The following is a 55957-nucleotide window of genomic DNA, read 5'->3' on the forward strand; positions in this document are numbered from 1 at the left end:
GCTCGTCTACACGCGCGCCGAGATCGAGGCGATGCTCCTGGGCATCAAGGACGGCGAGTTCGACCACCTGATAGCGGGATAACGGTCACCGCAGGACATCAGGGTCACAACGCGCGTAGAACCGCGGCGCCAGGATGCGCCGCGGTTCTCACGTGTCATCGCGCAGACAGTCCGGTTGCAGTCGGAACAGCGCCCAGACCACCTTGCCGTTGAGCGTGCCCGCCAGCGGGTGCCAGCCCCAGCCGTCGCTGAACGAGTCGACGAGGAACAGGCCGCGGCCCGACTCCGCCGAGAAGTCCTCCGAGTCGCGGGCGACGGGGCTGTCGTGACTGGGGTCGCGCACCGCGCACACCAGCCGCTCGGTCCACCGCATCAGATGCAGCCGCACGGGCGGCCCCTGCTCGGCCGTGCGCGGGGTGTTGGCCGGCAGCGCGTGCCGCAGCGCGTTGGTGACGAGTTCGGAGACCACCAGGCAGACGTCGTCGAAGCGGTCGGCCGTGTCCCACTGGTCGAGCGTGCGGCGGGTGAACTGCCGTGCCTCGCGCACCGCTTCGTAGCGGGCGGGCAGAGAACACGATGCGGCGCTGGACACGGTCGAGGGGTCCAGCGGCGGAAGGCCCTGCCGTAACGGCTCGAGCATGGTCGATCCATTCGTCCCCATGCGAGGCACTCCCGGGAATTCGCGGTCGTTGCGATGCAGCGGTGGCGCGAGACCATGGTTTCGGATGCGTAGGGCAGATGCAAGGGCAGATGCACGTGCAGCTGACCGAATTGGACCCTCCCGTACCGCTTGTTGGCCATTTTTTCCGCCAACTTCGCGCCGATCTCGGCCTCGGACCTTGCATCTTGCTGACGTCTTCCTGACAACTTCCTGTGAACAGGAACCTCTTCTTTCCATTTCTGTAATCGAACGAGTACTGCTCGAAGTGTTTTAGTGGCAGACTGCGGCCCCTGAAGACGGTTGGGGAGGCTGGCGAACGTGAGCGCGGGAGAGCCCGGATCGGTGGTGCGGCGGATGCTGCTCGGCTCGCAACTCAGGCGACTGCGGGAAGCACGTGGGATCACCCGCGAGGCCGCGGGGTACTCGATCCGTGCCTCCGAATCCAAGATCAGTCGCATGGAACTGGGGCGAGTGAGCTTCAAGACGCGGGATGTAGAGGACCTGTTGACGTTGTACGGCATCACGGACGAGGCGGAGCGCATCTCGCTCCTCTCCCTCGCCAAGGAGGCCAACGTAGCGGGCTGGTGGCACAGTTACTCCGACGTCCTGCCCAGTTGGTTCCCCACTTATGTGGGCCTGGAGGGCGCCGCCTCGCTCATCCGCGCCTACGAGGTGCAGTTCGTGCACGGACTGCTGCAGACCGAGGCCTACGCCCGCGCGGTCGTCCGGCGCGGCATGAAGGGCGCGAGCGAGGCCGACGTCGAGCGGCGCGTGGCGTTGCGCCTGGAGCGGCAGAAGTACCTGGTGAACGAGAACGCCCCGGACTTCCACATCGTCCTGGACGAGGCCGCCCTGCGCCGCCCCTACGGCGACCGCGAGGTGATGCGCGGTCAGCTCCAGCATCTGATCGACGTCTCCGAACACCCCAACGTCCGGCTGCAGATCATGCCGTTCGGCTTCGGCGGCCACTCCGGGGAGTCCGGCGCCTTCACGATCCTCTCCTTCCCGGAGTCCGACCTCTCCGACGTCGTCTACCTGGAGCAGCTCACCAGCGCGCTGTATCTCGACAAGGCCGAGGACGTGGCCCAGTACGAGAAGGCGCTGAAGGAGCTCCAGCAGGACAGTCCGGGCCCGGACGAGAGCCGGGATCTTCTCCGGGGACTCCTCCAACTCTCTTGAAACACAAGTACGATGACGTGTGATCAGACCGTGATGATCGATGATCGGGTCTGCTGTTGATCGTGTCTGCTAGCGATTGAGGGATCACACATGTCGTCCTACTTCACCGACCTGGCTCAGCAGTACATCGACGGTGAATGGCGCCCGGGCACCGGCTCCTGGGACATCATCGACTTCAACCCGTACGACGGCGAGAAGCTGGCCTCGATCACGATCGCCACGGTCGACGAGGTCGACGAGGCCTACAAGGCCGCCGCCCGGGCCCAGAAGACGTGGGCCGCGACCAACCCCTATGCCCGCCGTGCAGTGTTCGAGAAGGCCCTGCGGATCATCGAGGACCGCGAGCAGGAGATCGCCGAGGTGATCGTCGCCGAACTCGGCGGCACGTTCCTGAAGGCCGGCTTCGAACTGCACCTCGCCAAGGAGTTCCTGCGCGAGGCGATCCATCTCGCGCTGCGCCCCGAGGGCAGGATCATCCCCTCGCCGGTCGACGGCAAGGAGAACCGCGTCTACAGCGTCCCGGTGGGCGTGGTCGGCGTGATCAGCCCCTTCAACTTCCCGCTGCTGCTCTCCCTCAAGTCGGTCGCTCCCGCACTGGCGTTGGGCAACGGCGTGGTCCTCAAGCCGCACCAGAACACCCCGATAGTCGGCGGCTCCCTGGTCGCGAAGATCTTCGAGGACGCGGGCCTGCCGGGCGGTCTGCTCAACGTCGTCATCACCGACATCGCGGAGATCGGCGACGCCTTCATCGAGCACCCGATCCCGAAGGTCATCTCCTTCACCGGCTCCGACAAGGTCGGCCGCCATGTCGCGACCGTCTGCGCCTCGCACTTCAAGCGCTCGGTCCTCGAACTCGGCGGCAACAGCGCCCTCGTGGTCCTCGACGACGCCGACATCGACTACGCGGTCGACGCGGCGGTCTTCAGCCGCTACGTCCACCAGGGCCAGGTCTGCATGGCCGCGAACCGGGTCCTCGTCGACCGCTCGATCGCCGGCGAGTTCACCGAGAAGTTCGTCGCCAAGGTCAAGTCGCTCAAGGTCGGCGACCCGCGCGACCCGGGGACCGTGATCGGCCCGGTCATCAACTCCTCGCAGGCGGACGCCCTTTCGGGTGTCGTCGAGCAGGCGATCGCGGAAGGCGCGACGGCCCTGGTCCACGGCACGGCCAACGACAACCTGGTCTCGCCCTCGGTCCTCACCGGCCTCCCCGCCGACTCGGAACTGCTCCGCCAGGAGGTCTTCGGCCCGGTCGCCTTCCTCATCCCGTTCGACGGCGAGGAGGAGGCGGTGGGCATCGTCAACGACACGCCGTACGGGCTGAGCGGTGCCGTCCACACCGGTGACATCGAGCGGGGCGTCGCCTTCGCCAAACAGATCGACACGGGCATGTTCCACGTCAACGACGGCACCGTCCACGACGAGCCCATCGTCCCCTTCGGCGGTGAGAAGTCCTCCGGCCTCGGCCGCCTCAACGGCGACACGATGCTGGACTCGTTCACCACCCTGAAGTGGATCTCGGTGCAGCACGGGCGGAGCGGGTTCCCGTTCTGATGCGTCCTTCCTGAGTACGTCGCCGTGAGCCGGGCCATTGAGGACAGGATCTGACCTCAATGGCCCGTAGCTTCGTCGGTGTCGGGCAGGGGGACGGGCCTCCTGCCGGCACCGGCGAAAGGCGAAGGCCATGGTCACGCATGTGGCGGCAGAGGCGCGGGGCGACGAGCGCGGGGCACTGCTCGCGTTCATCGCGGAGCAGCGGGGCGGCATCCGCCGGGCGTTGCTCGGGCTGACGGAGGAACAGGCCGCGAGCAGGCCCAGCGCGAGTGAGCTGTCCCTTTCCGGCCTGCTCAAGCACGTCGCCGAGGTCGAGCAGGGCTGGATCGCGCGGGCCAAGCAGGAGCCGCCGGCCATCCAGCGGGACCAGACCAACTGGCACGAGACGTTCCAGCTCGTCGACGGCGAGACCGTCGAGTCGCAGCTCGCCCACTGGGAGAAGGTCGCCGCCGAGACCGAGGCGTACATCCGCTCGGTGCCGAGTCTGGACGACACCTTCCCGCTCCCGGACCAGCCCTGGTTCCCGCCGGAGGGCCGGGTCTCCGTGCGCTGGGTCTGCCTGCACCTGATCCGAGAGACGGCCCGGCACGCCGGCCACGCCGACATCATCCGTGAGTCCCTCGACGGCGCCACCGCGTTCGAGCTGGTCGCGAAGGAGCAGGGCACGAGCCGGGGCTGACCTGCCGGGTCCTACGCTGGCACCATGTCAGCGATCCGTCTCCTCGTGCTCGGCGCCGTGCGCCAGCACGGGCGGGCCCACGGCTACCAGGTGCGCAACGACCTCGAATACTGGGGTGCCCACGAGTGGTCCAACGCCAAGCCCGGCTCGATCTACCACGCGCTCAAGCAACTGGCCAAGCAGGGCCTCCTGCACGCCCACGAGATCGCGCCGTCCACGGCCGGGGGGCCGCCCCGCACCGAGTACGAGATCACCGACTGGGGCGCCGAGGAGTTCTTCCGGCTGCTGCGGGAGGCGTTGACGTCCTACGACCAGCAGATGGACGTCAAGTCCGCCGCCATCGGCTTCATCGTCGAGCTGCCGAGGGCCGAGGCGGTGGCCCTGCTCAAGGAGCGCACCCGGGGCATCGCCGAGTGGCGGGCCTCGGTCACCGAGCACTACATCCCCGAGGACGGCCCCGAACAGCTGGGCCACATCGGCGAGATCATGAACCTCTGGATCCACACCGCCGACGCGGAGGCCGCGTGGACCCAGGGGCTGATCGACCGCATCGAGGGCGGGGCGTACACCTTCGCGGGGGAGGGCGAGCCGTTCGTCGGCGTCCTGAAGGACGGCGAGGAGAACCCGTACGCGACAGGGGAGCGGCACCCTGGGGACACTCGCTAATCAAGTTTGACTAATGCCCGTCCGGGGTTGTACCTTCGTGGCGTTCGCATGGGTAGTCAAACTTGACTAGTGGAGGGTGCTCGCGTGGCCGACATGGCGATCAGTGTCGAGGGCGCACACAAGACGTACGGGGGGAGGAAGGGCAAGGACGCGAAGGGCGCCAAGAAGGCGCTCGACGGACTCGACCTGCGGGTCGAGCGCGGCACCGTGCACGGCGTGCTCGGGCCCAACGGTGCCGGCAAGACCACCCTGGTGCGCATTCTGTCCACCCTGCTGCGGCCCGACTCCGGGCGAGTGGAAGTGGCCGGGTACGACGTGCTGACCGAGGCGCGCGCGGTTCGGTTCCGTATCGGTCTGCTCGGTCAACACGCCGCTCTGGACGAGGAGTTGGGTGGTCGACAGAACCTGGAGATGTTCGCCCGTCTCCATCATCTCGGCGCCCGCCGCGCGCGTGTGCGGGCCGACGAACTCCTGGAGCGGTTCGACCTCGGCGACACCGGCCGCAAGCCTGTCCGCGCCTACAGCGGCGGCATGCGCCGCCGTCTGGACCTGGCGGCGTCGCTCGTCACCGAACCGGAGATCCTCTTCCTGGACGAGCCGACGACCGGCCTCGATCCGCGCGGGCGGGCCGAGGTGTGGTCGGCGGTCCGGTCCCTTGTCGGCGGTGGTACGACGGTTCTGCTCACCACCCAGTACCTGGAGGAGGCCGACCAACTCGCCGGGCGCATCTCGGTGGTCGACCGGGGCCGGGTCATCGCCGACGGCTCCCCGGACGAGCTGAAGTCCCGCACGGGCGGTGACCGTATCGACGTCGTCCTGCGTGACGCGGGTCAACTGGGCGCCGCCGTCGCTCTGTTGCCCGTCTCCGAGGTCGGCGTCTCCGTGGATGTCGACCGCCGGCTGCTCAGCGCTCCGGTCACCGACCGGATGACGGCGCTCTCCGGGGTCGTACGGGCGCTGGAGGAGGCCGGGATCGACGCCGAGGACGTCGCTTTGCGGCGGCCGACTCTGGACGAGGTGTTCCTGCATCTCACGGGAGCGGAGAAGGAGGCCGCGTGAGCGCGTATGTCCTGACGGATTCCCTGACCATGACCCGGCGTGAACTCGCCCACTGGACGCGGCAGCCCGTGCGGGTCGTGGTGAGTCTCGTCTTTCCGGTGATGCTGCTGCTGATGTTCGGCTATCTGATCGGCGGTGGGCGGGCGGTCGAGGGGGCGTACGTCGACTATCTGGTCCCGGGGATGCTCGCGTTGACCATGGCGTTCGGTCTGGAGGGCACGATGGTCGCTGTCACCCAGGACCTCAACAAGGGCGTGATCGACCGGTTCCGGTCCATGCCCATGGCCGACGAAGCGGTTCTGGTGGGGCGTTCGGCCGCGGACATGCTTCAGTCGGCGATCGGGCTGCTCGTGCTGATCGGGGTCGGGCTGGCGCTGGGCTGGCGTCCGCAGGGTGGGGCCGGGGGCTTCGCGGGGGCCGTGGGGCTGCTGTTGCTCTTTCGGTTCGCCATGCTGTGGGTCGGCATTCAGCTGGCGCTGGTGGCGGGGCGGCCCGAGATGGTGCAGGCCGTGCAGATCCTGGTGTGGCCGGTCGGGTTTCTGTCCAACGCGCTTGCCACGCCTGCTGCCATGCCTGGCTGGCTGGGCACGGTCGTGCAGTGGAATCCGATGTCCCAGACCGCTACCGCGGTACGTGATCTCTTCGGCGGTCCTGGTGGGGAACCTGGGCATGTCTGGGCGGCTGTCGTGTGGCCGCTCGCGTTGTTGGCCGTGTTCTTTCCGCTCGCCGTACGGCGGTTCCGGGGGCTCGGGCGGTGAGTTCTGCGCGGGTGCGGGCGGACACCCCCCCGATACGGCACCTTCTCGCCGTACGCGGCCGACGGTTCGCTCGGCCCTCGGCCCTCGGCCGTCTCAGTGGTGGAAGCTCGTTGCCGCTCCCTTGTCGTGGGTCAGGGGGTACGGCTGGTTCCGCAGTTGGGGGAGTAGTTGTGTCAGGTCGTCCAGGAAGAGTTCGGCCAGGTCCGTGGAGAAGCCGTTGCGGCAGACGATGCGGAGGACCGAGAGGTCCTCGCGGTTGGCCGGGAAGGTGTACGCCGGGACCAGCCAGCCGCGTTCGCGGAGGCGGCGGGAGACGTCGAAGACGTCGTAGGCGGTGACGTTCTGGTTGGTGGTGAAGGCGAAGACCGGCAACTCGTCGCCCCGGGTGAGGAGTTGGAAGTCGCCCAGGGCTTCGATGCGGTCCGCCAGGCCGCGGGCCACGTTGCGGGTGGACTGCTGTACGGCGCGGTAGCCCTCTCGGCCGAGGCGCAGGAACGTGTAGTACTGGGCCACCACTTGGGCGCCGGGGCGGGAGAAGTTGAGGGCGAAGGTGGGCATGTCGCCGCCCAAGTAGTTGACGCGGAAGACCAGTTCCTCCGGGAGGGCGTCCGCGTCGCGCCACAGGGCCCAGCCGACGCCCGGGTAGACCAGGCCGTACTTGTGCCCGGAGGTGTTGATCGAGGCCACGCGTGGGAGGCGGAAGTCCCAGACCAGGTCCTCGTCCAGGAAGGGGGCGACCATGGCGCCGGAGGCACCGTCCACGTGTACCGGGATGTCGAGGCCGGTGCGCTCCTGGAGGGCGTCGAGGGCGGCGCACAGGTCGGCGATCGGCTCGTAGGAGCCGTCGAAGGTGGAGCCGAGGATGCCTACGACGCCGATGGTGTTCTCGTCGCACAGCTCGGCCGCTGCTTGTGGGTCGAGGTGGAAACGGTCGCCCTCCATGGGTACTTGGCGGGCTTCGACCTCCCAGAAGTTGCAGAACTTCTCCCAGCAGACCTGGACGTTGACGCCCATCACCAGGTTCGGGCGGGCGGCCGGGTAGCGGTCCTTGTTGCGTTGCATCCAGCGGCGCTTCAGGGCCATTCCGGCGAGCATGCAGGCCTCGCTGGAACCGGTAGTGGAACAGCCGACGGCGGCCGAGGGGTCCGGCGCGTTCCACAGGTCGGCGAGCATCGCCACACAGCGGCGCTCCAACTCGGCCGTGCGCGGGTACTCGTCCTTGTCGATCATGTTCTTGTCCCGGCACTCCGCCATCAGGACGCCGGCTTCCGGCTCCATCCAGGTGGTGACGAAAGTCGCCAGGTTCAGCCGGGAGTTGCCGTCCAGCATCAGCTCGTCGTGGACCAGCTGGGCCGCCGTCATCGGCGGCAGCGGCGCGTCCGGGAGCCGGTGCTTGGGCGGCGCCTCGGTCATGCCGCCGACCGGATTGGCCTCCCCGTAGAAGGGGTTCACCGACATCGGGCGCTCTTCGGGCTGCTCGGGACCTTTGTGCAACGGCATGGGCGTGCCTCCGATAAGGATCAAAACAACCAACGGGTACTAGCGAACAGGAGTTCCGTCAGCCCGCAACTGCATCTGCGGCCTCCCGGTCACCAACAGCCAGGCCGGCAGCGAGCCGATGCAGAGCAGGGCGAGGATCGCCGGGGAGGCCACCAGGATCGCGGCCGTGAACAGGCTCAGCCAGCCCTGCCGGGTGATTGCCAGGAGCATGCCGAGCACGCCCGCGGCGACGCCCAGCGCCGGATGAACCGCCGGTACGACCGCATGGGCGAACAGGCCCAGGGCGACGCCGATGAACACCGACGGGAAGATGCGCCCGCCCCGGAAGCCGCAGGACGTGGCGACGAGCATCGCGGCCAGTTTCACCACCGTCATCGTCGCGAACTGCCCCGCCGACCAGCCCTCGGGATCGGCCGCCAGGGTCCCGATCTGGTCCAGCCCCTTGAAGAGCGTCAGCTGACCACCCACGGCCGCCAGAAGGCCCAGGACCAGTCCACCGGCGGGAAGCGCCAGCATGGGGTGCCCGAGCCGGGAGAAGGCGCTGTGGACGTACGGGAACACGTAGACGGCGGCCATCCCCAGCAGCGCGGCCAGCGGTGCCAGCACCAGGACGGCCAGCAGGTCGCCCCAGCCGGGCCGGCCGAGCGGGGGCAGATGCAGGTCGAAGGTCGGATGGGCCACCAGGGTGGTCGTCATGGCGCCCACCCCGGCCGCGGTGAGCGGCGCGAACACGTTGTCCCACAGGGCGCCCTTGGTCTGCCGTCCGGCCAGCGCCTCGGAGATGAGCAGTGCCGCCGCCACCGGCGTCCCGAACAGCGCCCCGATCGTCGCCGACTCGGCCAGCGCCCCCCATGCCCCGCCCGGTACCCGGGGCGCCAGCCTGCGTCCGGCCCACAGCGTGAGTGCCACGTTCACGGCGATGATCGGGTTCTCGGGCCCGAGACTCGGTCCGCCCGCGAGCATCAGCGCGGTCGCCAGCAGCAGGCCCGGCAGCACGACGGGCGGCAGTGCCACGGCCTCCAGCCCGATGGTGGCCGGATCGGGACCGGCGTGCCCGGGGGCCTTCCACACCACGAGCCCGACCGCGATGCCGGTGGCCGTCAGCATGACGAGCATCCACAGCACCGAGTAGCGGCCGATGCCCAGGGCGTCCGGCAGGTTGTTCCACAGCACGTGCTGGAGCTGCTCGGCCGCCGCGCTCACGCCGATGAACAGCAGGCTCGCGAGCACGCCCACGACCACAGCGGGGACGATCGACGGCAGCAGGGCGCGCGCCGGGGTCGTAGGGGCAACGGGTGCCTGTCGCGCGCTGTCCTGGGCCACGCGATCACCATAAGCGGGCAAAACAGACCCAACATCTTGAGGCCGACCATCTTGGGACCGTGGGGCCTGCGGGGCTTGCACCTGACGTGGCGTGAGGCCGCACCGTGGAGCGCGGACAGAGAAAGGAGCGGAAGTGAGCCACTCCGTAGGACAGGACTCCTACTCCGTGGGGCAGGTCGCCGGATTCGCCGGGGTCACCGTGCGCACGCTGCACCACTACGACGACATCGGGCTGCTCGTCCCGAGCGGGCGCAGTCACGCGGGTCACCGCCGCTACGGCGACGCCGACCTCGACCGGCTGCAGCAGATCCTGTTCTACCGGGAACTCGGCTTCCCCCTCGACGAGGTCGCGGCCCTGCTCGACGACCCGGAGACGGACCCGCGCGCACATCTGCGCCGCCAGCACGAGCTGCTGACCGCCCGGATCGAGAAGCTCCAGAAGATGGCCGAGGCCGTGGAACACGCCATGGAGGCACGCACGATGGGCATCAACCTCACCCCCGAGGAACGCTTCGAGGTCTTCGGCGACAAGGACCCCGAGCAGTACGCCGAAGAGGCCGAACAGCGCTGGGGCGGCACCGAGGCCTACGCCGAGTCACAGCGCCGCGCCGCCCGCTACACCAAGGCCGACTGGAAACGCCTCCAGGCGGAGGTCGACGACTGGAGCGAGCGCTACGCCACCCTGGTGACCGCCGGCGAACCGGCCACCTCCGAGGCGGCCCTGGACCTGGCCGAGGAACACAGGCTCCACATCGACCGGTGGTTCTACGCGTGCTCCTACGAGACGCACGTCTGCCTCGCCGGGATGTACGTCTCCGACGAGCGCTTCAAGGCGTTCTACGACTCCATGGCCCCGGGGCTGGCCGAGCACCTCCGGGACGCGATCCTCGCGAACGCGTCCCGGCACACCTCCTAGGGGCCCGGCCCGGGCGTACCCGCTACACCCGGGCCAGCACCACCGCCGTCCCGTAGGCGCACACCTCGGTGCCCACGTCCGCCGCCTCGGTCACGTCGAAGCGGAACGCCAGGACGCCGTTGGCGCCACGCGCGCGTGCCTGCTCGACGAGCCGCTCCATGGCCTGGTTGCGGGTCTGCACGAGGGTCTTGGTGAGCCCCTTCAGCTCACCGCCGACCATCGACTTCAGACCGGCGCCGATCTGGCTGCCGAGATGCCGTGAGCGCACGGTCAGCCCGAACACCTCGCCGATCACCTGCTCGACCCGGTACCCCGGAACGTCGTTCGTCGTCACGACCAGCACATCGGCCTGCGGCCCCTGGCCGCCGCCGTACTCTTCGATACCCATGGCTCACAGCTTTGTCCTACGAGATGCACAGTGCATCCTGGAGACACCGGTGGAACCTGGGGCGGACACATCGCGTTGATAGCTTTGTGCGGCTGTACCTGGACGCTGGCACCTCCCTCCACCCCTCAGGAGCCCGGAACCGTGATGACGCTCGCCCTCGGCCCGAGCTGGCTCGACCCGAACACGATGCTCGACCGGTTCGGGATCTGGGGCCTCCTGCTCGTGGTCTTCGCGGAGTCCGGCCTGCTCATCGGGTTCTTCCTGCCGGGTGACTCCCTGCTCTTCACCTGCGGCCTGCTGATCACCGCGGGCACCCTGGACTTCCCGCTGTGGGCGGCCGTCGCGCTGATCTGCGTCGCCGCGATCCTCGGCGACCAGGCGGGCTACGTCTTCGGCAAGAAGGTCGGCCCCTCGCTCTTCAGCCGCCCGGACTCACGCCTCTTCAAGCAGGAGAACGTGGTCAAGGCACACGAGTTCTTCGAGAAGTACGGCCCCAAGTCCCTGGTCCTGGCCCGCTTCGTGCCCATCGTGCGCACGTTCACGCCGATCATCGCCGGCGTCAGCGGCATGAAGTACCGCTCGTTCCTCACGTTCAACATCATCGGCGGCGTCCTGTGGGGCGCGGGCGTGACCCTGCTCGGCTCCTGGCTCGGCAACATCGACTTCGTCCACAAGAACATCGAAGCGATCCTCATCCTGATCGTCTTCGTCTCCGTGATCCCGATCGTCATCGAGTTCCTGCGCGCCCGCTCGAAGGCCAAGAAGGCCCCCCAGGGACCCCAGCGGCACGAGGAGCAGCCCGGAGACCCGGCCGCGACCCAGCCGTTCCCGGTCATCATGGACGACTCGACGACCCAGCTCCGCCGCATCGACGAGCCCCAGCAGCAGCCGCAGCAGTACAACCAGAACAACGGCTACGACCAGAACAACGGCTACGACGAGTACTACGCGCAGCCCCAGCAGCAGCCGTACCAGCAGCAGCCCTACGGCAACCAGCAGTACGAGCAGTACCCCCCGTACAACAACCAGGGCCAGGGGCAGGGTTACTAGCAGGCCTGGCTACAGCGCGCCCCAAAGGGGCGCGGGGAACTGCGCGACCAGCCGCAACGGACGCGCACTCGCCAACGGACAAGGCATCCCGAGCTGTTGGGCGCTCAGAAACCCCGAGTCCGCTTGGCAGCCCGCCGCGCCCCGGCCGACGGCCCCGGAACCCGCAAGAACAACCGCGAGATCTCCGACCCCAGATTCACCCCGATCGCGATGGCCATCGCGAGCGACGCCGCCGTGGCCAACGACACCAGCCCCTTGTCGACCTCGTTCTGAGCGATCGCCAGCAGACCGAAATACGTGGCCGACCCCGGCAACAGGGGCCCGATCGCCGCGGTCGTGTACGGCAGCGCCGACGCGAACCGGTACCGGGACAGCAGCTGTCCGAACAGCCCGACCAGGCCCGCCGCAATGGCCGTGGAGGCGACCGGTGAGATCCCGGCGACGTGCATCGCGCCGTAGACCGACCAGGCGACGCCTCCGTTGAGGGACACGAGCAGCACGGTGGATCGTTCCTGCTGGAGCAGGACGGCGAAGGTCAGGGAGAGCAGGACGGACGCGCCGATCTGCCACAGGGGGCGGTCGGAGTTGCCCAGGGCCACGTCCGGGTTGAGCTGGACGTCGAACTTCACGCCGAAGTACAGGATGGTCAGCACGCCGGCCACGATGCCGACGAAGAAGTACATGACCTCCAGGAGCCGCGCCGCCGCGGTGATGTAGAAGCCGGTCAGGCCGTCCTGTACGCCCGCCACCAGCGCCCGCCCGGGCAGCAGCGCGAAGAGGCCGCCGGTGATGACCGCGGAGGCCTTCACGTCGACGTCGGCGACCGTGAGGGCGACCCCTATCGCGGCGGGCGGCATCGCGGCGACCGTGAACTGGTAGAACTCCGGCAGCCCGCGCCCCGCGCACAGCCACGCCAGCCGGTCGCCGAGCATCGCGCCGAGCGCGGCGGCGAAGAACACGACGATGTCACCGCCGACGAGCACGGAGGCGGCGCCCGCGAGCAGCCCGCTGGCGGAGGTCAGGACCCAGCCGGGGTACGGGTGCCGGTTGCGCCGCATCTCCGCGAGCCGCCGGTAGGCGTCCTCCAGGGAGAGCGCGGTTTCCGGGTCGCTGAGGTCCTGGACCAGCCGGAACACGGCCGCGAGCCGCGTGTAGTCGGTGCCCCGGCGCCGTACGGTCCGCGACGCGGTGACCGGATCGTCGACCAGGGAGGGCTGGTACGAGATCGACAGCAGGGTGAAGGTGACCGTCGGCTCGCAGCGGTCGAGGCCGTAGGAGCGGCAGACCGCGAACATCGCCGCCTCGACGTCCTCCGCGCCCTCCCCGCCCGCGAGCAGCAACTCGCCGATGCGGAGCGTCAGATCGAGCACGCGCGGGACGGCTGGGCCGCTGTCGTCCGGCTTCTGCACCGGCTCCGGAGCGGGGCGCTCGGCCACCGGCATGCGCAGCATCGTGCGCATCCGGTCCTGCCAGGGCACGTCCTTGGTGAGGCTGACGAGGGGAATGCCGGTCGGCGGGGTGAAGGCGGGCGGCGCCTCTCTGGCGCGGTAGGTGCTGGGCGGGCTGAACGCCGACCCCTCGGACTCGTCCGCGGCCGGTGCCGTCACGTCGAGCCCGCGCGGAACGGCGAATTCGGACGTCGTGGACGACTCGCCGTCAACCGCCGCGACGCCCGAGGGAGCCGTGAAGGCGCTCCTGGCCTCGTCCGACTGCGGTTTGCGGTCCTCCGCTTCCGTCACTCCGTAGCACTCCCTGTACGACGCCTCCGGTGATCCTCAGTATGCGCACACACAGGAAAACGGGCCGCACGCGTGTGCGTGCGGCCCGTTCTCCGGCAGGGGGCTCAGTGGCCGCCCTGCTCCTTCAGTCGCTTGTAGGAGCGCTCGATCTCCGCCTCGGCGTCCGTACGGCCCACCCAGTTGGCACCCTCGACCGACTTGCCCGGCTCCAGGTCCTTGTAGACCTCGAAGAAGTGCTGGATCTCCAGGCGGTCGAACTCCGACACGTGGTGGATGTCACGCAGGTGCTCCACGCGCGGGTCGGACGCCGGGACGCACAGCAGCTTGTCGTCGCCGCCGGCCTCGTCGGTCATCCGGAACATGCCGATCGCGCGGCACTTGATGAGGCAGCCGGGGAAGGTCGGCTCCTCCAGGATGACCAGCGCGTCCAGCGGGTCGCCGTCCTCGCCGAGAGTGTTCTCGACGAAGCCGTAGTCGGCCGGGTAACTGGTCGAGGTGAAGAGTCGACGGTCCAGGCGGATCCGACCGGTCTCGTGGTCCACCTCGTACTTGTTCCGCGAACCCTTCGGGATCTCGATCGTGACGTCGAACTCCACCGGTGGCTCCTCCATGATCAGCACATAGTTCTGGTGGTTAAGTGTCCCTCACGCAGGTGTGTGATCGCGAAAGGGGCTGGTGGTCGTGCCGGAGCTGAGGCCTTGGCGGGCCGCGAGACCGCATGTGGCGCGGGTCGCGCGAGCCGTCCGGCCCCGTCTCGAGCGGGCCGCGCAATCCGTGAAACCGCAGGTCACACGGGTCAAACAAGCCGCGAAACCCCAAGCCGCACGGATCAACCAGGCCGTGAAACCCCAAGCCGCACGGATCACCCAAGCCGTGAGACCCCGGGTGACGCGGCTCACTGACGCCGTGTCACCGTGGGTCGCCCGGCTCGTCCGACCCGTGTCGTCGCAGGTCGCGAAGGTGCCGCGGCCCGACAGAACCTGGCGGTTCCCCGCCGTCGCCACCACCGCGGGGATGGCGCTGGCCGCCGTCGTGGTGACCGCCGCCGGTCCCTGGGACTCCTCCGGTCAGCGTACGGCCGAGCGGGACCACGCAGTCGCACAGGAACGTTCAGGTGGCGTAGATCACGGCCGTAATTCCGATACGTCCGCCAAGGCACCCCGGCCCGCGCCCAGCGCCGCATCCGTCCTGGTCGCCCTCGGCGGTTCCGCGAACACCGTGAAGTCCGCGCCGACCGGCACGGCCCTCGCGGACGTCCTGAACCCCCTCCTGGACAACGCGGCGCTCGGCACCCGTCACACGGCCGCCGTGGTGGACGTGTCGAGCGGAAAGCGCCTCTACGGAGTGGGTGCCGACGACGCGCTGACCCCGGCCTCGACCACGAAGATCGCCACCGCCGTGGCCGCGCTCTCCGCGATGGGCGCCGACCGGCGCTTCACCACCCGCACCGCCCTGGAGCCCGACACCAAGGAACTCGTCCTGGTCGGCGGCGGCGACCCCACCCTGACCGCCCACAAGGACGCCGAGGGCTGGGCGAGCCTGCGGACTCTCGCCGACAGCACGGCCGCGGCCCTGAAGAAGCGCGGCGTGCGCGAGGTGACGCTGTCGTACGACACGACCCTGTACGCCGGTTCCGAACTCCACCCGATCGGGGTCAACGACAACCTCGCCCCGGTCAGTGCCCTGTCCGCCGACGAGGGCCGCAAGGACGACTCCTCCAGCGGTCCGGTGAAGCGCGTGACGGACCCGGCGGCCGACGCGGCCCTGAAGTTCGCGGGCTTCCTGGAGGCGCACGGCATCAAGACCACGTCTCCGGGCCCCTCCAAGGCGACCGGCCGCGCCGCCACCCTCGCCACGGTCTCCTCGCCGCCGCTGTCCGACATCGTCGAGCGGATGCTGACCAACAGCGACAACGACATCGCGGAGGCCTTGGCCCGCCAGACCGCCGTCGCCACGGGGAGGCGGGCCGACTTCGAGGGGGGCGCCGCCGCGATCGCCGCCCAGCTGAAGAAGCTTCAACTCCCGGTCAAGGGCGCGGTGTTCAACGACGGCAGCGGCCTCAACCGCGACGACCGCCTCACCGCCGACCTGCTGACCGCCCTCCTCGTCAAGGCCGGCGCCCCGGCCCACCCCGAACTCCGCCCGGTCCTCACCGGCCTTCCCATCGCCGCGTTCACCGGCACCCTGACGAGCCGCTACACGGACGCCACGGGCGCGGCAGGCGTCGTACGCGCCAAGACCGGCACCCTCACGGGCGTCAACACGCTCGCGGGCACGGTCGTGGACAAGGACGGCCAACTCCTGGCCTTCGCCTTCCTGGCCTCCGACACGACGAACACACTGGAGGCGCAGGCGGCCCTGGACCACACGGCGACGGCACTGGCGGCCTGCGGCTGCAGTTCGTAACCGCTGTGGGCAGGCGTTCCGCAGGGCGATGGGGGCCCCGCTCGAGCGAAGCCGAGAGTGGGGGAGGGTGGGCACAGCCACCAACACCGGGTGCCTGCACAACAGACGCCCACCGGACCGACCTCGTGCCCTGCCCCAAGCGGCAGCGCTCACGTACGGTTGACGCATGACGAGCATCGGTGGTGCCGAGATGGTCGACTGGAATCTCGCGGTGGCGACCGCGACCCGACTTGTACGACCGGGCCCCGAGGTGAGCCGCGACGAGGCCCGGGCCGTCGTCGCCGAGCTGCGCCGGCATGCGAAGGCCTCGGAGCAACACGTCCGGGGATTCACCCGGATGGGCACGGACGACATCCACGACACCCCGATCCTGGTCGTCGACCGCCCCGGCTGGGTGCGGGCGAACGTCGCCGGGTTCCGGGAGGTCCTCAAGCCGCTGCTCGACAAGATGCAGGAGCGGCGCGGCAACACCCCCGGGGGCGCGGTCTTCGGCGCGGTCGGCGGCAAGGTGACCGGCGTCGAACTGGGCATGCTGCTGTCGTTCCTGTCCTCGCGCGTGCTCGGCCAGTACGAGACCTTCGCCCCGGCGTCGCGCGAACTGCCGGCGGGGGCGAAGGGCGGGCGGCTGCTGCTGGTCGCGCCGAACATCGTGCACGTGGAGCGCGAACTCGACGTACAGCCCCACGACTTCCGCCTGTGGGTGTGTCTGCACGAGGAGACGCACCGCACTCAGTTCACGGCCGTGCCCTGGCTGCGTGACCACCTGGAGGGCGAAATCCAGTCGTTCCTGGGGGAGACCGAGGTCGACCCCATGACCGTCCTGGAGCGCATCCGGGAGGCCGCCCAGTCGCTGGCCGGCGGTCGGCCCGAGGGCGAGGAGGACGACGAGGGCCGGTCCCTGGTGGAGATCGTGCAGACGCCCGCGCAGCGGGAGATCCTCGGTCGGCTCACCGCCGTGATGTCCCTCCTGGAGGGGCACGCCGACTTCGTGATGGACGGCGTCGGCCCGGACGTGGTGCCGAGCGTCGCGGAGATCCGCGAGAAGTTCCAGCAGCGGCGCGCCAAGGGCGCCTCCCGGCTGGACTCGGCGCTGCGCAAGCTGCTGGGCCTGGACGCCAAGCTGCGGCAGTACCGGGACGGCGAGCGATTCGTACGCGCGGTCGTCGAACAGGTGGGCATGGACGGCTTCAACCGTGTGTGGACCTCCCCGAACACGTTGCCGACGAAGACGGAGATCGCCAAACCGGCGGACTGGGTCGCGCGGGTGCACCGCAAGGCCGAGTCGTGAACCGGTCGCGGACGGGGTGAAACGGATTCGGCCTACGGCAGGCGAACGCCCCCGCAATCACCCGTCCGAGGGACCGTGAGCGATGGGTGGGCGTGCGATGCTCGGGTAACGCCCCGGTTCTGTCACCATCTACACACTCTGAGTGACCGGATCTCGGGCCAATCCCCCGAAAACTTCATGAAGGGAACCGGACATGGGTCCCCATCCTGCGGTCGCGGCGATACGCCTGGCGGTCCGCCGCGTCCTCCACGACATCCTCACCGACCACGAGGCCCTGCAGACCGTAGGCGCCTCCCGGCACACCCCGCACGAGCGCCCGCCCTCGCCGCTCGTGCTCGTGGCGTGCTCCGGCGGCGCCGACTCCATGGCGCTCGCCTCCGCGCTCGCCTTCGAAGCACCCAAACTCGGCATCCGGGCCGGCGGCATCACCGTCGACCACGGCCTCCAGGCCGGCTCCGACCTGCGCGCCGACGAAGTCGTTCTACGGCTGCGCGAACTGGGGCTGGACCCCGTCGAGGCCACCGCCGTGACCGTGGGCCGCGAGGGCGGCCCCGAGGCAGCCGCCCGGGACGCCCGCTACGCCGCCCTCGACGCCTGTGCCGCCCGCCACGGCGCCGCCGCCGTCCTGCTCGGACACACCCGCGACGACCAGGCGGAAACCGTCCTGCTGGGCCTCGCCCGCGGCTCCGGCATCCGCTCCCTGTCCGGAATGGCCGCGGTCTCGGGGGCCGACGGCCGTTACCGCCGCCCCTTCCTCCAGCTCGACCGGCAGACCGCCCGCAAGGCCTGCATGGTCCAGTCGCTGCCCGTCTGGGACGACCCGCACAACGCCGACCCCGCCTACACCCGCTCCCGGCTGCGCCACGAAGGACTGCCCGCCCTGGAGAAGGCCCTCGGCAAGGGCGTCGTAGAGGCGCTCGCCCGTACGGCCCAGCTCTCCCGGGACGACGCCGACGCCCTCGACACCTGGGCCAGCCAGGCCGAGGCCTCCGTACGGGACGCCACCGGCCTCCTGGAGTGCGCCAAGCTCTACGCCCTGCCGCCCGCCGTGCGCCGCCGCGTCCTGCGCCGGGCCGCCATCCAGGCGGGCGCCCCGGCCGGTTCGCTGTTCGCCCGGCACATCGAGGAAGTCGACCGCCTGATCACCGGCTGGCGCGGCCAGGGAGCCATCAATCTCCCGGGCAAAGTCGTCGCCCAGCGCCAGGGTGGCAGACTGGTGATTCGGCAAGGCTGAATCGACACCCCCTCCGGACCTCCGGGGGCGGGACCAGGTAGTAGCCGGTTGGACGACCGAAAGTGATGCGGGTGGACGCGAAAGACATGGGTGACGACCTCCAGTCGGTGCTCATCACCAAGGAAGAGATCGACGCGAAGCTCGTGGAGCTCGCCGCGAAGATCGACGCGGAGTACGCGGGCAAGGACCTGCTGCTCGTCGGCGTCCTCAAGGGCGCGGTGATGGTCATGGCGGACCTCGCCCGGGCACTGTCCACCCCCGTCACCATGGACTGGATGGCCGTGTCGTCGTACGGCGCGGGCACCCAGTCCTCCGGTGTCGTGCGGATCCTCAAGGACCTCGACACCGACATCAAGGGCAAGCACGTCCTCATCGTCGAGGACATCATCGACTCGGGTTTGACCCTGTCCTGGCTGATCTCCAACCTCGGCTCGCGCGAGCCCGACTCGTTGAGGATCTGCACCCTGCTGCGCAAGCCGGAGGCGGCCAAGGTCGCCATCGACGTGGAATGGGTCGGCTTCGACATCCCGAACGAGTTCGTCGTCGGATACGGCCTCGACTACGCCGAGAAGTACCGCAACCTCCCGTTCGTCGGTACGCTCGCGCCGCACGTCTACGGCGGCTAGGGCCACTCGGCCCAAGCCCTGTAAGACGATCGGGAACCCCAGCGGGTTTCGCGCCGTTGGAGCATGCAGACACGTCTCCCAGCCGTCCCGTGCGACTTCGTGCAACATTGCTGGGGTACGGTCAGAAGAACTGTCTTTATCAAACTCACTATGGCAGGAGGGACGGAGCGGATTCGCTCCGTATGGATGGACGTGAAGCGATACTTCCGTGGGCCGGTCATGTGGATCGTGCTGGCCGTCCTTGCCGTGGTCGTGTTGATGCAGGTCGTCGGCTCGTCCGGCGGCTACAAGACGGTGGACACCGGCCAGGTCGTCCAGGCGATCAACGACAACAAGGTCGAGTCGGCCAAGATCACCACCGGTGACGAGCAGACCATCAAGGTCACGCTCAAGAGCGGCTCCAAGGTCGAGGGCAGCTCCAAGATCCAGGCGAGCTACATCGGCGACCAGGGCGTGGACCTCGCGGCCACGCTGCAGACCAAGTACCAGGACAAGCAGATTCCGGACGGCTACACGGTCTCTCCGACGAAGCAGAACGCTTTCGTCGGGATCCTGTTGTCCCTGCTCCCCTTCGTCCTCATCGTGGTCGTCTTCCTGTTCCTGATGAACCAGATGCAGGGCGGCGGCTCCCGAGTCATGAACTTCGGGAAGTCCAAGGCCAAGCTCATCACCAAGGACACCCCGAAGACGACGTTCGCGGACGTCGCGGGCTCCGACGAGGCCGTCGAGGAACTGCACGAGATCAAGGAGTTCCTCCAGGAACCGGCGAAGTTCCAGGCCGTCGGCGCCAAGATCCCCAAGGGCGTACTCCTGTACGGCCCCCCCGGCACCGGCAAGACCCTGCTGGCCCGCGCCGTCGCCGGCGAGGCCGGGGTGCCCTTCTACTCGATCTCCGGTTCCGACTTCGTCGAGATGTTCGTCGGTGTCGGTGCCTCCCGAGTCCGTGACCTGTTCGAGCAGGCCAAGGCGAACGCCCCGGCGATCGTCTTCGTCGACGAGATCGACGCGGTCGGCCGCCACCGCGGCGCCGGCCTCGGCGGCGGTCACGACGAGCGCGAGCAGACGCTGAACCAGCTGCTCGTCGAGATGGACGGCTTCGACGTCAAGGGCGGCGTGATCCTGATCGCCGCGACGAACCGGCCCGACATCCTCGACCCGGCCCTCCTGCGCCCCGGCCGCTTCGACCGCCAGATCGCGGTCGACCGCCCGGACATGCAGGGCCGTCTGGAGATCCTCAAGGTCCACCAGAAGGGCAAGCCGGTCGCTCCGGACGTCGACCTCTCCGCGGTCGCCCGTCGTACGCCGGGCTTCACCGGCGCGGACCTGAGCAACGTCCTCAACGAGGCCGCCCTGCTCACCGCCCGCGGCAACCGCAAGCTGATCGACAACGCGATGCTGGACGAGGCGATCGACCGTGTGGTCGCGGGCCCGCAGAAGCGGACCCGGATCATGTCGGACAAGGAGAAGAAGATCACCGCGTACCACGAGGGCGGACACGCCCTGGTCGCGGCGGCTTCCCCCAACTCCGACCCGGTCCACAAGATCACGATCCTCTCCCGAGGACGTGCTCTGGGCTACACGATGGTCCTGCCCGAAGAGGACAAGTACTCGACCACGCGCAACGAGATGCTGGACCAGCTCGCTTACATGCTGGGCGGCCGCGCTGCCGAGGAACTGGTCTTCCACGACCCGACCACGGGTGCCGCGAACGACATCGAGAAGGCCACCGCCACGGCCCGCGCGATGGTCACGCAGTACGGCATGACCGAGCGCCTCGGCGCGATCAAGTTCGGCGGCGACAACACCGAGCCCTTCCTGGGCCGGGAGATGTCGCACCCGCGCGACTACTCGGAAGAGGTCGCCGCGCTCGTCGACGAAGAGGTCAAGAAGCTCATCGAGAACGCGCACAACGAGGCCTGGGAGATCCTGGTCGAGAACCGTGACGTGCTCGACGCGCTCGTGCTCCAGCTGCTGGAGAAGGAGACGCTGAACAAGGAGCAGATCGCCGAGGTCTTCGCTCCCATCGTGAAGCGCCCGGCCCGCCCCTCGTGGACCGGCTCCTCCCGCCGTACGCCGTCCACCCGCCCGCCGGTGCTCTCCCCCAAGGAGCTGTCACTGACGAACGGATCGAACGGCGCGGGTCCCGCGATCACCGCCGGTGCGACCGCCGAGTCCTCTCCCACGCTGGAGAAGGCCCCGGAGGAGCGCCCCGAGAACTGACGCGAGCCTCACACGGCCCGAAATGGAAGCCGCGTCCCCCTGGTCTTAGCCTGGGGGACGCGGCATTTTCGTTTTGCCCGCAGCTGAGGCGTGTGTCCCGCACACGCGTGACCCGCACAGGAACGAGGCACGACATGACCGACCCCGTGACGCTCGACGGCGACGGAGCGATCGGCGTCTTCGACGAGAAGCGCGCCGAGAACGCCGTACGGGAACTGCTGATCGCGGTCGGCGAGGACCCGGACCGGGAGGGGCTGCGGGAGACGCCGGGGCGGGTGGCGCGGGCGTACAAGGAGATATTCGCGGGGTTGTGGCAGAAGCCCGAGGATGTGCTGACGACGACGTTCGACCTGGGGCACGACGAGATGGTGCTCGTGAAGGACATCGAGGTGCTGAGCTCGTGCGAGCATCATCTGGTGCCGTTCGTCGGGGTCGCCCATGTCGGGTACATCCCGTCCGCCGACGGCAAGATCACGGGGCTGTCGAAGCTGGCCCGGCTGGTGGACGTCTACGCCCGCCGGCCGCAGGTGCAGGAACGACTCACCACGCAGATCGCCGACTCGTTGATGAAGATCCTGGAGCCTCGGGGGGTCATCGTCGTCGTCGAGTGCGAGCACATGTGCATGTCGATGCGGGGGGTGCGGAAGCCTGGTGCCAAGACCATCACTTCGGCTGTGCGGGGGCAGTTGCGGGATTCGGCTACGCGTAACGAGGCGATGAGCCTGATCATGGCGCGCTGAGGGGCGTCGTCTGTCGGGTGCGGCTCCGATGTGGCTGGGCGCGCAGTTCCCCGCGCCCTTCAGGGCGCTCAGGTGACCGGTGTTACGCCCGCCGCGTTGTTGTCGTCGTCCTCCGGGAGCTTGCACACCCGCTCCAGGAAGATCGCCGCCGCTATCACCGCGATGCCCGCCAGGACCGAGAAGCCGGCGTAGATGGCCTGGTCGCGGCGGGCCGGGATGTCGAGGGACTCCAGGAGATAGGCGCCCGTGCCGCCGTACATGCCGGCGACGAGGGCGGCTACCAGGGCGCTGGCCTGGCCGAAGACGACCGCGCGGGCGGCCATCAGGGGGTCGACTCCCTTGGCGCCGGGGCGGCGCTCGCGCTGTGCCTTGAGGCGGGCGCGGAGCGAGAGCGCCGTGGCCAGCAGGACCGCCGCGATCACGGCGAGGACGATGGGCGCGGCCAGCGGGACGCTGGGGAGGGTCCCCACCGCGCTCCACAGTCGCGTACCCGCCCAGGACAGCACTCCGGCGACGACGAACACGCCGGCCAGCACCCTGATCCGCAGCTCTCTCACGGTGTCCCTTCAGCTCCCCGTGCCCTGTCCGGGCGTTGTGGTCGTCTCGACCTTAACGACTACTCGGGCAGCCGGAGTTCCAGGTCCTTGCGGGGCGCGACACCGTCACGCGTGACGTCGTCCAGGAGGGCGGCGACCGGGCCGCGGCCGGGCAACTGCGCCTCGGGGTCCACATCGTGCCAGGGGACGAGCACGAAGGCCCGTTCGTGGGCGCGCGGGTGGGGGAGTGTCAGCACGGGGTCGTCGGAGACCACGTCGGCGTACGTGACGATGTCGACGTCGAGCGTGCGCGCGCCCCAGCGCTCCTCGCGGACCCGGTGGAAGGCCTCCTCGACCGCGTGCGCCCGCTCCAGCAGGGAGGACGGCGGCAGGGTGGTCTTGAGGACGACGACCGCGTTGAAGTACGAGGGCTGGCTGCCGGGCTCGACGCCCCAGGGCTCGGTCTCGTAGACCGGGGACACGGCCTTGATGCGGACGCCGGGGGTGTCCTCCAGGGCGTCGATGGCGCCCTGGAGAGTCTCCAGGCGGTTGCCGAGGTTGGCGCCGATGGAGATGACGGCGCGCTTCGGGTTGCTGAGGGTGGTGTCGGCGGCGTCCACCTGTCGTACCACGGAGGCGGGTACCGGCTGGACGGTCGGGTCGCTGTGCCCCTCGGTGAACGAGAAGGTCATACTCGGCTCCGGGTGATGGTGACGGTCACGTCGTCGAAGGGGACGGTGATCGGGGCGTCCGGCTTGTGGACGCGGACCTCGACCTCCTCGACCCCTTCGTGCTTAAGGCAGGTCTGCGCGATGCGCTCGGCGAGGGTCTCGATGAGGTTGACGGGCTCGCCCTGGACGACGGCCACGACCTCCTCGGCCACGATGCCGTAGTGCACGGTCTTCGTCAGGTCGTCGTCGGCGGCGGCCGGCCGGGTGTCCAGGCCCAGGACGAGGTCCACGATGAAGGTCTGGCCCTCCGCGCGCTCCTTCGGGAACACGCCGTGGTACCCGCGGGCCTTGAGGCCGCTCAGCGCGACACGATCCACGCGAATCACTCCTGCAATCGTCGGTGGTGGCCGGTTCGCACCGGGTGCGGGCGGTGCATCGGCCTCGAACGAATCTACCTGCGGGCACTGACAGTGCCGGGCCGCGAGGGCGTGGGCGCCGTCCGGGCCCGCAGGTTTCGCCGACCGTTTCCCCCGGGGAACCCGGCGGCTCATGGGTCGGTAGCCGCCCCTACCCGCCGGTTCGTGATTCCAACCACTTCTTGGTCCTGATGGGTCCCGGCCGACTCCTCTGGAGCCGCCTACCCGCTCAGGAGGGTGACTCGTCGCCTTCGTCCTCGTCGTTTTCGGCCAGGACCGGGGACGCGTGGTGCGACCAGAGCTTCCAGCCCTCGGGGGTGCGCCGGAACACGTTCGTGGCGACCACGAGCTGACCGACGAGCGGGCCGAGTTCGTCGCTGTCGTCGGGGGCCGGGCCGCCGCTGAGGATGTTCTCCGTGCAGGTCACCAGGGCGGTGTCGCCGGTCACCGAGACGTGCACGTCGGTCAGGAAGAACTGGATGTAGTCGGTGTTCGCCATGATCAGCGCGTACGACCGCAGGACCTCGCCGCGCCCGGTGAGCACCGGCCAGCCCGGGTGCACGCACGAGATCACCCCGGTGTCCGCGGGGTCGTGGTACTCCTCGTCGACGCCCAGGTCGGCCGGGGTGAGCCAGAGCGCGGACAGCTCGTCGAAGTCGCCGCGTTCCAGGGTCTCGTAGAACGCGGTGTTGGCGAGTTCGACCTGCTCGACGTCGGTGTGGGGGGCGCTCACCGGGCTCCCTCGGAGCTGATGCGCGAGGCCGTGCGGGCGCCGGTGGCGCGCGCTCCCTCGACGGCGCGGGCGACGCGTACGGCGTCCGCGGTGGCGTGCACCTCGTGGACGCGCACCGCCCATGCGCCGGCGTGCGCCGCGAGCGCGGAGACCGCGGCGGTGGCGGCGTCGCGCTCGCGCGCGGGCGGTGGCGCTCCCTCGGGGCCGGCGAGCACATGGCCGAGGAACCGCTTGCGGGAGGCGGCGACGAGCAGGGGGTGGCCGAGACCGAGCAGCCGGTCGAGGTGGGCGAGGAGCACGAGGTCGTGTTCGGCGTCCTTGGAGAAGCCGAGACCCGGGTCGACGACGACGCGGTCGGGGGCGACGCCTCCGGCGAGAACGGCCTCCACGCGCGCGTGCAGCTCGTCGACGACTTCGGTGACGACGTCGTCGTAGACCCCCCTGACGTTGCCGCCCTCCAGGAAGCCGCGCCAGTGCATGACGACGAAGGGGGCGCCGGAGGCGGCGACCACCGGGATCATCGCGGGGTCGGCGAGGCCGCCGCTGACGTCGTTGACCAGGACGGCGCCGGCGGTGAGGGCCTGCTCGGCGACGGAGGCGCGCATGGTGTCGACGGAGACGGTGACGCCCTCGGAGGCGAGGCCGCGCACTACGGGGATGACGCGTTTGAGTTCCTCGGCCTCGTCGACGCGGGTGGCGCCGGGGCGGGTGGACTCGCCGCCGACGTCCACGAGGTCGGCGCCCTCGGTGACCAGACCGAGGCCGCGCTTGACGGCGGCCGTGGTGTCGAAGAAGCGGCCGCCGTCGGAGAAGGAATCAGGGGTGACGTTCACGACCCCCATGACCGCGCACCGGTCCCATTCCGGAAGACCCGCGACGCGCCCGCGCCCGCTCTGCTTGCTCATACGTTCAGCGTAGGCCTTGGGGGAGGGGCGACGGTCCCGCGGGCCGAACGCGAAGGGGCCGGTCCGGGCGATCGCGCCCCGCGCGGAGGCGGGGTGCTCGCCCGGACCGGCCCGGTCGGTCAAGCGGCTCGCACATCCCGTTCCGCGAGGCCGTGGGCGCAGGCCGGAGCCACGGCCTTACGGCGGCGGAGGAAGCGGGGCAGGGGGAGGGCAAGGTTGACGAAGCCCTCGGCCTGCATCGCGGCGAAGCCGATGCGGGGGAGGTCGCCGGAGGCGCGGTAGACGACGAAGCGCGGCTCCCAGCGGGGCTGGAACTTGGCGTTGAACTTGTACAGGGACTCGATCTGGAACCAGCGCGAGAGGAAGACCAGCAGCCCGCGCCAGGCGCGCAGCACCGGGCCAGCGCCGATCTTCTCGCCGCGGGCGAGGGCCGCGCGGAACATGGCGAAGTTGAGCGACACGCGCGTGATGCCCAGCTTGGGGGCCGCCTGCAGGGAGGCGACGATCAGCAGTTCGTTCATCCCCGGGTCGGCCGCGCGGTCGCGGCGCATCAGGTCCAGGGACATGCCGTCGGTGCCCCAGGGCACGAAGTGCAGGATCGCCTTCAGGTCGCCGAACTCGCCCGGCTGTTCGTCCGCCTTGTGGGCGGTCGCGATGAAGCAGTCGCCGTCCGCCGGGTCGCCGATGCGGCCGAGCGCCATGGAGAAGCCGCGCTCGGTGTCGGTGCCCCGCCAGGCCTCCGCGGCGAGCCGGATCCGCTCCAGCTCGCCCTCGCTGACGTCACGTACACGCCGTACCCGGGTTTCGTAGCCGGCCCGCTCGATGCGCTTCACCATTTGGCGTACGTTGCGCATCGCGCGCCCGGCGAGCGAGAAATCCGCTACGTCGACCACCGCCTCGTCGCCGAGTTCGAGGGCGTCGAGTCCGGTCTCGCGGGTCCACACCTCGCCGCCCGTCTCGGAGCAGCCCATGACGGCCGGCGTCCAGGAGTGGGCCTTCGCCTCGTCCATGAACCGCTCGATGGCGCCCGGCCAGGCCTCCACGTCGCCGATGGGGTCACCACTGGCGAGCATCACCCCGGAGACGACGCGGTACGTCACCGCCGCCTTGCCGCTGGGCGAGAAGACGACGGCCTTGTCGCGGCGGAGCGCGAAGTGGCCGAGCGAGTCGCGGCGGCCGTGCTTCTCCAGGAGGGCGCGCAGCTGCGTCTCGTCCTCCGGGGTGAGCCGCGCGGCCGGGTGCTCGGGCCGGAAGGCGAGGTAGATCGTCGTCACGGCGGTGAGCAGCCCGAGGGCGCCCAGGGAGAAGGCGACCGTCCAGGAGGTGCTGCCCTCGTAGTCCACCGGTCCCTCGAAGCCGAACAGGCCGTACAGGACGTGGCTGATCCGGTCGGCCAGGCTCGGGTCGCCGACCATGCGCTTGGAGTGGACGCTGACGATGACCAGTCCGAGGACGAGGGAACCGGCGCCCATGAGCACGAAGTTGGCGAGCGCGCGCCACCGGCTGCGCGGGTCGGGCAGTGCCCGGAACTCGTCGCGGTGCAGCAGCAGCGGTGCGAGCAGCGCGGCCGAGATGACGACTCCTATGACCGAGTGCCGGTACGCGAACTGCGCCACCGCGCCCGCCGGCAGCAGCGCCACCGCGGCCCGCCAGGCCCGGCGCTTGCGCCGCCTGAGCCCGTGCGCGAGGAGCAGCAACAGCACACCGGCGCTCAGCGAGAGCGCGGCGGCGAAGGGGCCGAGCGCCCCCGGCAGCACCTCCGCGATCGTGTGCATACGGCTGTGCCGGAAACGCGGGAACACCCCCGCGGCGATGTCCAGCAGGCCGACGAGGGCGCAGGCCCTGCCGACGAGCGTGGGAACGACCTCGGGGCGCGGACCTCGGACTATGCGCCGGACCCGGCCTGACCGGCTCGGAACCCCACCCGACATTTCCCCATCTATCCTGACAGACATCGCATCCCGTAGTTCTGCGAGAGACCTTGGACCCGGGCCCGATTCGGGCATCCGGCGACATTGCGCCCTCTAGGACGGTGTCTAGGGGAAGGAGGTTCCTTCCTCACCGGAAAGCCGGTTCAAAGGCAGTGGAAAGCCCGGGGCAAAGGCACGCGAAGGTTGTGTGCCGCCAGGGCGGAAAGCGCAGGCGGGGACAGCTCATGGGACTCACGAGCAACAAGGTGTTGGCACTGGCGTTCGCGTGCGCCGTGCTGCTGTTCGTCGGCACGGTATGGATGTGGCCGCGGCTGGCCCGGCGGAACTGGCGGGCCGTCAGCGGACGCGTGGGCCTGCTCCTGGCAACGCAGTTGGTGCTCTTCGTCTCGGTGGGCCTGGGCGCCAACCAGGCCTTCGGGTTCTACGCCAGCTGGTCCGACCTGTTCGGCCGGGAGACCGACCAGGGAGTGGTCGTCGACCACACGGCGCTCCGCGGCTCCGGCGGCCCGCTCCATGTGGTCGGCACCCGTCGCGTGGACGCACCGGGCGGCGCCTCCCTGCCGAGCAGCGTGGGCCAGGTGCAGCGGGTCGACATAGTCGGCCGTACGACTCACATCGCCTCCCCCGCCTACGTGTATCTGCCGCCGGAGTACTTCCAGCCGCGGTACCGCACCCGCACGTTCCCGGCGACGGTCGTCCTCACGGGGTACCCGGGCACCGCCCAGGCACTCGTCGACAAGCTCAACTACCCGCGCACGGCACTGCAACTGGCCAAGGACGGCAGGATGCGGCCGATGATCCTGGTGATGCTGCGGCCCACGGTGGCGCCGCCGCGCGACACGGAGTGCGTGGACATCCCGGGCGGACCCCACACCGAGTCCTTCTTCGCCAAGGACCTCCCGGACGCCGTGACGGCCCACTACAGGGTGAGCAAAAAGCCCGGGAGCTGGGGCATCGTCGGTGATTCCACGGGCGGTTACTGCGCCCTGAAGCTCGCGATGCACCACCCCGGGGTGTACGCGGCGGGCGCCGGCCTCTCCCCGTACTACAAGGCGCCGACCGACCCCACCACGGGTGACCTCTTCCAGGGCGACAAGACGCTGCGGAACGAGGCGAACCTGTGGTGGTACCTCAAGCACCGGCCGGCGCCCGACACCTCACTGCTCGTCACCAGCAGCAAGGCCGGGGAGCACAACTACAAGGACACCCTGAAATTCATCGACAGGGTGAGGGCCAACAACTCCACCCGAATCGCGTCGATCATCCTGGACAGCGGCGGCCACAACTTCAACACCTGGCGGCGGGAGATCCCGGCGACCCTGGAGTGGGTGAGCGGACGGCTCGGCAACGGCTGATAGGGACCGTTGAAGCCAGGTGAGGGATGAGGGGTGGCTGTGTTTTTACCGGGCGGGGCACCATGATTCGCCTACGCGCGGTAAGTTTCTGGCCATGCCACGTGGACGTCACCGCCATTCCCCGCCGTTGCACCGGCTGTTGCCTCCCTCGGCGATCGCAGGCGTGTCGCTCGTCTGCGCCTTCGGGCCGTGGGTCTTCTCGCAGGCCGCCGCGCTGCGCATAGTCGCCGCGATAGCCGCCGCGACCGCGCTCGTCGGGGCGGCCGTCATGCGCCGCTGGGACACTCAGGCGGGCAAACAGGTCGCCGACCTGGTACGCGCGCGTACGAGCGACGAGTGGCGCTACGAGGAGCGGCTCGCCGAACTCGAGTCCGACCTCGACGAGTCGCGCGAACTGCGCGTCAAGCTGGAGCACAAGCTGCGCGCCAAGCGCACCGAGCTCGCGGGCCTGCGCAACGAACACGCGGCACTGCTGCGCCGGTACGCCACGGCGGAGACCGAGCGCGCCAGCGCCCTGGAGGGCCGCCGCCTGCTGGAGATAGAGGCCGCTGAACCCGCCGCGCGCACGTTGCCGCCGGTCGCGGTGGACGGCGACGACGAGGTCCCGGCGGACATGGACCTGGATCTCGTCGAACTCGCGGACGACGCCGACGACGACCCCGAGTCGGACGACACCGGGGCTGTGGCTGCCCCGGCCGAGTCCGCAGCGGACGCCGAGGACGAGACCGAGGACGCCGACGAGGAGTCCGAGGCCGTCGCGGAGAAGAAGCCCGCGGCTTCACCGGTGTTCTCCCCGGAGGGGTCCAAGCTGTTCCTGCGGGCCCAGGCCGCGCTGGTACGGCTCGACGAGGACGCCCCGGCGCCCGCGCCGAAGGACGACGACTCCGCGCCGGCCGAGCCCGCGCTGGCCGAGCCCGCACCGGTGGAGGCCACCGGCGGTCCCGCCGCCGACTCGGAGGCCGCGCAGGAGGACGAGGCGGAGGGGAAGCCCGAGGCGGTCGACGGGCATGAGCACTCGGCCGCCGTCCCCCCGGCCGCGAAGTCCGCCCAACCCGCGCCCTCGTCGGGGCACTTCACCGTACCGACCGCGGTGGCGGTCGTACCGGCGGCTCCCGTGCGGCGGCCGATGGTCGAGGGCGGCTTCGACTTCTTCGGCATGCAGAAGGGCGCGGCGTCCGCCGAGATGGACGCCGTCCAGAACGAGGACCTCGCCGACGTCGTGGGCCAGGAGGCCCTGGCGGTGCACAAGGCGGAGGCCGAGGCACAGTTCAAGCCGGCCGACGAGCGGTCCCGGGGCGTCGGCGCGGTCCAGGTCATCGACCTGACGGCACACGACGAGACCGAGCAGATCAACCTTCCCGGACTGCGCAGCGCCGCTTCCTGACCAGGGCCCTACCGGGGCCTGACCGGGCGTCAGGCCATCCAGCGGTCCGGGCGGGCGTCCCTGCGGCCGGTCCGGGAGCGCTCGGCCTGGCCGCGGAGCAGCTCCGCGGCCTCGTCCGCGCCCCGCAGACGGGCTGTCACGGTCTCGTTGGCCCCGGTGTCCACATGCACCTCGGCAAGCCCCCAGAGCCGCTCCCAAGGCCCTTGAGTGAGCCGTACGCTCTGCACCTTCGCGTGCGGCACCAGCGCCGTGCTGCGGCGCAGCAGTCCGTGCCGGGCCACGAACACCGTGTCGGTGACCGCGAGGCCGTAGCCGCGCCACCACAGCGGCACGCAGCGGCCCGCCCTGCGTGGCGGCCGGGACAGCGCCGAGCGCGCCGGCACCGTCACACCGGGCAGCACGCGCGCGACGACCGACTCGGCGATCTCGCGCGGCGCGACCGGCACCAGCACGGAGTTGGACGAACCGGCCACATCCAGCTCGACCCGCACCCACCCGCGCCGCCGCCACAGCAGCGGCTCCACGACCCGCACGGTCTGCACCCGCCCCGGCGGCACCGTCTCGTGGGTGCGGTCCAGCAGCCCGTGGTCGATGCGCAGCCCGTCCGGGGACTCGCCCACCGTCCAGTCGTACTCGCCGACGAACCGCCCCACACTGCTCGCGCCCGCCGCGCCCAGCAGCGGCAGCGCGGTCGCGAGGACCGTCCACACGCTGTGGGTGGCGAGCCACAACAGCGGCGGTACGACGAGTGCGGCGGCCAGCGATCCCCAGGTGGCGCCGGTCAGCACCAGGGACACCGCGAGGACCCCGGCCGGCACGTGCAGCAGCTGCTGCGAGGGTGCCTCGCCGACCTCGTGGGCGGTCTCGGGCGCGAACCCGGCCGCCCGCGCAAGGAGTTCGGCGCGCAGCGCCCGCGCCTCGTCCTCTCCGAGGAAGGCCAGTTCGTCCTTCTTGTCGGTCCCTACGACGTCCAGCTTCAGCTTGGCGACGCCCGCCACGCGCGCGAGGAGCGGCTGTGTCACGTCGACCGCCTGGATGCGTTCCAGCCGGATGTGCGCGGTGCGCCGGAACAACAGGCCGGTACGGATGCGCAGTTCGGTGTCGGTCACCGCGAAGTGCGTGAACCACCAGGTCAGGAAGCCGTACAGACCGGCGGCCGGCACGATCACGGCCAGCGCGATCAGCAGGGTGATGGTGGTCAGCTTCGTCAGCTGTTCCTGCGCCTGGTTGGGGTCGTGCACCGCCCACCCGATGATGACGGCGACCGGCGCCCACGCCCGGCGCAACGGCGTCACCGGATGCAACCGCCGCTCCACGACGGGCACTTGTTCCCGTACGGCCTCCGCGGCCTCGGGTACGTCCTTGTCGGCGCCCGGCGTGGTCACAGCCCCGCCGATCGGGCCTCGCCGAGCTCGGTGAGCCGGTCGCGCAGCCGTTCGGCCTCGGCCGGGTCGAGCCCCGGGATGGTCGCGTCGGTCGCCGCGGCGGCCGTGTGCAGCTGCACGCTCGCGAGCCCGAAGTGCCGCTCCACGGGCCCCGAGGTCACCTCCACGAGCTGCATCCGCCCGTACGGCACGATCGTCTCGTGGTGCCACAGCACGCCCTTGCTGATCAGCAGGTCGTCGGCGCGCTCGGCGTACCGCCAGGAGCGCCAGTTGCGGCCCAGCACCACCCAGCCCCACGCCATGAGGCCGAGCGGCAGCAGCGCGAACGCCGCCCACCCCGGGCCGGCGAACAGGGCAAGCGGCACCCCCAGGGCGACGGTCAGCACCCCCAGCCACACCACCAGCAGCATCCGTCGCATCTTCAGCAGCCCCGGCGGCAGCCCGGTCCACACCGGCTCGCGCGCCGCGTCGTCCTGAGCGGCAGTCCCCGTTTCCATGGCGCAAGCGTACGTACGAGAGACTGTGTCCATGACTCCCACGACGGAGACCACGGTCGGGATCGGCGGCGCCGCGGAAAGCACCGACATGGTGCTCAACATCGGCCCCCAGCACCCCTCCACGCACGGAGTGCTGCGGCTGCGGCTCGTCCTGGACGGCGAGCGCATCCAGCACGCGGAGCCGGTGATCGGTTACATGCACCGGGGCGCCGAGAAGCTCTTCGAGGCGCGCGACTACCGCCAGATCATCATGCTCGCCAACCGCCACGACTGGCTGTCGGCGTTCTCGAACGAGCTGGGCGTGGTCCTCGCGGTGGAGCGCATGCTCGGCATGGAGGTGCCCCCGCGCGCGGTGTGGACGCGCACCCTGCTCGCCGAGCTGAACCGGGTGCTCAACCACCTGATGTTCCTGGGCTCGTACCCCCTGGAACTCGGCGGCATCACCCCGGTGTTCTACGCGTTCCGGGAGCGCGAGGTCCTCCAGAACGTCATGGAGGAGGTCTCCGGCGGGCGCATGCACTACATGTTCAACCGCGTCGGCGGCCTCAAGGAGGACCTCCCCGCCGGATGGGCCACCCGCGCGCGGGAGGCCGTCGCCGCCGTGCGCTCCCGGATGGACCGCTTCGACGACCTGGTGCTCGGCAACGAGATCTTCCGGGGACGCACCAGGGGAGTCGGCGCGCTGTCCGCGGAGGCCGTGCACGCCTACGGGGTGAGCGGGCCCATCGCGCGCGCCTCGGGCGTCGACTTCGACCTGCGGCGCGACGAGCCGTATCTCGCGTACGGCGAGCTCCAGGACACCCTCAAGGTCGTCACACGCCAGGAGGGCGACTGTCTCGCCCGCTTCGAAGTGCTCCTGGAGCAGACCCACAACGCGCTCGACCTCGCGGACGCCTGCCTCGACCGGCTCGCCGAGTTGGAGCCCGGGCCGATCAACCAGCGGCTCCCCAAGGTCCTCAAGGCGCCCGAGGGGCACACGTACGCGTGGACCGAGAACCCCCTCGGCATCAACGGTTACTACCTCGTCAGCAAGGGCGAGAAGACCCCGTACCGGCTGAAGCTGCGCTCGGCGTCCTACAACAACATCCAGGCCCTCGCGGTGCTGCTGCCGGGGACGCTGGTGGCGGACATGGTGGCCATTCTGGGGTCGTTGTTCTTCGTGGTCGGGGACATCGACAAGTAGTGGTCGGGGACATCGACGAGTAGGCGACAAGGAGAGAGCGCCTACGGCTCGTTCAGCGGGTCCGGAATTCCAACCGACTGCACGAGCCAGCCGAAGTCGCCGAGGCCGCCCGGTGCGGTGAGTTCGGCGGCCTCTCCGGCGCTCGCGAGGGCGCGGACGTATCCCGCCGGGTCGGTGGAGGCCAGCGTGAGCGGGGGGCGCGCGCCTGTGACGCCGAGGGCGCGCAGGGCGGCGCGTTGGGTGAGCAGGCGCGCGCCGGTGAGTGCGCCTGCTGAAGTCGCAGCCGCCGCGCAGGCGTCCAGTGCGACGTGCGCGGTGATGTCGCACGAGCCGTCCGGCACGGGTGCCGTCTCGCGGCCCTCGCGGAAGCCGGTGAGCGTGCCGAACGGGGGGCGGGTGCCCAGGGTGTGCGCGTAGTCGACGGCGACCGCGAGTCCCCGGTCGACAGTGCCGGCGGCGGACGCCCAGGCCGTGTCCCTGGGAAGCCCGATCTCGGCGCGCAGCCCCTCCTCGGGTGCCAGGGGCCACCACCGCGCGAGCCACTTGGCCTCCGCAGCGGCGACCGGCTTCCCGAGCCGCTCGGTCCCGTCCTCCCGGACCAGCACGAGCCGCGGCCGGCCGGCGGAGTCCACCTCGGCGACCTCTACGGGTACGTTGTCCAGCCACTCGTTGGCGAAGAGCAGCCCGGTGATCCCCTTCGGGGAGTCGGTCCGCCACTCGACGCGGGAATCGAGTCCCTCGGGGCGGTCGGCGATCTCGACGCCGTACGCACGCACGCGTGCCGCCACCCCGGCGGGCAGCGCGGCGAGCACGCCGGTCACCAGCTCACCGCGGCCCGCGCCCAGGTCCACGAGGTCCAGCGCGGCCGGCCGGTCCAGCGCCTCGTCCACCCGGCACAGCAGCCGTGCCACGGCCCCGGCGAAGAGCGCCGACGCGTGCACGGACGTACGGAAGTGCCCGGCGGGTCCCTCGGGCCTCCGGTAGAAGCCCTCGGGCCCGTAGAGCGCGTCCTCGGCCGCCGCCCGCCAGCCGCGCCACCGGGCCGCAGTGTCGTCCGTCACGGTGCCAGATTAAGTGCACAGGACAACCGGGCCTCCACCTTGGGGAGTACGCCGGGCGTATGCGGATCGATCCTCCGGTTGACCCCCGCACACTTCGCGCTTCCCTACGCTGGGTTACGTGCAGCGCCTCTACGACTTCCTCCGCAGACACCCGACATGGGTCGACACCTTCTGGGCCGTCTTCCTGCTGGGGCTGAGCGGCGTGAGCATCGCGAGTACCAGCTACGCGTCGGGCCGGCACGGGACGGCCGCGGGCGCGCTCGCGGTGTCCGCCGTCATGTGTGTGGCGATCGGGCTGCGCCGCCGCTGGCCGGAGAAGATGCTCGTCCTGGTCCTGGTGACGGGGCTCGCGCAGCTGGTCCTCGACGTCGAGCCCGTGGCGGCCGACTTCGCCATGCTGGTGATCGTCTACACGGTCGCCGCGGTCGGGGCCCGCTGGGCATCCCGTTTCGCCCTGGCGACCGGTCTGGGCGCGGCGACCCTGTCGCAGATCCGATGGCCCCAGGAACACACCAGTTCCGCCGGGCTGGTCGCGATCGCTGTCTTCCAGACGGTGCCGTTCGCGCTGGCCTGGGTGCTGGGCGACTCGATGCGCACCCGGCGCGCGTACTTCGCGCAGCTGGAGGAGCGCGCCGCCCGGCTGGAGAAGGAGCGCGAGGCGCAGGCGAAGGTCGCGGTCGCCGCCGAACGCGCCCGGATCGCCCGCGAGCTGCACGACGTGGTCGCGCACAACGTGTCGGTGATGGTGGTCCAGGCCGACGGTGCCGCGTATGTCCTGGACTCCGCGCCGGACCAGGCGAAGAAGGCCCTGGAGACGATCTCCTCCACCGGCCGACAGGCCCTCGCCGAGATGCGCCGCCTGCTGGGCGTGCTGCGCACCGGCGAGCACAAGGAGGCCGGCGAGTACGTTCCGCAGCCGGACGTCGAGCAGATCGACGACCTGGTCCAGCAGTGCCGTACGTCCGGACTGCCCGTCGACTTCAAGGTCGAGGGCACCCCGCGCCCGCTGCCCAGCGGTGTCGAGCTGACGGCCTACCGGATCGTGCAGGAGGCGCTCACCAACACCCGCAAGCACGGTGGGCCCAACACGGGCGCCAGTGTGCGGCTGGTGTACTTCGACGACGGTCTCGGGCTGCTCGTCGAGGACGACGGCAAGGGCGCCCCGCACGAGCTGTACGAGGAGGGCGGCATCGACGGCCAGGGGCATGGTCTGATCGGGATGCGCGAGCGGGTCGGCATGGTCGGGGGCACCCTGGACGCGGGCCCGCGCCCGGGCGGCGGGTTCCGCATCAGCGCGCTGCTGCCGCTGAAACCCGCGCACTGATCTTTCGTGCGCCGATTGCTGACACCTGTAAGGAATTGTTGAACGACCCGTTGAACGGCCTCAACCTGTTGAATGAATTGTTGAACGATCCTGATGACGGAACGGAAGAGGACCCGATGACGATCCGCGTGATGCTCGTCGACGACCAGGTGCTGCTGCGCACCGGTTTCCGGATGGTGCTCGCCGCCCAGCCGGACATGGAGGTCGTCGCGGAGGCGGGCGACGGTGTCGAGGCCCTCCAGGTGCTGGCCGCGACCGCGGTCGACGTGGTGCTGATGGACGTCCGTATGCCGAAGCTGGACGGGGTGGAGACCACCCGCCGAATCTGCCAGGGCGAGAACCCGCCGAAGGTGCTGATCCTGACCACCTTCGACCTCGACGAGTACGCCTTCTCGGGGCTGAAGGCCGGCGCCTCCGGGTTCATGCTCAAGGACGTGCCGCCCGGTGAACTCCTCACCGCGATCCGCTCCGTGCACAGCGGCGACGCGGTGGTGGCGCCCTCGACGACCCGCCGGCTCCTGGACCGCTTCGCCCCGATGCTGCCCTCCGCCGGCAAGGAGCCGCAGCACAAGGAACTGGAGCGGCTCACCGAGCGCGAGCGCGAGGTCATGATCCTGGTCGCTCATGGGCTGTCCAACGGCGAGATCGCGGCCCGTCTGGTGCTGTCCGAGGCGACCGTGAAGACCCACGTCGGCCGCATCCTGACCAAGCTCGGCCTGCGGGACCGGGTGCAGGTGGTCGTCCTGGCCTACGAGACGGGGCTGGTGCGGGCCGGCGGGCACGGCTGAGGCACGGTGGCCGCGCCTACCTGAGGATGCCCTCCAGGAAGTCGCTGCCCAGGCGGGCCACCATCGTGACGTCCAGCTGGTGCAGGACGTAGCGGCCGCGGCGGCGGGTGGTGACCAGGCCGGCCTTCTTCAGGACGCCGAGGTGACGGGATATCTCCGGGGCGGTCATGCCGTGCACCTGGGCCAGCTCGCTGGTGGTGAACGCGGTGCGGGCCAGGCTGCGGCACAGGCGCATACGGACCGGGTGGGACAGGGCGGTCATCCGCAGGGTCAGCTGCTCCAGGGAGGTCGGCGCGGCGAACTTGGGCGACCCCACGGGGTAGTGCACGACGGGCTGCCAGCCGTAGCGGTACAGGACCGTCAGATGCGGCCAGCCCAGGCTGGTGGGGACCAGGAGGAGGCCGCCGTCCCGGGTCGCCGTACGACCGTCGCCGAGCTTGTCGACCGTGATGCGGGTGGCGCTCTCGTCGAGCGTCACCGCGGTGGACATCGACGTCAGTGCCTCCGCGAGGCCCTTGTGCCGCAGGAGGTCCGTCTTGTGGCGGGCGTCGGCCGTGAGCTGGTGCTGCATCCGGGACCAGGTCTCCGCGAAGAACGCCTCGTCGCAGTCCTCCAGGAACTGGCGCAGCCACGCCCTGGTCCGCGGCGGGTCGGCCAGCAGCCGCTCGGTGAACGCCAGTTGACGCGGACCGCGGGTCGCGGCCTGCTCCAGGGCGCGCAGCCTGATCGTGGCGTCCGAGAGCGGGCCGGGCCCGCCGGTGGCGTAGGTGAGCGCGCAGGTGGTGAACTCCAGTGCCGCGTCCACGAACTGCTCGTCCGTCAGCTTGTCCACCAGGTCCAGCTCTTCGGCGAGGGTCGTCCCGGGGAGCGTGCTGCGGCCGGGAATGCCCGCGTACGGCAGGAACAGGTCGGAGAACGTCGACCGCCACAGGAAGTCCGCCTCGCACATCCGGTCCGCCAGATGCGGGTCGAGCCGCGCGGTGACGCCGGCCACCCACCCCTGGAGACCGGGATGGTGCCCCGGCTCCGACATCGCGTGCAGCGCCATGCACAGCTCGCCCAGGGGCGAGGGCGCGAAGACGACCTGCTCCTGCCGCAGCCCCGTGATGTCGATGTGCACGCTCATGCCCCCATCGTGCACCCCACCACTGACAACGCCCCCGTCGATTGACGGCGCCCGTCAATCGACGCGACGGCCGCCGGACGGCGACGTGGCCCCACCTGCCAACGAACGCCAAGACCGTCCCACCAGGTGGACGCCCCTCAGCCCCCGGTCTCCTCCTTCAGCCGGAGCACGAAGTCCGCGACCGCCGCCTTCACGTCCTCGGCCGTCCACTCCAGGGCGGCGGCCCGTACGTAGACCTCCGTCATGGCCAGCCCCGGAGCCTTCGCGTCCCAGGGATTGGAGAAGAGGGCGGTCCTCGTCTCCTCCGTTGTCCGGATCGCGGCCTCGGTGACGGCGTCGCGGTCGTACGGCAGCCAGACCTGGAAGTCGAGTGTGTGCGGCTGCTCGGGGTGGACGCGCATCCACGGCACCCCGGCTGCCGCGAACCCCTCGCGCAGCGCCTCGGCGACCACGCGCGCGTGGGCCACGTACGCGGGCAGCCGGGGCAGCTCCCGGTCCAGGCCCGCGAGCGCGGTCAGCACGGTGGGGAACTGCTGGAAGACCATGCCTCCGTAGCGGTGCCGCCAGGTCCTCGCCTCGTCGATCAGGGTCTTCGGGCCGGCGAGGGCGGCGCCGCCGAGGGCGTCGAGGGACTTGTAGAACGACACGTAGACGCTGTCCGCCAGGCCCGCGATCTCGTCGAGCGGGCGGCCGAAGTGGGCGGTGGACTCCCACAGGCGGGCGCCGTCGAAGTGGACCACCGCGTCGCGCTCGTGCGCGGCGTCCACGACGGCGGAGAGCTCCTCCCAGGAGGGCAGGACGAAACCGGCGTCCCGGAGGGGCAGTTCGAGCATCAGCGTCCCGAAGGGCTCCGGGAAGTCGTGCACCTCGTCGGCGGTCGGCTGCCGGGGCTCGCTCGTCACATGGACTGGGCGCAAGCCGCTGACCTGGGTGAGGGCGTGCCGTTCGTGCACTTCCGGGTGCGACAGCGGGTGCAGGGCGACCGCCGGGTTCCCGGTGCGGCCCGCCCAGCAGCGCAGGGCCACCTGCTGCGCCATCGTGCCCGTGGGGAAGAAGGCCGCGGCCTCCTTGCCGAGCAGTTCGGCGACCCGCTTCTCCAGGGTCTCGACGACCTCGCTGCCGTACATGTCCGACGCCTCGTCCAGGTCGTGCAGTTCGGCCGCCTCCTGCACGAAGGCGAGCCGCTCCCGGAGCGGGCCCAGGAACCCGAGGCGCGCGAGGGACCGCTCGGCGTTCCGGGTCGCGGCGATGCGCCGTTTACGGCGTTCCAGGTTCCGTTCCTCGTCGGTCGCCGGCTCTGCCTCTTGATCACTCTGTTCCGCCGCATCGCTCATGCTCCGGATGATGCCCGGCGCACGTCCGTTCGGGCACCCGGGTTTCCAGCGGCCTTCCCGTCCGCCGCGGGCTGTGTGACAACCCACAGCCTGTGGACAACCGGACCCCCTTCGAACCGATCGCGTTAACATGACGAGAAATCGTCCGGTACCCGGAGCGGACTGGAACGGGAAGGCCGCACTCGCGTGAGTACATTCCAACAGCCAGAGCCCAAGGACCGCCCCGCGCGGCTCGCCGTCGGCGTCGTCGGCGCCGGCAGGGTGGGTCCCGCACTGGCCGCGTCCCTCCAGCTCGCCGGGCACCGCCCGGTGGCCGTCTCCGGGGTCTCCGACGCCTCCAGGCGACGGGCCGCGCTGATGCTCCCCGACGTGCCGGTCCTCACGCCCGCCCAGGTCCTGGAGCGCGCCGACCTGGTGCTGCTCACCGTCCCGGACGACGCGCTGCCCGGGCTCGTCGAGGGCCTCGCCGACACCGGCGCCGTACGTCCCGGGCAGCTCCTCGTGCACACCTCCGGGCGGTACGGCGTGAAGGTCCTGGACCCCGCTCTGCGGGTCGGCGCGCTGCCGCTGGCCCTGCACCCCGCGATGACCTTCACGGGCACTCCTGTGGACGTCCAGCGGCTCGCAGGCTGCTCCTTCGGGGTCACCGCCCCCGAGGAACTGCGGCTGGCGGCCGAGGCCCTGGTGATCGAGATGGGCGGCGAGCCCGAGTGGATCGCCGAGGAGAACCGCCCGCTGTACCACGCGGCCCTCGCGCTGGGCGCCAACCACCTGGTCACCTTGGTCGCCGAGTCCATGGAGCTGCTGCGCACGGCCGGCGTCGAGGCCCCCGACCGCATGCTCGGCCCGCTGCTGGGCGCCGCCCTGGACAATGCACTGCGCTCCGGTGACGCGGCACTGACCGGCCCCGTCGCGCGCGGGGACGCGGGCACCGTCGCCGCGCACGTCACCGAGCTGCGCAAGCACGCCCCGCAGACCGTCGCCGGCTATCTGGCGATGGCCCGCGCGACCGCCGACCGGGCCCTGGCCCACGGGCTGCTCAAGCCGGAACTCGCCGAGGACCTCCTCGGCGTACTCGCCAACGGCACCGAGGGAGATGCCGGATGACCACCACCCTGCTGCACACCGCAGACGAACTGCACGCACGCCCGCGCGCGGGCCGACGCGCAGTCGTCATGACGATGGGCGCCCTGCACGAGGGCCACGCCACCCTGGTCCGCACCGCGCGCGAGCTCGCCGGACCGGACGGCGAGGTCGTGGTCACCGTCTTCGTGAACCCGCTGCAGTTCGGCGAGGGCGAGGACCTCGACCGCTACCCGCGCACCCTGGACGCCGATCTCAAGATCGCCGAACAGGCGGGCGCGGACGTCGTGTTCGCGCCCTCCGTGGACGAGGTCTACCCCGGCGGAGAACCCCAGGTCCGCATCTCGGCGGGCCCCATGGGCGAACGCCTGGAGGGTGCCGCCCGCCCCGGCCACTTCGACGGCATGCTCACCGTCGTCGCCAAGCTGCTGCACCTGACCCGCCCCGACACCGCCCTGTTCGGCCAGAAGGACGCCCAGCAACTCGCCCTGATCCGCCGCATGGTGCGTGACCTGAACTTCGGCACCGAGATCGTCGGCGTGCCGACGGTGCGCGAGGCCGACGGCCTTGCCCTCTCCAGCCGCAACCGCTATCTCTCCCTCCAGGAGCGGCGCACCGCGCTCGCCCTCTCGCAGGCCCTGTTCGCCGGCCGCGACCGGCACGCCGCCCAGGAGGCGCTGCGCGCGCGGGCCCGCGAGGTGCCCGCCACGCACGCGCGTGCCGAGGCGCTCAGCGCCATAGGGGAGTCCCGCGCGGCGGCCGACGCGCACGCCGTCGCCAAGGCCGTCCCCGGCCCCGGCAGCCCGGCGTCCGTCCGCGCCGCCGCCCGCCTGGTCCTCGACGACGCCGCCCGCCTCGACCCGCCGCTCACCCTGGACTACCTCGCCCTGGTCGACCCGTCCGACTTCACCGACGTCGACGAGGACTTCACCGGCGAGGCCGTCCTCGCCGTAGCCGCCCGGGTCGGGACGACCCGGCTGATCGACAACATCCCACTCGCTTTCGGAACCCTCGGAGCCGCCTCGTGACCAGCACAGGCATACGACTGCACGCGCCCGCCCCCGGGTGGTCCATCGACGCGGACGTGGTGGTCGTCGGCTCCGGAGTGGCCGGGCTGACCGCGGCCCTGCGCTGCGAGGCGGCGGGTCTGCGGACGGTCGTCGTCACCAAGGCCCGTCTCGACGACGGTTCCACCCGCTGGGCCCAGGGAGGTATCGCCGCGGCCCTCGGGGAGGGCGACACCCCCGAACAGCACCTGGACGACACCCTGGTGGCGGGCGCGGGCCTGTGCGACGAGGAGGCCGTACGGATCCTCGTCACCGAGGGCCCCGACGCCGTACGGCGGCTCATCGAGACCGGCGCCCACTTCGACGAGTCCTCCGAAGGAGGACTGGAACTGGCCCGCGAGGGCGGCCACCACCGGCGCCGTATCGCGCACGCGGGCGGCGACGCGACCGGCGCGGAGGTCTCCCGGGCGCTCGTCGAGGCCGTGCACGCGCGTGGCCTGCGCACGATCGAGAACGCGCTCGTGCTGGACCTCCTGACGGACGAGGAGGGCCGTACGGCGGGCGTCACCCTGCACGTCATGGGAGAGGGCCAGCACGACGGTGTGGGCGCCGTGCACGCGCCCGCCGTGGTCCTCGCGACCGGCGGCATGGGGCAGGTCTTCTCGGCCACCACCAATCCGTCCGTGTCGACCGGCGACGGAGTCGCGCTCGCACTCCGCGCGGGCGCCGAGGTCTCCGACCTGGAGTTCGTGCAGTTCCACCCGACCGTGCTCTTCCTCGGCGCCGACGCGGAGGGCCAGCAGCCCCTCGTCTCCGAGGCGGTGCGCGGCGAGGGCGCCCACATTGTCGACGCCGACGGCGTGCGCTTCATGGTGGGCCAGCACGAACTGGCCGAGCTCGCGCCCCGGGACATCGTCGCCAAGGGCATCACGCGGCGCATGCTGGAGCAGGACGCCGAGCACATGTTCCTCGACGCCCGGCACTTCGGCGCCGACATGTGGGAGCACCGGTTCCCGACGATCCTCGCCGCCTGCCGCAGCCACGGCATCGACCCGGTCACCGAGCCCGTCCCGGTCGCCCCGGCCGCCCACTACGCCTCCGGCGGCGTCCGCACCGACTCCCGGGGCCGTACGACCGTCCCCGGCCTCTACGCGTGCGGCGAGGTCGCCTGCACCGGAGTGCACGGCGCGAACCGGCTCGCCTCCAACTCCCTCCTCGAAGGCCTCGTCTACGCCGAGCGGATCGTCGCCGACATCACCGCGAGCCAGACCGAAAACGCCCTCCACGCGCGCGTGCCCGAACCGGTCCCGCACCCCCAGAAGCCCGCGCACCCGCTGCTCGCCCCCGAGGCCCGCTTCGCGATCCAGCGGATCATGACCGAGGGCGCGGGCGTCCTGCGCTCCGCCGAATCCCTCGCCAGGGCCGCCGGACAGCTCCAGCAGCTGCACACCGACGCCCGTGACGCGCTCGACGAGAACGGCAAGACCGCCGAGCCCGGCGTCGACACCTGGGAGGCCACCAACCTCCTGTGCGTGGCCCGCGTCCTGGTCACCGCCGCCGCGCGGCGCGAGGAGACCCGGGGCTGCCACTGGCGCGAGGACCACGCCGAGCGCGACGACAGCGCCTGGCGCCGCCACATCGTCGTACGGCTGAATCCCGACCGCACGCTCGCCGTGCACACCACGGACACCGCAGACTTCCCCCCGACCCGGCAGCACCGTCCCCAGGAGCAGTGACAGAAGTGAGCACCCCCGACCTTCCCCTCGCCGACAGCGGCGGCTGCGGCGACGGCTGTGCCTGTGGCGCGGGCGCCGACGCGGAGTACCTGGAGTGCGGCCTGGACCCCGCGCTCGCCGAGCTCCTGGCCGACGCGGGTCTCGACCCCGTGGAGGTCGAGGACATCGCCAATGTCGCCGTCCAGGAGGACCTGGACGGCGGTGTCGACGTGACGACCGTGGCGACCATCCCCGAAGGGGCCGTCGCCACCGCCGACTTCACCGCGCGCGAGGCCGGTGTCGTGGCGGGCCTCAGGGTCGCCGAAGCGGTGATCTCCGTGGTCTGCACCGACGAGTTCGAGGTCGAGCGGCACGCGGAGGACGGCGACCGTGTGGAGGCCGGGCAGAAGCTCCTGTCGGTCACCACGCGCACGCGTGACCTGCTGACCGCCGAGCGCAGCGCGCTCAACCTCCTGTGCCGCCTCTCCGGCATCGCGACCGCCACGCGCGCGTGGGCCGACGCGCTGGAGGGCACGAGGACGAAGGTCCGCGACACCCGCAAGACGACGCCGGGCCTGCGCTCCCTGGAGAAGTACGCGGTCCGCTGCGGCGGCGGCGTCAACCACCGCATGTCGCTGTCGGACGCGGCCCTCGTCAAGGACAACCACGTGGTCGCCGCGGGCGGCGTCGCCCAGGCCTTCAAGGCCGTACGGGAGGCCTTCCCGGAGGTGGCGATCGAGGTCGAGGTCGACACCCTGCACCAGCTCCGCGAGGTCCTGGACGCCGGCGCCGACCTGATCCTCCTGGACAACTTCACGCCCGGCGAGTGCGCCGAGGCCGTCGGCATCGTGCACGGCCGCGCCGCCCTGGAGGCCTCGGGACGGCTCACCCTGGACAACGCCAAGGCGTACGCGGACACCGGGGTGGACTACCTCGCCGTGGGCGCCCTGACCCACTCCGCGCCGATCCTGGACATCGGCCTCGACCTCCGTGAGGCGCAGTAGTCATGCTCCTCACGATCGACGTGGGCAACACGCACACCGTCCTCGGTCTGTTCGACGGCGAGGACATCGTCGAGCACTGGCGGATCTCCACCGACGCGCGCCGCACCGCCGACGAACTCGCCGTCCTCCTCCAGGGCCTCATGGGCATGCACCCGCTCCTCGGGGAGGAGCTGGGCGACGGCATCGACGGCATCGCGATCTGCGCCACCGTGCCGTCCGTCCTGCACGAACTGCGCGAGGTGACCCGCCGCTACTACGGAGACGTGCCCGCCGTCCTCGTCGAGCCGGGCGTCAAGACGGGCGTCCCGATCCTGACCGACAACCCCAAGGAGGTCGGCGCGGACCGCATCATCAACGCGGTCGCCGCGGTCGAGCTCTACGGGGGGCCCGCGATCGTCGTCGACTTCGGCACGGCGACCACGTTCGACGCGGTCTCCGCGCGCGGGGAGTACGTCGGCGGTGTCATCGCCCCCGGTATCGAGATCTCGGTCGAGGCGCTCGGCGTCAAGGGCGCCCAGCTGCGCAAGATCGAGGTGGCCCGGCCGCGCAGCGTGATCGGGAAGAACACCGTCGAGGCGATGCAGTCCGGCATCGTCTACGGCTTCGCCGGCCAGGTCGACGGAGTCGTCACCCGGATGGCCAAGGAGCTGGCCGACGACCCGGAGGACGTGACGGTCATCGCGACCGGAGGCCTCGCCCCGATGGTCCTGGGCGAGGCCTCGGTCATCGACGAGCACGAGCCCTGGCTGACCCTGATCGGCCTCCGCCTGGTCTACGAGCGGAACGTGTCGCGGATGTGAGCCGGTGCCCGGCGCCGGGACGAGACCGCCTGCCGCCGGGCGGCGCTCTCGGTCGGCGTCCCTCGCGCGTGCCCGCGAGGTGCCGCTTCCCGCGCCCGCAGGGGGCAGCCGCGCTCCGGGGGGCGGCTGCCGTGCATGCGACGGAGCCGTAGGTACCGGCTGGCTGTGGTGCGGCTACCGGGTGCGCGGCCGGTCAGCTGCTGCCCCGCCGGTGTCGCTCACGCGCGCGAGGCGTCGCCGACCGCGCCCACGGGGTGCCGTCGCGCCCGGACGGCTGCCGTGCACGCGTCGGAGCATCCGGGTACCAGGCATGGCGCGGCCGCCGGTGCCCGGCCGGGCAGCCGCTGCCCACCGCCGGGCGAAAAGCCCGCGCCACACCCGCCCCCTATGTCGAATTTGTCTGATTAGCGCGTATCGTCGCCGCATGCCCACGCCATACGGATCCCGCGGCGGCATGGCGTTCGGTGCGGAGGAGCTGCGTGTGCTCCGTCGCGCTCTCGCCCTCGCCCTCCAGCCCAGAACCGCCTCCGCCGAGGACGTCAAGGACTGTCTCCGGCTCGCCGAATCCCTCGACGAAGCGGTGCACGAGGGGGTCCGGCTGCGCGCCTTCCTGGTCGCCGACCTCGCCCGGTACCGCGCCGCCCTGCCCGGCACCACCGCGGGCTACCTCACGCTCCTGGAGGAGGCGCTCGGCGCCGGGTACCGCCCGGACGTCGGCGACCTCTCCGCGCTGCGTGCGCTGCGCGGGAACCCGGCCGCCGCAGCCCTCCTCGACCGCTGCCTCACCCTCGCCGAACAGGACGTACGCGCCCGCCTGGCCCGCCGTACGGCCGCCCGCCCCGCCCCGACCGTCCCCGCCTCCCGCACCCGCCTCCTGGCGCTCCCCGGAGGCCGCTCGGGCGGCCTTTCCGCGACCGCCGGGGAACTGGCCGGGGAGGACGCCAAGGAGCCCGTACGCAAGCCCGTGGAGCGTCCGGCGCCCGCACCCGCGCCCGCCGCCCCGAAGCCGTCCCGGCCGATCCCCACCCCGGGCGAGGTCTTCCCCCGGCGCAAACCGGCGCCGCCGCCCGCGAATCCGCCGCAGCAGCTCGCCGCCGGCTGAACCGACCCCGCCCCGTCGGCGCCCGGGCCCGTGGCTACTCTGGAGGGCATGGACTATGTCTCCGCGCTCGTGCCCCCGGTCGTCATGGCCGTGTTCTTCATCGGACTGATCCGGGTCATCGTGAAGACCCAGGGCGGGGCCATGAAGGCCAAGGAGGACGCGGCCGTCGACGCCGCCATCGCGCGCGCGGAGAGCGCCCGCCAGGCCTCCTCGACCACCGAAGCCTGACCCCCGCCTTTTCGGCGGCGCCTTCAAGGGCGTACGACTCCCGCACGCGCGCGCGTGCTTATCCGAGTCGTACGCCCTTTTTGTTCCTTTTCCACTATGGTTCTGAGCTGTGCCTCGCCCATTGGGAGAACTCGAAGACTCGGTCATGACGCGGGTGTGGAAGTGGAACCGCCCGGTGACCGTTCGAGAAGTCCTGGAAGACCTTCAGCAGGAACGGTCGATCGCGTACACCACGGTGATGACCGTTTTGGACAATCTCCATCAGAAGGGCTGGGTGCGTCGCGAGGCGGAAGGCCGGGCGTATCGATATGAGGCCGTCTCCACACGGGCCGCCTACTCCGCCGCCCTGATGAACGACGCCTGGTCCCAGAGCGACAACCCCGCGGCCGCTCTCGTCGCCTTCTTCGGGATGATGAGCGACGAACAGCGTGAGGCCCTGCGCAGCGCCGTACGCATCGTCCAGGGACCGGAAACACCCGAACCCGCGGATGGCGTCGAGAACCCCGGCTCCGCGTCCTCCGGCGGCGGGCGATAGCGTCCGCTCATGTCAGCAGAGCACCCAGAAGTCACCGCGAAAGCCATCACCGTCCGGCGGGCCCGGACCGGGGATGTCCCGGCGGTGCGCCGACTCCTTGACGCCTACGTTCGCGGTCGCATCCTGCTCGACAAAGCGACCGTGACTCTTTACGAGGACATACAGGAGTTCTGGGTCGCCGAACGCGACGACAACGCGGAGGTCGTCGGCTGCGGCGCACTGCACGTCATGTGGGAAGACCTCGCGGAAGTCCGTACTCTCGCCGTGAAGCCCGGGTTGAAGGGCGCCGGTGTAGGTCATCAGTTGCTGGAGAAGTTGCTGCACACGGCCCGTTGGCTAGGCGTTCGTCGCGTTTTCTGTCTCACCTTCGAAGTGGACTTCTTCTCCAAGCACGGCTTCGTGGAGATCGGTGAGACACCCGTTGACACCGATGTCTACGCGGAGCTGTTGCGTTCCTATGACGAGGGCGTGGCGGAGTTCCTGGGTCTCGAACGAGTGAAACCGAACACCTTGGGCAACAGCCGGATGCTTCTGCATCTGTGATCGCTGCGCTCAATTCGGCCCGGACGCCCTGCCCAGGTTCCCTATGTCCGAAACGCGCATCTTTCCGGACCGGGGCGGTCACTCGGTCTCTCCCAGGGGTTTGTGTTTTTCCAGCAAAAGCGGTTTGCTTTCCGACGTACTGCAGTACTGCATATAACAGGGGACGGCGAAACGGCGGACGCCGCAGACCCCAGGCCCGCAAGTTATCGATGAAAGGAAATCCGGTGGCACAGAAGGTTCAGGTCCTTCTTGTCGACGACCTCGACGGCGGCGAGGCGGACGAGACGGTGACGTTCGCGCTGGACGGCAAGACGTACGAGATCGATCTCACCACCGCGAATGCGGACAAGCTCCGTGGTCTTCTCGACGCTTACGTGAAGGGCGGACGCCGTACCGGTGGCCGTGCTTCGGGCGGTCGTGGAAAGGCGCGCGCCGCTACCGGTGGCAGCCAGGACACCGCGCAGATCCGCGCGTGGGCCAAGGAGAACGGCTACGAGGTCAACGACCGCGGCCGTGTTCCCGCGTCCATTCGCGAGGCCTACGAAAAGGCCAACGGCTGAGCGCACGAGCGCCGCAGCCGGACCCGGTGGCACTGTGTGGCCACTGTGTCCACCAGTCGTACGAGATCAGGGGCGTCCCCAACGCCCCCCACGGCCGACAGTGTCGGCAGCGAGGCCTCGACCTCGCGCCCCGTCTCGGGGGGCCGCAGCCATACGGCGGCCCCCTGCACGGGACCCGGGCGATCCGCGGGAAGCGGCTGCCCCTGGTGTCCCTTCGCGGGCCCCGTCCCGGGGACCGGCGGTGCCTCCATGTGCCCGCCCTCGCCGAGCGCCACCAGATCCAGCGCCGGCGCCAGAGCGCCCCACTCCAGCCAGTCCAGCAGCCCCGGCAACTCCTCCGCGCTGCCCGCGGCCACCAGCAGCCGCATCCGGTCGCCCCGTACGGCCACCGGAGAGGTGGGCCCCAGCCGCCACAGCGCCGCGACACCGGCCTCGACCGGCACGTCCAGGACGTCGAACAGCAGCCCCGTGACGAGCCGCAACGGTTCTCCGGGCACCGTCCGCCACCCGAGTTCGTTCTCGTACCAGTGCCGCCGCCGGTCGTCCGGATCGAGCGGGCGACGGGGGGAGGGGACCGTGGTGACCGGGGGAACTGTGCCAACCATGCCAAGTGCAACCGCCGAACCGGCCCGAGAGTTACGCTGGGTGGTCCGGTGATTGCGCAGGGTGCTGGAAAAAGGGGCGTTCGGGGGTGTCGGACCGCGCAAGGTTGTTCGCCCGTAGCGGAGGGAATCGGTGTGCTCGGCATGGAGTGTCAGTCCGTACGGGTAAGACAATCCCTAGTGGGAGGGGGCGACACGCAGAAATTGGCGTCTCACGTTCGCCATCGGCGTACTCATGGTGAGGGTAACTGCCTGGCCTGCGGGAACATCGTCTCGCACCATCAGGTTGGAGCAGATGTCGGCGTTCGGGTTCAGGAGGCAGTGTTGGTTCTCGGTCCGGTGTCGGCAGTTGGAATGAGCGGTCCCCGCTTGCGGGACTAAGCTGCGGAAGGACAGGGAGGGGAGCGTCCCCTTACTGCCTGACCGCTCTGAGGAGCGATTAACGATGTTCGAGAGGTTCACCGACCGCGCGCGGCGGGTTGTCGTCCTGGCTCAGGAAGAAGCCCGGATGCTCAACCACAACTACATCGGCACCGAGCACATCCTCCTGGGTCTCATCCACGAGGGTGAGGGTGTCGCCGCAAAGGCCCTGGAGAGCCTCGGCATTTCGCTTGAGGCGGTCCGCCAGCAGGTTGAGGAGATCATCGGACAGGGCCAGCAGGCGCCGTCCGGTCACATCCCCTTCACTCCCCGTGCCAAGAAGGTCCTGGAGCTGTCGCTCCGCGAGGCCCTTCAGCTGGGCCACAACTACATCGGCACGGAGCACATCCTGCTCGGCCTGATCCGTGAGGGCGAGGGCGTCGCCGCCCAGGTCCTGGTCAAGCTGGGCGCTGATCTCAACCGTGTGCGGCAGCAGGTGATCCAGCTGCTCTCCGGTTACCAGGGCAAGGAGACCGCCACCGCCGGCGGCCCTGCGGAGGGCACCCCCTCGACGTCCCTGGTCCTCGACCAGTTCGGCCGGAACCTCACCCAGGCCGCTCGTGAGTCCAAGCTCGACCCGGTCATCGGGCGCGAGAAGGAGATCGAGCGGGTCATGCAGGTGCTGTCCCGCCGCACCAAGAACAACCCGGTCCTGATCGGTGAGCCCGGCGTCGGCAAGACCGCCGTCGTCGAGGGCCTCGCCCAGGCCATCGTCAAGGGCGAGGTGCCCGAGACCCTCAAGGACAAGCACCTCTACACCCTGGACCTCGGCGCACTGGTCGCCGGCTCCCGCTACCGCGGTGACTTCGAGGAGCGCCTGAAGAAGGTCCTCAAGGAGATCCGCACCCGCGGCGACATCATCCTGTTCATCGACGAGCTGCACACGCTGGTCGGTGCGGGTGCCGCCGAGGGCGCCATCGACGCCGCTTCGATCCTGAAGCCGATGCTGGCCCGCGGTGAGCTCCAGACCATCGGCGCCACCACCCTGGACGAGTACCGCAAGCACCTGGAGAAGGACGCGGCCCTTGAGCGCCGTTTCCAGCCCATCCAGGTCGCGGAGCCGTCCCTGCCGCACACCATCGAGATCCTCAAGGGTCTGCGCGACCGCTACGAGGCCCACCACCGTGTCTCCATCACGGACGAGGCGCTCGTGCAGGCCGCCACGCTGGCTGACCGGTACATCTCGGACCGCTTCCTCCCGGACAAGGCGATCGACCTGATCGACGAGGCCGGCTCCCGGATGCGCATCCGCCGGATGACCGCGCCGCCGGACCTCCGCGAGTTCGACGAGAAGATCGCCGGCGTCCGCCGCGACAAGGAGTCCGCGATCGACTCGCAGGACTTCGAGAAGGCCGCCTCCCTCCGCGACAAGGAGAAGCAGCTCCTGGCCGCCAAGGCCAAGCGGGAGAAGGAGTGGAAGGCCGGCGACATGGACGTCGTCGCCGAGGTCGACGGCGAGCTGATCGCCGAGGTCCTCGCGACCGCCACCGGCATCCCGGTCTTCAAGCTCACGGAGGAGGAGTCCTCGCGTCTGCTGCGCATGGAGGACGAGCTCCACAAGCGGGTCATCGGCCAGAAGGACGCCGTCAAGGCGCTCTCGAAGGCGATCCGTCGTACGCGTGCGGGCCTCAAGGACCCGAAGCGCCCTGGTGGTTCCTTCATCTTCGCCGGCCCGTCCGGCGTCGGTAAGACGGAACTCTCCAAGGCCCTCGCCGAGTTCCTCTTCGGTGACGAGGACGCGCTGATCTCCCTCGACATGTCGGAGTTCAGCGAGAAGCACACGGTCTCGCGGCTCTTCGGTTCGCCCCCCGGATACGTGGGCTACGAAGAGGGCGGCCAGCTGACCGAGAAGGTGCGGCGCAAGCCGTTCTCGGTGGTCCTCTTCGACGAGGTCGAGAAGGCCCACCCGGACATCTTCAACTCGCTGCTGCAGATCCTGGAGGACGGTCGCCTGACCGACTCCCAGGGCCGGGTCGTGGACTTCAAGAACACGGTCATCATCATGACGACCAACCTCGGCACGCGGGACATCTCCAAGGGCTTCAACCTCGGCTTCGCGGCCACGGGTGACACGAAGTCCAACTACGAGCGCATGAAGAACAAGGTCTCGGACGAGCTCAAGCAGCACTTCCGCCCCGAGTTCCTCAACCGCGTGGACGACGTCGTCGTCTTCCCGCAGCTCACCCAGGACGACATCCTCCAGATCGTCGACCTCATGGTCGGCAAGGTGGACGAGCGCCTCAAGGACCGGGACATGGGAATCGAGCTCTCCCAGGCCGCCAAGGAGCTCCTCTCCAAGAAGGGTTACGACCCCGTTCTGGGCGCGCGGCCGCTGCGTCGCACGATCCAGCGCGAGATCGAGGACACTCTCTCGGAGAAGATCCTCTTCGGCGAGCTGCGCCCCGGCCACATCGTGGTCGTCGACACGGAGGGCGAGGGCGAGGCCAAGGCCTTCACCTTCCGGGGTGAGGAGAAGTCGGCACTGCCGGACGTCCCGCCGATCGAGCAGGCGGCCGGTGGAGCCGGTCCGAATCTGAGCAAGGAGGCGTAGGGCTTCAGGGCTTTACGGCTGGAAAAGGGGTCGGTGCCTTTTGGGCACCGGCCCCTTTCGCGTTCTTGGAACAACGACGGCAGCGGCGCTCGAAGACGGTGTCGCGGGTGTCCGGACGTGGACCGCCGTGCGAAGAACTCCAGGATCCCCGGGCAGGCCCATCGCGTCGCCGGGTCGAGGAGGACGCGGGCGTCCGCGGAGAGGCCGTAGACGGCCAACAGCCTGCGGGCCGACGGATCGGCCACGGCGGCCTGTTCGTCGGCAGGGAAGGGGGTTCGCCCGGCGAGTCCACCGCTGTCCGGACCAGGCGTTCCGCGAACCTGCGCACGTCCTTTCTCGCCCCCTGCGCGCTTCCCGCCCCGGAAGGACACCAGGTCCTTGAGCCGGACCGGCTTGTCGACCGGGCCCGCGCCGGGGCCGTCCGGCACGGACAGCCTCCTCATCAGCGGCGCGATCGGGCCGGACGCCGGCTTGCCACCGAGTAGCGCGGGCTCCGTCCGCCGCCTCACCCCTGGTGTCGAGCGAACCGACGGAGCCCGACGGCGGTTACGACAACTGGCCGTCGTAGTCCGGGAGTTTGAAGGTCTTCTCGGCATGGCCGCCGGACAGGTCGGTGGCGCTGTTGCCGATGTTCGCGATGATCGTGTAGCCCTTGGACTCGATGTCGGCGCGCTGGGCGGTCTTGTAGGCGGCGACGTCCTTGAAGAGGTCGAGGAGGCCGCGGACGTAGAGGCCGTCGACGTCGTAGCCGTCGTGTTCGAGGTTGTACTCGGTCGGCAGGTAGATGATGCCGGGGCGGGCCGTGACGAAGAACAGCGAAACACCGTGCTCCTGGGCGTACTTGGCGACCGCGAGCACCGGCTTGTTGGCCGGCTGCGGCCAGCTGAAGCCGAAGTCGGTCTCCAGGGTGGTGTTGTCGATGTCGAAGACGATCGCCTGCTTCTCACCGGGCTTCGTGGCCGCGATGCGCTCCTTCAGGTAGGGCAGGGCCTGGTTCATGACCGTCTGGCAGTCCGTCTGCCAGGTGGCGTAGTCCACCGCGGCGGTCGCGGTGGCCGTGCTCGTCGTCGCGGCCTGCGCGGGGACGGTCGGCGCCGCGAGGGCGATCGCGGTCACGGCGACGGTGGCGGTACGGCGGGCCCAGGGGCGTCGTCTCGTCATCGGGGTGGGGTTCCTCTCACGTCTGTGCGGTGCCGGTGCGGAAGGCATGCTCGCGGGCGCGGGTGGCGTGAGGGGAACCGTAGGGTTACTGGACGGTAGGTGCATAGAGGTCTGCGTCACAAGACGCCGCTTTGTTTCGTGACCTTGGGCCTGACGGGTAAGGCCGCGAGGACGTCCTCCGGTACGGCGGCGGTCTGCGGGGCGCGGGCGATGCCGAATTCGCCCGTCCAGGGTCGTGCCGGTCACATTCCCCGGAGCGGCGATCTTCCCGGCCGGTGACAAGCCGCACAGGTGATTCGGCCCCTACTAGGGCGAGTAGTCGTCAGCCTTGTTCGTGACAAAAAGGACTTTTCGCATGGAACCAGATGGGCGTTTTTGCCATCAGGGGGGCGATTTATGGCTAACGGGTGCTCTGTCAAGGAGGCGGAAGTTTTGCGGTGAAGTACTAGCTTCCGTCGTAGAAGGTCTGTTTGGGGGTGTGTGGGGGCGCGGGTTACCAAGGGACGTGCCATCCGGCGGCCGCTTGTGTGCCGGGTGGTCTTTCTGTCCCCGTCCCCGTGAGGTTCCGATGTTCCAGCGCTCCGCTTCCCGCTCTTCCCGTACGTCTCCGCTCCGCACCCGGGTGGCCGTCCTGGCTGTCGGGCTGGGGGCCGCCGCCGTGCTGGGCACCGGGGTCGCGAGCGCCGCCACCGCGGGCGTGGCGCCGACGACGGTCAGTGCGAAGACCGCCGCCTCCTGGGTCGACCCGGTGAAGAAGTACACGCTCTCCGCGAGCTTCGCGCAGGCCGGCGGCCTGTGGCAGTCCACGCACAGCGGACAGGACTTCGCCGTGGCCAGCGGCACCAACGTCATGGCCGCGCACGGCGGGACCGTCGTCAAGGCCGGCGGCAACGGCGCGGGTGACGGTGCCGCGTACGGCAACGCCATCGTCATCAAGCACGGCAACGGCACCTACTCGCAGTACGCCCACCTCTCGCGCATCGACGTGAAGGTCGGCCAGGTCGTCAGCACCGGCCAGCACATCGCGCTGTCCGGCAACACCGGCAACTCCACCGGCCCCCACCTGCACTTCGAGATCCGTACGACCGCCAACTACGGCTCGGCCGTAGACCCGGTCGCGTTCCTGCGCGGCAAGGGCGTGACCGTCTAGGACCCGTCCTTCGCGGGCCTCGTGCCGCCCGCGTGGGCCTGCGTGATCATGTCGGTGGCGACCTCCAGGACGGCCTTGCGCTTGTCCTCGGGGTCGCCTTCGAGGTCCTGTACGGCGAACATGCCGGCGTGCAGCGTGAAGATCGCGCTGAGCGAGCGGACCTGGTCGACCAGGGAGGCGTCCGGGTCGATGACGATCTCCCGCAGGCCGCGCATGCGGTCCTTGAAGCGCTCGCCGATGCGCAGGTCCCGTACCTGTGCCTGGTTCTCCTGCATGAAGCGGAACAGCGGGGTCGCGCCGTCGAGCGCGTCGGCGTAGCGCCGTACGATCTCCCGCTTGGTCTCCAGGGTGTGCGGCTGGTCGCGGCCCCACTCGATCAGGTCCTCGATCGGCTTCGTGAGGTCCTCGAAGATGCTGACCAGGATCTCTTCCTTGGTCTTGAAGTGGTAGTAGAGCGCCGCCTTCGTGACGTCCAGGTGCTCGGCGATCTCGCGCAGCGAGGTCTTCTCGTAGCCCTGCTCGGCGAAGAGTTCGAGCGCGACGTCCTGGATGCGCTGGCGGGTGTCTCCGCGACGTTGCCGCTTGGTGCCGTCCATGGTGCCGCCCATTCGTCTCATGCCCCAGCAAACTTACTTGACGCCCGGCTAGTTACAGGTCTACTTTCCCTTAGTGTAGTCAACTAGCCGGTCGGCAAGTAAGTAGCCGGACGGTAGCGGTATCCAGCGGTAGCCAGGGGAGTGGGAACGATGGCGGACACACAGACGGTCGACACCGGGCCGGAGGAGACCGAGAAACAGCCCAGGAGCGTGCGGGTCGTCCTGCTCGCCCTGATGATCACCATGATGCTCGCGATGCTCGACAACATGATCGTGGGTACGGCGATGCCGACGATCGTCGGTGAGCTGGGTGGACTCGAGCATCTGTCGTGGGTCGTGACCGCCTACACGCTCGCCACCGCCAGCTCGACCCCGCTCTGGGGCAAGCTCGGTGACATGTACGGGCGCAAGGGCGCCTTCATGACCTCGATCGTGATCTTCCTGGTCGGCTCCGCGCTCAGCGGCATGGCACAGAACATGGGCCAGCTCATCGGCTTCCGGGCCATCCAGGGCCTCGGCGCCGGCGGTCTCATGGTCGGCGTCATGGCGATCATCGGCGACCTCATCCCGCCGCGTGAGCGGGGCAAGTACCAGGGCATGATGGCCGGCGTCATGGCGCTCGCGATGATCGGCGGACCGCTGGTCGGCGGCACCATCACCGACAACTGGGGCTGGCGCTGGTCCTTCTACATCAACCTGCCGCTGGGCGTCGTCGCGCTGGCCGCGATCAGCGTCGTACTGCACCTGCCGAAGAAGCGGGCGCAGGCCCGGATCGACTACCTCGGCGCCGGACTGCTCACCGTCGGCATCACCTCGATCGTGCTCGTCACCACGTGGGGCGGTTCGCAGTACGCCTGGACCTCCGTGCGGATCATGGAGCTGATCGCGCTCGGTGTGGCCGCGCTCGTCGGGTTCGTGTTCTGGCAGACCAAGGCTGTCGAGCCGGTCGTGCCGCTGCACATCTTCCGCAGCCGCAACTTCAGCCTCATGGCGGTCATCGGCTTCATCACCGGCTTCGTGATGTTCGGCGCGACCCTGTTCCTGCCGCTCTACCAGCAGTCCGTGCAGGGCGCGTCCGCGACCAACTCCGGTCTGCTGCTCCTGCCGATGCTCGGCGCGATGCTCGTGACCTCCATGGTCGCGGGACGGGTGACCACCAACACCGGCCGCTACAAGGTGTTCCCGGTCGCCGGCACCATCCTGATGGGCATCGGCCTGTACCTGCTCTCCACGATGGACGTCGACACGACCCGGTTCATGTCCGGTGTGTACATGGCCGTCGTCGGGCTCGGCATGGGCTGCCTGATGCAGATCACCATGCTGGTCGCGCAGAACAGCGTCGAGATGAAGGACATGGGTGTCGCGTCCTCCACGAGCACGCTGTCCCGGACGCTCGGTTCCTCGTTCGGTGTCGCGATCATGGGCGCGCTGTTCAACAACCGGGTCCAGGACGTCATGAGCCAGAAGGCCGGGGCGCTGGGGGCCAAGGTGACCGAGCAGTCGGCTCAGCTGGACGCGAAGAGTCTGGCGAAGCTGCCGGCGGTGGCGCGGGAGGCGTATCAGCACGCGGTGTCGGCCGGTATCCACTCGGCGTTCCTGCTGGGGGCCGTGGTGACGGCGCTGGCGCTGGTGGCGGCGGTGTTCGTGAAGGAGGTTCCGCTGAAGGGGGCGGGGCCGGCTGCGCCCAAGTCCGGCGAGGACGCGGAGACGGTGGCGCCGGTGTCGATCGTCGAAGCGGTCTGATTCGCCCGCAGTGAGCTGAAGGTCCTCCGGTCGGTGTCCGCCCCGGGGGGCCTTCTTCGTGGTTTCTCGTAGTTTTCTCGCCCCCGCCGCCCCTACCCGTCCCGTCCCTGGAGGCTGCTGCCCCCAGACCCCCCGCTTCGGCCTGGACGGCCTCGTCCTCAAACGCCGGACGGGCTGGATTTTCCTCGGCTCTGTTGTCAGTGGGCCGTGTCACCATCGGTCGCATGGACAAAATGCGGCAGTTGCGGCTGGCCAAGGACGCCATGGACCGTGACTGGGCCGAGCCGGAGCTCGACCTGGGCGTGGTGGCCGCGCATGCCGGATATTCGCGGTACCACTTCATCCGGGCCTTCAAGGAGGCCTACGGCGAGACGCCGGGCCAGTATCTGATCCATCGGCGTATCGAGCGGGCCGAGGAGATGCTCCGCAGCGCCGATCTGTCGGTCACGGAGATCTGCCATCTCGTCGGCTTCAGCAGCCTCGGTACGTTCTCGGCCCGGTTCAAGGCGCGGACCGGACTGACTCCGAGTGAGTACCGGAGCGAG

Annotated in this window: 54 protein-coding genes (2 of these 54 running past the window's edge); 34 read left to right on the forward strand and 20 right to left on the reverse strand. The window is 70.2% G+C overall.

Annotated features, from left to right (window positions below; translation table 11 throughout):
* Window positions 1–82: the 3' end of a DUF397 domain-containing protein gene (locus tag ACWDEW_RS14560; RefSeq protein WP_051105974.1), read on the forward strand. The gene continues 137 nt to the left of window position 1, outside the view; 82 of the gene's 219 nt are visible here — the last part of the coding sequence; its start codon lies off the left edge, out of view; it ends in the stop codon at window positions 80–82.
* Window positions 83–148: 66 nt separating this feature from the next.
* Here ACWDEW_RS14560 and ACWDEW_RS14565 read toward each other — a convergent pair whose 3' ends face one another.
* Window positions 149–661 carry an ATP-binding protein gene (locus ACWDEW_RS14565; RefSeq protein ID WP_450512802.1) on the reverse strand — a complete coding sequence of 171 codons (513 nt, stop codon included), beginning with the start codon at window positions 659–661 and terminating at the stop codon, window positions 149–151.
* Window positions 662–1015: 354 nt separating this feature from the next.
* Between ACWDEW_RS14565 and ACWDEW_RS14570 the strand changes: the two genes are divergently transcribed.
* The 6 genes from ACWDEW_RS14570 to ACWDEW_RS14595 all read left to right on the forward strand — a co-directional run bounded on the left by ACWDEW_RS14570 (window position 1016) and on the right by ACWDEW_RS14595 (window position 6553).
* Window positions 1016–1840 (forward strand): helix-turn-helix domain-containing protein, encoded by an 825-nt coding sequence (locus ACWDEW_RS14570; RefSeq protein WP_051105973.1) that lies wholly within the window; start codon window positions 1016–1018, stop codon window positions 1838–1840.
* Window positions 1841–1930: 90 nt separating this feature from the next.
* Window positions 1931–3391: an aldehyde dehydrogenase family protein gene (locus ACWDEW_RS14575; protein ID WP_450512803.1), complete on the forward strand. Its 1461-nt coding sequence runs from the start codon at window positions 1931–1933 to the stop codon at window positions 3389–3391.
* A 130-nt stretch (window positions 3392–3521) separates the two neighbouring features.
* Window positions 3522–4070: a DinB family protein gene (locus ACWDEW_RS14580; RefSeq protein WP_450512804.1), complete on the forward strand. Its 549-nt coding sequence runs from the start codon at window positions 3522–3524 to the stop codon at window positions 4068–4070.
* Between the two features lie 24 nt (window positions 4071–4094).
* Complete coding sequence (locus ACWDEW_RS14585; protein ID WP_450512806.1) at window positions 4095–4736, forward strand: PadR family transcriptional regulator; 642 nt, start codon at window positions 4095–4097, stop codon at window positions 4734–4736.
* A gap of 84 nt (window positions 4737–4820) precedes the next feature.
* On the forward strand, window positions 4821–5795 hold the full coding sequence (locus ACWDEW_RS14590; RefSeq protein WP_450512808.1) for an ATP-binding cassette domain-containing protein: 975 nt from the start codon (window positions 4821–4823) through the stop codon (window positions 5793–5795).
* The gene (locus tag ACWDEW_RS14595) at window positions 5792–6553 is read left to right on the forward strand and encodes an ABC transporter permease (protein ID WP_450512810.1); all 762 of its coding nucleotides are present in this window, start codon (window positions 5792–5794) and stop codon (window positions 6551–6553) included. The genes ACWDEW_RS14590 and ACWDEW_RS14595 overlap by 4 nt, the downstream gene beginning before the upstream one ends.
* Window positions 6554–6646: 93 nt before the next feature.
* On the opposite strand, the gene ACWDEW_RS14600 is transcribed toward ACWDEW_RS14595, so the two are convergent.
* Together ACWDEW_RS14600 and ACWDEW_RS14605 are read right to left on the reverse strand one after the other, a co-directional pair.
* Window positions 6647–8053, reverse strand: a complete 1407-nt coding sequence (locus ACWDEW_RS14600) for a glutamate decarboxylase (protein ID WP_450512812.1) — start codon at window positions 8051–8053, stop codon at window positions 6647–6649.
* Between the two features lie 39 nt (window positions 8054–8092).
* Entirely contained in the window at window positions 8093–9376 is a 1284-nt protein-coding gene (locus tag ACWDEW_RS14605) for an ion channel protein (protein ID WP_450512814.1), read from the reverse strand.
* Window positions 9377–9509: 133 nt separating this feature from the next.
* On the opposite strand from ACWDEW_RS14605, the gene ACWDEW_RS14610 reads away from it, so the two are divergent.
* The gene (locus ACWDEW_RS14610; RefSeq protein ID WP_450512816.1) at window positions 9510–10292 is read left to right on the forward strand and encodes a MerR family transcriptional regulator; all 783 of its coding nucleotides are present in this window, start codon (window positions 9510–9512) and stop codon (window positions 10290–10292) included.
* 22 nt (window positions 10293–10314) lie between these two features.
* Here ACWDEW_RS14610 and ACWDEW_RS14615 read toward each other — a convergent pair whose 3' ends face one another.
* Window positions 10315–10680, reverse strand: coding sequence for a YbjQ family protein (locus ACWDEW_RS14615; protein WP_093627544.1), 366 nt, complete (start codon window positions 10678–10680; stop codon window positions 10315–10317).
* A 144-nt stretch (window positions 10681–10824) separates the two neighbouring features.
* On the opposite strand from ACWDEW_RS14615, the gene ACWDEW_RS14620 reads away from it, so the two are divergent.
* The gene (locus ACWDEW_RS14620; RefSeq protein ID WP_450512920.1) at window positions 10825–11730 is read left to right on the forward strand and encodes a DedA family protein; all 906 of its coding nucleotides are present in this window, start codon (window positions 10825–10827) and stop codon (window positions 11728–11730) included.
* Between the two features lie 104 nt (window positions 11731–11834).
* On the opposite strand, the gene ACWDEW_RS14625 is transcribed toward ACWDEW_RS14620, so the two are convergent.
* Together ACWDEW_RS14625 and ACWDEW_RS14630 are read right to left on the reverse strand one after the other, a co-directional pair.
* A complete protein-coding gene (locus ACWDEW_RS14625) occupies window positions 11835–13469 on the reverse strand; it encodes a threonine/serine ThrE exporter family protein (protein WP_450512818.1) in 1635 nt (544 codons plus the stop codon).
* 104 nt (window positions 13470–13573) lie between these two features.
* Window positions 13574–14065, reverse strand: a complete 492-nt coding sequence (locus tag ACWDEW_RS14630) for an inorganic diphosphatase (RefSeq protein ID WP_019070224.1) — start codon at window positions 14063–14065, stop codon at window positions 13574–13576.
* Window positions 14066–14144: 79 nt separating this feature from the next.
* On the opposite strand from ACWDEW_RS14630, the gene dacB reads away from it, so the two are divergent.
* The 6 genes from dacB (at window position 14145) to folE (ending at window position 21983) form a co-directional block, all read left to right on the forward strand.
* Entirely contained in the window at window positions 14145–15875 is a 1731-nt protein-coding gene (dacB, locus tag ACWDEW_RS14635) for a D-alanyl-D-alanine carboxypeptidase/D-alanyl-D-alanine endopeptidase (RefSeq protein ID WP_450512819.1), read from the forward strand.
* Window positions 15876–16041: 166 nt separating this feature from the next.
* Window positions 16042–17163: a zinc-dependent metalloprotease gene (locus ACWDEW_RS14640; protein ID WP_359613970.1), complete on the forward strand. Its 1122-nt coding sequence runs from the start codon at window positions 16042–16044 to the stop codon at window positions 17161–17163.
* 193 nt (window positions 17164–17356) lie between these two features.
* On the forward strand, window positions 17357–18397 hold the full coding sequence (tilS, locus tag ACWDEW_RS14645) for a tRNA lysidine(34) synthetase TilS (protein ID WP_019070221.1): 1041 nt from the start codon (window positions 17357–17359) through the stop codon (window positions 18395–18397).
* 65 nt (window positions 18398–18462) lie between these two features.
* Complete coding sequence (gene hpt, locus ACWDEW_RS14650) at window positions 18463–19023, forward strand: hypoxanthine phosphoribosyltransferase (protein WP_450512822.1); 561 nt, start codon at window positions 18463–18465, stop codon at window positions 19021–19023.
* A gap of 186 nt (window positions 19024–19209) precedes the next feature.
* Window positions 19210–21243: an ATP-dependent zinc metalloprotease FtsH gene (gene ftsH / locus ACWDEW_RS14655; protein WP_450512823.1), complete on the forward strand. Its 2034-nt coding sequence runs from the start codon at window positions 19210–19212 to the stop codon at window positions 21241–21243.
* 134 nt (window positions 21244–21377) lie between these two features.
* Complete coding sequence (folE, locus tag ACWDEW_RS14660; RefSeq protein WP_381245063.1) at window positions 21378–21983, forward strand: GTP cyclohydrolase I FolE; 606 nt, start codon at window positions 21378–21380, stop codon at window positions 21981–21983.
* 68 nt (window positions 21984–22051) lie between these two features.
* On the opposite strand, the gene ACWDEW_RS14665 is transcribed toward folE, so the two are convergent.
* The 6 genes from ACWDEW_RS14665 to ACWDEW_RS14690 all read right to left on the reverse strand — a co-directional run bounded on the left by ACWDEW_RS14665 (window position 22052) and on the right by ACWDEW_RS14690 (window position 27175).
* On the reverse strand, window positions 22052–22540 hold the full coding sequence (locus tag ACWDEW_RS14665; RefSeq protein ID WP_450512826.1) for a DUF3180 domain-containing protein: 489 nt from the start codon (window positions 22538–22540) through the stop codon (window positions 22052–22054).
* A gap of 59 nt (window positions 22541–22599) precedes the next feature.
* Window positions 22600–23211 carry a 2-amino-4-hydroxy-6-hydroxymethyldihydropteridine diphosphokinase gene (gene folK / locus ACWDEW_RS14670; RefSeq protein ID WP_450512828.1) on the reverse strand — a complete coding sequence of 204 codons (612 nt, stop codon included), beginning with the start codon at window positions 23209–23211 and terminating at the stop codon, window positions 22600–22602.
* Complete coding sequence (folB, locus tag ACWDEW_RS14675; protein ID WP_450512830.1) at window positions 23208–23567, reverse strand: dihydroneopterin aldolase; 360 nt, start codon at window positions 23565–23567, stop codon at window positions 23208–23210. Before folB ends, folK begins: the two co-directional genes overlap by 4 nt.
* 268 nt (window positions 23568–23835) lie before the next feature.
* A complete protein-coding gene (locus tag ACWDEW_RS14680; RefSeq protein ID WP_093627538.1) occupies window positions 23836–24339 on the reverse strand; it encodes a nuclear transport factor 2 family protein in 504 nt (167 codons plus the stop codon).
* Window positions 24336–25244, reverse strand: coding sequence for a dihydropteroate synthase (gene folP, locus ACWDEW_RS14685; protein WP_450512832.1), 909 nt, complete (start codon window positions 25242–25244; stop codon window positions 24336–24338). The genes ACWDEW_RS14680 and folP overlap by 4 nt, the downstream gene beginning before the upstream one ends.
* Window positions 25245–25363: 119 nt before the next feature.
* On the reverse strand, window positions 25364–27175 hold the full coding sequence (locus tag ACWDEW_RS14690) for a phosphatidylglycerol lysyltransferase domain-containing protein (RefSeq protein WP_450512833.1): 1812 nt from the start codon (window positions 27173–27175) through the stop codon (window positions 25364–25366).
* 224 nt (window positions 27176–27399) lie between these two features.
* Between ACWDEW_RS14690 and ACWDEW_RS14695 the strand changes: the two genes are divergently transcribed.
* Both ACWDEW_RS14695 and ACWDEW_RS14700 read left to right on the forward strand, forming a co-directional pair.
* Window positions 27400–28530 carry an alpha/beta hydrolase gene (locus ACWDEW_RS14695; protein WP_450512835.1) on the forward strand — a complete coding sequence of 377 codons (1131 nt, stop codon included), beginning with the start codon at window positions 27400–27402 and terminating at the stop codon, window positions 28528–28530.
* A 94-nt stretch (window positions 28531–28624) separates the two neighbouring features.
* Window positions 28625–29914, forward strand: a complete 1290-nt coding sequence (locus tag ACWDEW_RS14700; RefSeq protein ID WP_450512837.1) for a hypothetical protein — start codon at window positions 28625–28627, stop codon at window positions 29912–29914.
* A gap of 29 nt (window positions 29915–29943) precedes the next feature.
* Here ACWDEW_RS14700 and ACWDEW_RS14705 read toward each other — a convergent pair whose 3' ends face one another.
* Together ACWDEW_RS14705 and ACWDEW_RS14710 are read right to left on the reverse strand one after the other, a co-directional pair.
* Window positions 29944–31299, reverse strand: a complete 1356-nt coding sequence (locus ACWDEW_RS14705) for a PH domain-containing protein (RefSeq protein ID WP_450512839.1) — start codon at window positions 31297–31299, stop codon at window positions 29944–29946.
* The gene (locus ACWDEW_RS14710) at window positions 31296–31796 is read right to left on the reverse strand and encodes a PH domain-containing protein (protein ID WP_450512841.1); all 501 of its coding nucleotides are present in this window, start codon (window positions 31794–31796) and stop codon (window positions 31296–31298) included. The genes ACWDEW_RS14705 and ACWDEW_RS14710 overlap by 4 nt, the downstream gene beginning before the upstream one ends.
* A 31-nt stretch (window positions 31797–31827) precedes the next feature.
* On the opposite strand from ACWDEW_RS14710, the gene ACWDEW_RS14715 reads away from it, so the two are divergent.
* Entirely contained in the window at window positions 31828–32979 is a 1152-nt protein-coding gene (locus tag ACWDEW_RS14715; RefSeq protein ID WP_450512843.1) for an NADH-quinone oxidoreductase subunit D, read from the forward strand.
* A gap of 41 nt (window positions 32980–33020) precedes the next feature.
* Here the strand turns inward: ACWDEW_RS14715 and ACWDEW_RS14720 are convergent, their stop codons facing one another.
* Window positions 33021–34040 carry an SAM-dependent methyltransferase gene (locus ACWDEW_RS14720; RefSeq protein ID WP_450512844.1) on the reverse strand — a complete coding sequence of 340 codons (1020 nt, stop codon included), beginning with the start codon at window positions 34038–34040 and terminating at the stop codon, window positions 33021–33023.
* 118 nt (window positions 34041–34158) lie between these two features.
* On the opposite strand from ACWDEW_RS14720, the gene ACWDEW_RS14725 reads away from it, so the two are divergent.
* Together ACWDEW_RS14725 and ACWDEW_RS14730 are read left to right on the forward strand one after the other, a co-directional pair.
* Window positions 34159–35364: a DUF7134 domain-containing protein gene (locus ACWDEW_RS14725; RefSeq protein ID WP_450512846.1), complete on the forward strand. Its 1206-nt coding sequence runs from the start codon at window positions 34159–34161 to the stop codon at window positions 35362–35364.
* 116 nt (window positions 35365–35480) lie between these two features.
* Window positions 35481–36152 (forward strand): response regulator, encoded by a 672-nt coding sequence (locus ACWDEW_RS14730; protein WP_450512848.1) that lies wholly within the window; start codon window positions 35481–35483, stop codon window positions 36150–36152.
* Between the two features lie 16 nt (window positions 36153–36168).
* On the opposite strand, the gene ACWDEW_RS14735 is transcribed toward ACWDEW_RS14730, so the two are convergent.
* Window positions 36169–37278, reverse strand: coding sequence for a DUF5937 family protein (locus tag ACWDEW_RS14735; protein WP_450512849.1), 1110 nt, complete (start codon window positions 37276–37278; stop codon window positions 36169–36171).
* Window positions 37279–37415: 137 nt separating this feature from the next.
* Complete coding sequence (locus tag ACWDEW_RS14740) at window positions 37416–38612, reverse strand: threonine aldolase family protein (protein WP_450512850.1); 1197 nt, start codon at window positions 38610–38612, stop codon at window positions 37416–37418.
* Between the two features lie 186 nt (window positions 38613–38798).
* On the opposite strand from ACWDEW_RS14740, the gene ACWDEW_RS14745 reads away from it, so the two are divergent.
* From ACWDEW_RS14745 to ACWDEW_RS14790, 10 genes are all read left to right on the forward strand, one after another.
* Window positions 38799–39719, forward strand: coding sequence for a Rossmann-like and DUF2520 domain-containing protein (locus ACWDEW_RS14745; RefSeq protein WP_450512852.1), 921 nt, complete (start codon window positions 38799–38801; stop codon window positions 39717–39719).
* Window positions 39716–40723, forward strand: a complete 1008-nt coding sequence (gene panC, locus ACWDEW_RS14750; RefSeq protein WP_450512854.1) for a pantoate--beta-alanine ligase — start codon at window positions 39716–39718, stop codon at window positions 40721–40723. Before ACWDEW_RS14745 ends, panC begins: the two co-directional genes overlap by 4 nt.
* Window positions 40720–42438: an L-aspartate oxidase gene (locus ACWDEW_RS14755; RefSeq protein WP_450512856.1), complete on the forward strand. Its 1719-nt coding sequence runs from the start codon at window positions 40720–40722 to the stop codon at window positions 42436–42438. The genes panC and ACWDEW_RS14755 overlap by 4 nt, the downstream gene beginning before the upstream one ends.
* A 5-nt stretch (window positions 42439–42443) precedes the next feature.
* Window positions 42444–43421: a carboxylating nicotinate-nucleotide diphosphorylase gene (gene nadC, locus ACWDEW_RS14760; RefSeq protein ID WP_400980182.1), complete on the forward strand. Its 978-nt coding sequence runs from the start codon at window positions 42444–42446 to the stop codon at window positions 43419–43421.
* 2 nt (window positions 43422–43423) lie between these two features.
* Window positions 43424–44221 (forward strand): type III pantothenate kinase, encoded by a 798-nt coding sequence (locus ACWDEW_RS14765; protein WP_019075456.1) that lies wholly within the window; start codon window positions 43424–43426, stop codon window positions 44219–44221.
* Between the two features lie 454 nt (window positions 44222–44675).
* Window positions 44676–45323 (forward strand): hypothetical protein, encoded by a 648-nt coding sequence (locus ACWDEW_RS14770; RefSeq protein ID WP_450512922.1) that lies wholly within the window; start codon window positions 44676–44678, stop codon window positions 45321–45323.
* Window positions 45324–45371: 48 nt separating this feature from the next.
* A complete protein-coding gene (locus tag ACWDEW_RS14775; protein ID WP_019075458.1) occupies window positions 45372–45551 on the forward strand; it encodes a hypothetical protein in 180 nt (59 codons plus the stop codon).
* 145 nt (window positions 45552–45696) lie between these two features.
* Window positions 45697–46086 (forward strand): BlaI/MecI/CopY family transcriptional regulator, encoded by a 390-nt coding sequence (locus ACWDEW_RS14780; protein WP_450512859.1) that lies wholly within the window; start codon window positions 45697–45699, stop codon window positions 46084–46086.
* 9 nt (window positions 46087–46095) lie between these two features.
* On the forward strand, window positions 46096–46629 hold the full coding sequence (locus ACWDEW_RS14785) for an amino-acid N-acetyltransferase (protein ID WP_200715432.1): 534 nt from the start codon (window positions 46096–46098) through the stop codon (window positions 46627–46629).
* 224 nt (window positions 46630–46853) lie between these two features.
* Complete coding sequence (locus ACWDEW_RS14790; RefSeq protein WP_019075461.1) at window positions 46854–47189, forward strand: histone-like nucleoid-structuring protein Lsr2; 336 nt, start codon at window positions 46854–46856, stop codon at window positions 47187–47189.
* Here ACWDEW_RS14790 and ACWDEW_RS14795 read toward each other — a convergent pair.
* Complete coding sequence (locus ACWDEW_RS14795) at window positions 47168–47794, reverse strand: SCO3374 family protein (RefSeq protein WP_450512861.1); 627 nt, start codon at window positions 47792–47794, stop codon at window positions 47168–47170. The genes ACWDEW_RS14790 and ACWDEW_RS14795 overlap by 22 nt on opposite strands.
* A 442-nt stretch (window positions 47795–48236) precedes the next feature.
* Between ACWDEW_RS14795 and ACWDEW_RS14800 the strand changes: the two genes are divergently transcribed.
* Window positions 48237–50762, forward strand: coding sequence for an ATP-dependent Clp protease ATP-binding subunit (locus tag ACWDEW_RS14800; protein ID WP_450512863.1), 2526 nt, complete (start codon window positions 48237–48239; stop codon window positions 50760–50762).
* Between the two features lie 546 nt (window positions 50763–51308).
* Here the strand turns inward: ACWDEW_RS14800 and ACWDEW_RS14805 are convergent.
* Complete coding sequence (locus ACWDEW_RS14805; RefSeq protein WP_450512865.1) at window positions 51309–51923, reverse strand: HAD family acid phosphatase; 615 nt, start codon at window positions 51921–51923, stop codon at window positions 51309–51311.
* 568 nt (window positions 51924–52491) lie between these two features.
* On the opposite strand from ACWDEW_RS14805, the gene ACWDEW_RS14810 reads away from it, so the two are divergent.
* Window positions 52492–53073: a M23 family metallopeptidase gene (locus ACWDEW_RS14810; protein ID WP_450512867.1), complete on the forward strand. Its 582-nt coding sequence runs from the start codon at window positions 52492–52494 to the stop codon at window positions 53071–53073.
* On the opposite strand, the gene ACWDEW_RS14815 is transcribed toward ACWDEW_RS14810, so the two are convergent.
* Entirely contained in the window at window positions 53070–53681 is a 612-nt protein-coding gene (locus ACWDEW_RS14815) for a TetR/AcrR family transcriptional regulator (RefSeq protein WP_450512924.1), read from the reverse strand. The two genes, ACWDEW_RS14810 and ACWDEW_RS14815, sit on opposite strands and share 4 nt — an antisense overlap.
* 138 nt (window positions 53682–53819) lie before the next feature.
* On the opposite strand from ACWDEW_RS14815, the gene ACWDEW_RS14820 reads away from it, so the two are divergent.
* Together ACWDEW_RS14820 and ACWDEW_RS14825 are read left to right on the forward strand one after the other, a co-directional pair.
* Window positions 53820–55412: an MDR family MFS transporter gene (locus ACWDEW_RS14820; protein WP_450512869.1), complete on the forward strand. Its 1593-nt coding sequence runs from the start codon at window positions 53820–53822 to the stop codon at window positions 55410–55412.
* 233 nt (window positions 55413–55645) lie between these two features.
* Window positions 55646–55957, forward strand: partial view of a helix-turn-helix transcriptional regulator gene (locus tag ACWDEW_RS14825; RefSeq protein WP_450512926.1) — the 5' portion only. The gene runs 168 nt beyond the window's last position; 312 of the gene's 480 nt are visible here — the first part of the coding sequence; the start codon lies at window positions 55646–55648; the stop codon falls past the right edge of the window.

The organism is Streptomyces sp. NPDC001100 (genome assembly GCF_053598575.1).

Excerpts from the sequence above, each read along its gene's own strand:
- panC (WP_450512854.1), top strand. The coding sequence starts at position 39,716 with ATGACCACCACCCTGCTGCACACCGCAGACGAACTGCACGCACGCCCG.
- ACWDEW_RS14570 (WP_051105973.1), top strand. The coding sequence starts at position 1,016 with ATGCTGCTCGGCTCGCAACTCAGGCGACTGCGGGAAGCACGTGGGATC.
- ACWDEW_RS14585 (WP_450512806.1), top strand. The coding sequence starts at position 4,095 with ATGTCAGCGATCCGTCTCCTCGTGCTCGGCGCCGTGCGCCAGCACGGG.
- ftsH (WP_450512823.1), top strand. The coding sequence starts at position 19,210 with ATGGACGTGAAGCGATACTTCCGTGGGCCGGTCATGTGGATCGTGCTG.
- ACWDEW_RS14735 (WP_450512849.1), bottom strand. The coding sequence starts at position 37,278 with ATGAGCGTGCACATCGACATCACGGGGCTGCGGCAGGAGCAGGTCGTC.
- ACWDEW_RS14600 (WP_450512812.1), bottom strand. The coding sequence starts at position 8,053 with ATGCCGTTGCACAAAGGTCCCGAGCAGCCCGAAGAGCGCCCGATGTCG.
- ACWDEW_RS14715 (WP_450512843.1), top strand. The coding sequence starts at position 31,828 with ATGACTCCCACGACGGAGACCACGGTCGGGATCGGCGGCGCCGCGGAA.
- ACWDEW_RS14640 (WP_359613970.1), top strand. The coding sequence starts at position 16,042 with ATGACGAGCATCGGTGGTGCCGAGATGGTCGACTGGAATCTCGCGGTG.
- ACWDEW_RS14810 (WP_450512867.1), top strand. The coding sequence starts at position 52,492 with ATGTTCCAGCGCTCCGCTTCCCGCTCTTCCCGTACGTCTCCGCTCCGC.
- ACWDEW_RS14815 (WP_450512924.1), bottom strand. The coding sequence starts at position 53,681 with ATGGGCGGCACCATGGACGGCACCAAGCGGCAACGTCGCGGAGACACC.
- ACWDEW_RS14820 (WP_450512869.1), top strand. The coding sequence starts at position 53,820 with ATGGCGGACACACAGACGGTCGACACCGGGCCGGAGGAGACCGAGAAA.
- hpt (WP_450512822.1), top strand. The coding sequence starts at position 18,463 with ATGCGGGTGGACGCGAAAGACATGGGTGACGACCTCCAGTCGGTGCTC.
- folE (WP_381245063.1), top strand. The coding sequence starts at position 21,378 with ATGACCGACCCCGTGACGCTCGACGGCGACGGAGCGATCGGCGTCTTC.
- folK (WP_450512828.1), bottom strand. The coding sequence starts at position 23,211 with ATGACCTTCTCGTTCACCGAGGGGCACAGCGACCCGACCGTCCAGCCG.
- ACWDEW_RS14795 (WP_450512861.1), bottom strand. The coding sequence starts at position 47,794 with ATGGTTGGCACAGTTCCCCCGGTCACCACGGTCCCCTCCCCCCGTCGC.
- ACWDEW_RS14620 (WP_450512920.1), top strand. The coding sequence starts at position 10,825 with ATGACGCTCGCCCTCGGCCCGAGCTGGCTCGACCCGAACACGATGCTC.
- ACWDEW_RS14730 (WP_450512848.1), top strand. The coding sequence starts at position 35,481 with ATGACGATCCGCGTGATGCTCGTCGACGACCAGGTGCTGCTGCGCACC.
- ACWDEW_RS14580 (WP_450512804.1), top strand. The coding sequence starts at position 3,522 with ATGGTCACGCATGTGGCGGCAGAGGCGCGGGGCGACGAGCGCGGGGCA.
- ACWDEW_RS14565 (WP_450512802.1), bottom strand. The coding sequence starts at position 661 with ATGGGGACGAATGGATCGACCATGCTCGAGCCGTTACGGCAGGGCCTT.
- ACWDEW_RS14800 (WP_450512863.1), top strand. The coding sequence starts at position 48,237 with ATGTTCGAGAGGTTCACCGACCGCGCGCGGCGGGTTGTCGTCCTGGCT.
- ACWDEW_RS14700 (WP_450512837.1), top strand. The coding sequence starts at position 28,625 with ATGCCACGTGGACGTCACCGCCATTCCCCGCCGTTGCACCGGCTGTTG.
- ACWDEW_RS14775 (WP_019075458.1), top strand. The coding sequence starts at position 45,372 with ATGGACTATGTCTCCGCGCTCGTGCCCCCGGTCGTCATGGCCGTGTTC.
- ACWDEW_RS14695 (WP_450512835.1), top strand. The coding sequence starts at position 27,400 with ATGGGACTCACGAGCAACAAGGTGTTGGCACTGGCGTTCGCGTGCGCC.
- ACWDEW_RS14740 (WP_450512850.1), bottom strand. The coding sequence starts at position 38,612 with ATGAGCGATGCGGCGGAACAGAGTGATCAAGAGGCAGAGCCGGCGACC.
- tilS (WP_019070221.1), top strand. The coding sequence starts at position 17,357 with ATGGGTCCCCATCCTGCGGTCGCGGCGATACGCCTGGCGGTCCGCCGC.
- ACWDEW_RS14805 (WP_450512865.1), bottom strand. The coding sequence starts at position 51,923 with ATGACGAGACGACGCCCCTGGGCCCGCCGTACCGCCACCGTCGCCGTG.
- ACWDEW_RS14770 (WP_450512922.1), top strand. The coding sequence starts at position 44,676 with ATGGCGTTCGGTGCGGAGGAGCTGCGTGTGCTCCGTCGCGCTCTCGCC.
- ACWDEW_RS14785 (WP_200715432.1), top strand. The coding sequence starts at position 46,096 with ATGTCAGCAGAGCACCCAGAAGTCACCGCGAAAGCCATCACCGTCCGG.
- ACWDEW_RS14780 (WP_450512859.1), top strand. The coding sequence starts at position 45,697 with ATGACGCGGGTGTGGAAGTGGAACCGCCCGGTGACCGTTCGAGAAGTC.
- ACWDEW_RS14765 (WP_019075456.1), top strand. The coding sequence starts at position 43,424 with ATGCTCCTCACGATCGACGTGGGCAACACGCACACCGTCCTCGGTCTG.
- ACWDEW_RS14690 (WP_450512833.1), bottom strand. The coding sequence starts at position 27,175 with ATGTCGGGTGGGGTTCCGAGCCGGTCAGGCCGGGTCCGGCGCATAGTC.
- folP (WP_450512832.1), bottom strand. The coding sequence starts at position 25,244 with ATGAGCAAGCAGAGCGGGCGCGGGCGCGTCGCGGGTCTTCCGGAATGG.
- ACWDEW_RS14575 (WP_450512803.1), top strand. The coding sequence starts at position 1,931 with ATGTCGTCCTACTTCACCGACCTGGCTCAGCAGTACATCGACGGTGAA.
- ACWDEW_RS14710 (WP_450512841.1), bottom strand. The coding sequence starts at position 31,796 with ATGGAAACGGGGACTGCCGCTCAGGACGACGCGGCGCGCGAGCCGGTG.
- ACWDEW_RS14615 (WP_093627544.1), bottom strand. The coding sequence starts at position 10,680 with ATGGGTATCGAAGAGTACGGCGGCGGCCAGGGGCCGCAGGCCGATGTG.